Origin of the sequence: Subtercola sp. YIM 133946, assembly GCF_036553535.1 — a bacterium.
Classification (GTDB): Bacteria; Actinomycetota; Actinomycetes; order Actinomycetales; family Microbacteriaceae; genus Subtercola.
The window spans coordinates 57672-115342 of record NZ_JAZHPE010000032.1; the positions used below are offsets into that span (position 1 = coordinate 57672).

Annotated in this window: 49 protein-coding genes and 1 pseudogene (2 of these 50 cut by a window edge); 24 read left to right on the plus strand and 26 right to left on the minus strand. The window is 68.9% G+C overall.

Annotation, left to right across the window (positions count from 1 at the left end; translation table 11 throughout):
* The 4 genes from V3W46_RS10975 to V3W46_RS10990 form a co-directional block, all read right to left on the minus strand.
* A protein-coding gene (locus V3W46_RS10975; protein WP_331783153.1) for a DUF1972 domain-containing protein crosses the window boundary here: on the minus strand, window positions 1–1232 show its 5' portion. 10 nt of this gene lie to the left of the window's left edge; the window shows 1232 of its 1242 coding nt (coding positions 1–1232); it begins with the start codon at window positions 1230–1232; the stop codon falls past the left edge of the window.
* Complete coding sequence (locus V3W46_RS10980; protein WP_331783154.1) at window positions 1232–1915, minus strand: NeuD/PglB/VioB family sugar acetyltransferase; 684 nt, start codon at window positions 1913–1915, stop codon at window positions 1232–1234. The genes V3W46_RS10975 and V3W46_RS10980 overlap by 1 nt, the downstream gene beginning before the upstream one ends.
* A gap of 51 nt (window positions 1916–1966) precedes the next feature.
* On the minus strand, window positions 1967–3493 hold the full coding sequence (locus V3W46_RS10985; protein ID WP_331783155.1) for a sugar transferase: 1527 nt from the start codon (window positions 3491–3493) through the stop codon (window positions 1967–1969).
* A gap of 640 nt (window positions 3494–4133) precedes the next feature.
* Window positions 4134–5705, minus strand: coding sequence for an acyl-CoA carboxylase subunit beta (locus V3W46_RS10990; protein WP_331783225.1), 1572 nt, complete (start codon window positions 5703–5705; stop codon window positions 4134–4136).
* A 140-nt stretch (window positions 5706–5845) separates the two neighbouring features.
* Here V3W46_RS10990 and V3W46_RS10995 point away from each other — a divergent pair, with 140 nt between their 5' ends.
* Complete coding sequence (locus tag V3W46_RS10995) at window positions 5846–6628, plus strand: biotin--[acetyl-CoA-carboxylase] ligase (RefSeq protein ID WP_331783156.1); 783 nt, start codon at window positions 5846–5848, stop codon at window positions 6626–6628.
* Window positions 6629–6634: 6 nt separating this feature from the next.
* On the plus strand, window positions 6635–7135 hold the full coding sequence (locus V3W46_RS11000) for a PH domain-containing protein (RefSeq protein WP_331783157.1): 501 nt from the start codon (window positions 6635–6637) through the stop codon (window positions 7133–7135).
* Between the two features lie 69 nt (window positions 7136–7204).
* On the opposite strand, the gene V3W46_RS11005 is transcribed toward V3W46_RS11000, so the two are convergent.
* The gene (locus V3W46_RS11005; RefSeq protein ID WP_331783158.1) at window positions 7205–7732 is read right to left on the minus strand and encodes a GtrA family protein; all 528 of its coding nucleotides are present in this window, start codon (window positions 7730–7732) and stop codon (window positions 7205–7207) included.
* A gap of 157 nt (window positions 7733–7889) precedes the next feature.
* Here V3W46_RS11005 and V3W46_RS11010 point away from each other — a divergent pair, with 157 nt between their 5' ends.
* Together V3W46_RS11010 and purE are read left to right on the plus strand one after the other, a co-directional pair.
* On the plus strand, window positions 7890–9044 hold the full coding sequence (locus V3W46_RS11010; protein WP_331783159.1) for a 5-(carboxyamino)imidazole ribonucleotide synthase: 1155 nt from the start codon (window positions 7890–7892) through the stop codon (window positions 9042–9044).
* 9 nt (window positions 9045–9053) lie between these two features.
* Entirely contained in the window at window positions 9054–9551 is a 498-nt protein-coding gene (gene purE, locus V3W46_RS11015; RefSeq protein ID WP_331783160.1) for a 5-(carboxyamino)imidazole ribonucleotide mutase, read from the plus strand.
* Between the two features lie 62 nt (window positions 9552–9613).
* Here purE and V3W46_RS11020 read toward each other — a convergent pair whose 3' ends face one another.
* The 3 genes from V3W46_RS11020 to rfbB are packed head-to-tail and all read right to left on the minus strand — an operon-like array spanning window position 9614 to window position 12589.
* Complete coding sequence (locus V3W46_RS11020) at window positions 9614–10753, minus strand: glycosyltransferase family 4 protein (RefSeq protein ID WP_331783161.1); 1140 nt, start codon at window positions 10751–10753, stop codon at window positions 9614–9616.
* Window positions 10728–11609 (minus strand): dTDP-4-dehydrorhamnose reductase, encoded by an 882-nt coding sequence (rfbD, locus tag V3W46_RS11025; protein WP_331783162.1) that lies wholly within the window; start codon window positions 11607–11609, stop codon window positions 10728–10730. The genes V3W46_RS11020 and rfbD overlap by 26 nt, the downstream gene beginning before the upstream one ends.
* Entirely contained in the window at window positions 11606–12589 is a 984-nt protein-coding gene (gene rfbB, locus V3W46_RS11030; RefSeq protein ID WP_331783163.1) for a dTDP-glucose 4,6-dehydratase, read from the minus strand. The genes rfbD and rfbB overlap by 4 nt, the downstream gene beginning before the upstream one ends.
* Before the next feature lie 103 nt (window positions 12590–12692).
* Here rfbB and V3W46_RS11035 point away from each other — a divergent pair, with 103 nt between their 5' ends.
* Together V3W46_RS11035 and rfbA are read left to right on the plus strand one after the other, a co-directional pair.
* Entirely contained in the window at window positions 12693–13295 is a 603-nt protein-coding gene (locus tag V3W46_RS11035; RefSeq protein WP_331783164.1) for a dTDP-4-dehydrorhamnose 3,5-epimerase family protein, read from the plus strand.
* A gap of 11 nt (window positions 13296–13306) precedes the next feature.
* Complete coding sequence (gene rfbA / locus V3W46_RS11040) at window positions 13307–14170, plus strand: glucose-1-phosphate thymidylyltransferase RfbA (RefSeq protein WP_331783165.1); 864 nt, start codon at window positions 13307–13309, stop codon at window positions 14168–14170.
* Between the two features lie 91 nt (window positions 14171–14261).
* Here the strand turns inward: rfbA and V3W46_RS11045 are convergent, their stop codons facing one another.
* The 3 genes from V3W46_RS11045 to V3W46_RS11055 all read right to left on the minus strand — a co-directional run bounded on the left by V3W46_RS11045 (window position 14262) and on the right by V3W46_RS11055 (window position 16742).
* The gene (locus V3W46_RS11045; protein WP_331783166.1) at window positions 14262–14987 is read right to left on the minus strand and encodes a glycosyltransferase family 2 protein; all 726 of its coding nucleotides are present in this window, start codon (window positions 14985–14987) and stop codon (window positions 14262–14264) included.
* 32 nt (window positions 14988–15019) lie between these two features.
* Complete coding sequence (locus V3W46_RS11050; RefSeq protein ID WP_331783167.1) at window positions 15020–15952, minus strand: NAD-dependent epimerase/dehydratase family protein; 933 nt, start codon at window positions 15950–15952, stop codon at window positions 15020–15022.
* A 202-nt stretch (window positions 15953–16154) separates the two neighbouring features.
* Complete coding sequence (locus tag V3W46_RS11055) at window positions 16155–16742, minus strand: hypothetical protein (protein WP_331783168.1); 588 nt, start codon at window positions 16740–16742, stop codon at window positions 16155–16157.
* A gap of 3 nt (window positions 16743–16745) precedes the next feature.
* Between V3W46_RS11055 and V3W46_RS11060 the strand changes: the two genes are divergently transcribed.
* A complete protein-coding gene (locus V3W46_RS11060) occupies window positions 16746–18944 on the plus strand; it encodes a carbohydrate binding domain-containing protein (RefSeq protein ID WP_331783169.1) in 2199 nt (732 codons plus the stop codon).
* Here the strand turns inward: V3W46_RS11060 and V3W46_RS11065 are convergent.
* The 3 genes from V3W46_RS11065 to V3W46_RS11075 all read right to left on the minus strand — a co-directional run bounded on the left by V3W46_RS11065 (window position 18941) and on the right by V3W46_RS11075 (window position 23562).
* On the minus strand, window positions 18941–20452 hold the full coding sequence (locus tag V3W46_RS11065) for a glycosyltransferase (RefSeq protein ID WP_331783170.1): 1512 nt from the start codon (window positions 20450–20452) through the stop codon (window positions 18941–18943). The genes V3W46_RS11060 and V3W46_RS11065 overlap by 4 nt on opposite strands.
* Complete coding sequence (locus V3W46_RS11070) at window positions 20449–22242, minus strand: glycosyltransferase (RefSeq protein WP_331783171.1); 1794 nt, start codon at window positions 22240–22242, stop codon at window positions 20449–20451. The genes V3W46_RS11065 and V3W46_RS11070 overlap by 4 nt, the downstream gene beginning before the upstream one ends.
* Window positions 22243–22353: 111 nt before the next feature.
* Complete coding sequence (locus V3W46_RS11075) at window positions 22354–23562, minus strand: glycosyltransferase family 2 protein (RefSeq protein ID WP_331783172.1); 1209 nt, start codon at window positions 23560–23562, stop codon at window positions 22354–22356.
* A gap of 66 nt (window positions 23563–23628) precedes the next feature.
* Here V3W46_RS11075 and V3W46_RS11080 point away from each other — a divergent pair, with 66 nt between their 5' ends.
* Both V3W46_RS11080 and V3W46_RS11085 read left to right on the plus strand, forming a co-directional pair.
* The gene (locus tag V3W46_RS11080; RefSeq protein ID WP_331783173.1) at window positions 23629–24177 is read left to right on the plus strand and encodes a hypothetical protein; all 549 of its coding nucleotides are present in this window, start codon (window positions 23629–23631) and stop codon (window positions 24175–24177) included.
* Between the two features lie 72 nt (window positions 24178–24249).
* Window positions 24250–24390 (plus strand): hypothetical protein, encoded by a 141-nt coding sequence (locus V3W46_RS11085; RefSeq protein ID WP_331783174.1) that lies wholly within the window; start codon window positions 24250–24252, stop codon window positions 24388–24390.
* A gap of 73 nt (window positions 24391–24463) precedes the next feature.
* On the opposite strand, the gene V3W46_RS11090 is transcribed toward V3W46_RS11085, so the two are convergent.
* The 5 genes from V3W46_RS11090 to V3W46_RS11110 are packed head-to-tail and all read right to left on the minus strand — an operon-like array spanning window position 24464 to window position 30086.
* On the minus strand, window positions 24464–26008 hold the full coding sequence (locus V3W46_RS11090) for a hypothetical protein (RefSeq protein ID WP_331783175.1): 1545 nt from the start codon (window positions 26006–26008) through the stop codon (window positions 24464–24466).
* On the minus strand, window positions 26005–26862 hold the full coding sequence (locus tag V3W46_RS11095) for a glycosyltransferase family 2 protein (RefSeq protein ID WP_331783176.1): 858 nt from the start codon (window positions 26860–26862) through the stop codon (window positions 26005–26007). Before V3W46_RS11095 ends, V3W46_RS11090 begins: the two co-directional genes overlap by 4 nt.
* Window positions 26863–28107, minus strand: coding sequence for a glycosyltransferase family 4 protein (locus V3W46_RS11100; protein ID WP_331783177.1), 1245 nt, complete (start codon window positions 28105–28107; stop codon window positions 26863–26865).
* Window positions 28108–28129: 22 nt separating this feature from the next.
* Complete coding sequence (locus V3W46_RS11105; protein ID WP_331783178.1) at window positions 28130–29098, minus strand: GDP-mannose 4,6-dehydratase; 969 nt, start codon at window positions 29096–29098, stop codon at window positions 28130–28132.
* A 1-nt stretch (window position 29099) separates the two neighbouring features.
* Window positions 29100–30086, minus strand: a complete 987-nt coding sequence (locus V3W46_RS11110) for a GDP-mannose 4,6-dehydratase (protein ID WP_331783179.1) — start codon at window positions 30084–30086, stop codon at window positions 29100–29102.
* A gap of 180 nt (window positions 30087–30266) precedes the next feature.
* On the opposite strand from V3W46_RS11110, the gene V3W46_RS11115 reads away from it, so the two are divergent.
* A complete protein-coding gene (locus tag V3W46_RS11115; protein WP_331783180.1) occupies window positions 30267–32435 on the plus strand; it encodes a glycosyltransferase in 2169 nt (722 codons plus the stop codon).
* Between the two features lie 134 nt (window positions 32436–32569).
* Here the strand turns inward: V3W46_RS11115 and V3W46_RS11120 are convergent, their stop codons facing one another.
* Entirely contained in the window at window positions 32570–33796 is a 1227-nt protein-coding gene (locus V3W46_RS11120) for a glycosyltransferase family 4 protein (protein WP_331783181.1), read from the minus strand.
* Window positions 33797–33850: 54 nt separating this feature from the next.
* Here V3W46_RS11120 and V3W46_RS11125 point away from each other — a divergent pair, with 54 nt between their 5' ends.
* Genes V3W46_RS11125 through V3W46_RS11145 form a run of 5 tightly spaced genes read left to right on the plus strand, consistent with a single transcriptional unit; the run spans window position 33851 to window position 39796 of the window.
* Entirely contained in the window at window positions 33851–35845 is a 1995-nt protein-coding gene (locus V3W46_RS11125) for a DUF4012 domain-containing protein (RefSeq protein ID WP_331783182.1), read from the plus strand.
* A gap of 36 nt (window positions 35846–35881) precedes the next feature.
* Window positions 35882–36448, plus strand: a complete 567-nt coding sequence (locus V3W46_RS11130; protein WP_331783183.1) for a GtrA family protein — start codon at window positions 35882–35884, stop codon at window positions 36446–36448.
* A gap of 21 nt (window positions 36449–36469) precedes the next feature.
* Window positions 36470–36751 (plus strand): hypothetical protein, encoded by a 282-nt coding sequence (locus V3W46_RS11135; protein WP_331783184.1) that lies wholly within the window; start codon window positions 36470–36472, stop codon window positions 36749–36751.
* On the plus strand, window positions 36741–38345 hold the full coding sequence (locus V3W46_RS11140; protein WP_331783185.1) for a glycosyltransferase: 1605 nt from the start codon (window positions 36741–36743) through the stop codon (window positions 38343–38345). The genes V3W46_RS11135 and V3W46_RS11140 overlap by 11 nt, the downstream gene beginning before the upstream one ends.
* A complete protein-coding gene (locus tag V3W46_RS11145) occupies window positions 38342–39796 on the plus strand; it encodes a glycosyltransferase (RefSeq protein WP_331783186.1) in 1455 nt (484 codons plus the stop codon). The genes V3W46_RS11140 and V3W46_RS11145 overlap by 4 nt, the downstream gene beginning before the upstream one ends.
* Before the next feature lie 9 nt (window positions 39797–39805).
* On the opposite strand, the gene V3W46_RS11150 is transcribed toward V3W46_RS11145, so the two are convergent.
* A complete protein-coding gene (locus V3W46_RS11150; protein WP_331783187.1) occupies window positions 39806–40168 on the minus strand; it encodes a hypothetical protein in 363 nt (120 codons plus the stop codon).
* Window positions 40169–40566: 398 nt separating this feature from the next.
* Here V3W46_RS11150 and V3W46_RS11155 point away from each other — a divergent pair, with 398 nt between their 5' ends.
* Window positions 40567–41511: an ABC transporter permease gene (locus V3W46_RS11155; protein WP_331783188.1), complete on the plus strand. Its 945-nt coding sequence runs from the start codon at window positions 40567–40569 to the stop codon at window positions 41509–41511.
* A 14-nt stretch (window positions 41512–41525) separates the two neighbouring features.
* A pseudogene (locus tag V3W46_RS11160) lies at window positions 41526–42290 on the plus strand (ABC transporter ATP-binding protein); the annotation flags it as partial.
* 2 nt (window positions 42291–42292) lie between these two features.
* On the opposite strand, the gene V3W46_RS11165 reads toward V3W46_RS11160, so the two are convergent.
* Both V3W46_RS11165 and V3W46_RS11170 read right to left on the minus strand, forming a co-directional pair.
* Window positions 42293–43696, minus strand: a complete 1404-nt coding sequence (locus tag V3W46_RS11165; RefSeq protein ID WP_331783189.1) for an O-antigen ligase family protein — start codon at window positions 43694–43696, stop codon at window positions 42293–42295.
* A gap of 176 nt (window positions 43697–43872) precedes the next feature.
* Entirely contained in the window at window positions 43873–45081 is a 1209-nt protein-coding gene (locus tag V3W46_RS11170) for an acyl-CoA dehydrogenase family protein (RefSeq protein ID WP_331783190.1), read from the minus strand.
* Between the two features lie 79 nt (window positions 45082–45160).
* Between V3W46_RS11170 and manA the strand changes: the two genes are divergently transcribed.
* A complete protein-coding gene (gene manA, locus V3W46_RS11175; RefSeq protein WP_331783191.1) occupies window positions 45161–46465 on the plus strand; it encodes a mannose-6-phosphate isomerase, class I in 1305 nt (434 codons plus the stop codon).
* Between the two features lie 110 nt (window positions 46466–46575).
* Here manA and V3W46_RS11180 read toward each other — a convergent pair whose 3' ends face one another.
* A complete protein-coding gene (locus V3W46_RS11180) occupies window positions 46576–47580 on the minus strand; it encodes a GlxA family transcriptional regulator (protein ID WP_331783192.1) in 1005 nt (334 codons plus the stop codon).
* A 275-nt stretch (window positions 47581–47855) separates the two neighbouring features.
* Here V3W46_RS11180 and V3W46_RS11185 point away from each other — a divergent pair, with 275 nt between their 5' ends.
* From V3W46_RS11185 to V3W46_RS11195, 3 genes are all read left to right on the plus strand, one after another.
* Window positions 47856–48176: a WhiB family transcriptional regulator gene (locus V3W46_RS11185; RefSeq protein WP_331783193.1), complete on the plus strand. Its 321-nt coding sequence runs from the start codon at window positions 47856–47858 to the stop codon at window positions 48174–48176.
* Window positions 48177–48369: 193 nt separating this feature from the next.
* Window positions 48370–51642, plus strand: coding sequence for a glycosyltransferase family 2 protein (locus V3W46_RS11190; RefSeq protein ID WP_331783194.1), 3273 nt, complete (start codon window positions 48370–48372; stop codon window positions 51640–51642).
* A 139-nt stretch (window positions 51643–51781) separates the two neighbouring features.
* Complete coding sequence (locus V3W46_RS11195) at window positions 51782–53566, plus strand: DUF5719 family protein (RefSeq protein WP_331783195.1); 1785 nt, start codon at window positions 51782–51784, stop codon at window positions 53564–53566.
* 114 nt (window positions 53567–53680) lie between these two features.
* Here the strand turns inward: V3W46_RS11195 and V3W46_RS11200 are convergent, their stop codons facing one another.
* The gene (locus V3W46_RS11200) at window positions 53681–54121 is read right to left on the minus strand and encodes a metallopeptidase family protein (RefSeq protein WP_331783196.1); all 441 of its coding nucleotides are present in this window, start codon (window positions 54119–54121) and stop codon (window positions 53681–53683) included.
* Between the two features lie 61 nt (window positions 54122–54182).
* On the opposite strand from V3W46_RS11200, the gene V3W46_RS11205 reads away from it, so the two are divergent.
* Both V3W46_RS11205 and ahcY read left to right on the plus strand, forming a co-directional pair.
* Complete coding sequence (locus V3W46_RS11205; RefSeq protein ID WP_331783197.1) at window positions 54183–54395, plus strand: DUF3499 family protein; 213 nt, start codon at window positions 54183–54185, stop codon at window positions 54393–54395.
* 93 nt (window positions 54396–54488) lie between these two features.
* Window positions 54489–55976: an adenosylhomocysteinase gene (gene ahcY, locus V3W46_RS11210; protein WP_331783198.1), complete on the plus strand. Its 1488-nt coding sequence runs from the start codon at window positions 54489–54491 to the stop codon at window positions 55974–55976.
* Window positions 55977–55994: 18 nt separating this feature from the next.
* Here ahcY and V3W46_RS11215 read toward each other — a convergent pair whose 3' ends face one another.
* Complete coding sequence (locus V3W46_RS11215; protein ID WP_331783199.1) at window positions 55995–56858, minus strand: RDD family protein; 864 nt, start codon at window positions 56856–56858, stop codon at window positions 55995–55997.
* 17 nt (window positions 56859–56875) lie between these two features.
* Between V3W46_RS11215 and V3W46_RS11220 the strand changes: the two genes are divergently transcribed.
* Window positions 56876–57671, plus strand: the 5' portion of a protein-coding gene (locus V3W46_RS11220) for a stage II sporulation protein M (protein WP_331783200.1). 200 nt of this gene lie beyond the right edge of the window; the window shows 796 of its 996 coding nt (coding positions 1–796); its start codon is at window positions 56876–56878; its stop codon lies beyond the right edge, outside the window.

Genomic DNA, 57671 nt, shown 5'->3' on the forward strand with positions numbered 1-57671 from the left:
TCTTCGATCTGGGCCTCAGCGCGCCCGGTGACGATGACGGGGCCCGAGCCGGTGCGCGGTTCCCACGAGACGGGGTTGCGCTTGCCTTTGCTGACGCCGCGGGTGGAGTGGCCGAGCGCCAGGCGCATCGCCAGTTCTTCGTAGCCCGCCGTCACGATGTCCCAGTCGTACATACCGGCAGCACGCTCGCGGAGGTTGACGCCCAGGTCGTCGGTCTCCTCGACGAGAGCCTCGGCGCTCGCCAGCTGCAGGCTGACGCCGGCCGCGTCGGAGAAGAATCGGCCGTCTTCGCCGAGCACCTCGCGGTTGAAGACGACGTCGTACGCGATGACGGCGGTTCCGGCGCCCATGGCGCGCAGCAGCGAGGGATTGGTGCCCCCGACCGAGTGTCCGTGCAGATAGGTGAGGGCGTTGGCGTAGAGCTGGTCGAGCTGTTCCTGGTCCCACACTCCGCCGAGCATCCGGATGCGGTCGTCTGACGCCGCGGTGTCGGCGATGCGTTCGGTGTAGGCGGCGGCGTAGGGTGCAGACCCGACGACGACCAGCGGCAGTGTCGCATCGCTGGCGTGGTAGCCGTCGACGATGATGTCGACATGGTTCTCGGGCTCGAACCGCGCCACCACGAGGTGGTATCGGCCGGGTTCGAGGCCCAATTCGGCCAGTCGGTCGCTGGCGGGTGCACGCAGCACCTTGGTGCCGTAGGTGAGCAGCTCGGTGGGAATGCCGAACTCGTGGTCGTAGTAGTCGGCGATACCGGCGGCGTCGGAGATGAGCGCGTCGGCGTGACGCACGGCGAGCTCTTCAGCGATGCGGTAGTACTTGCGGCCGGTCTTGCCCCACTTGCCGCGCTTCCACTCCAGGCCGTCGACGTGCACCGCCGACGAGGTTCCGCGGGCACGGATGAACGGAACGAAGGGCGAGTTCGCTGCGTTGAACACGAATGCGACGTCGTTTCGGCGGGTGAACATCATGTGCAGCACCGACAGTGCGGTGTGGCTGAGGGTCTCGACCGTCTTCGCCTTCACGGCGGGAAGGTGCACGAGTCGCATGCCCAGGTAGCGCTTCTGCTTCGGGGCGCTGGTGGTTCGGCAGTAGACCGTCACCTCGTGACCCTTGGCCACCAGACGCTGGCCGATCTCTTCGACCGCGGTCTCGAAACCGCCGTAGGCGGCCGGAACACCTCGTGTGCCGACGAGGGCGATGCGTAGCGGGCGGGGCTCAATCCCTGACATTAGAAGTTTCCAATCGATCGCAGAAGGCGAGTGCTTGAGGCGGCGGCGTCAGACGATGTGCTGGGTGCCGCCGGCACGCCCATCCATGTCTCGCCCGAAGGCTGGTCGCGCAGCAGGGCAGAACCGAGGCCCAGAATCGACCGGTTGCCGATGCGAACTCTGTCGCGGACGCTCGAGTTCATGCCGAGGGTGGCCTCTTCGCCGACCCGTACGCCGAGTCCGAGTGCGCTGCCGGCGCCGACCGTGACGAACGACTGGATGCGGTTGCCATGGGTGAGGGTGACATTCGGCATGATCACGACGTGGCGGCCCACCGTCACATCGGCGGTCATCACGACGCCCGCCATGACGATGCTGCCGACGCCGACGCGACAGTTGCGGGCGACCTCGACACTCGGGTGGATGAGCTGTGCGTAGCGGTCGTCTGTCACGCCGAGCGCGCTCAGCCGGTTGACCAGACGGGCGCGGGTCGCCCCGAGCGAGACGCAGACCACGAAGCTGGCGTCGGGGTACTGGCCGACGGTGTCGACACCCCCGAGCACGGGAACGCCGGCGATCGCCGTGCCCCAGCGGGATTCTGAGTCGTCGAGGATTCCGATCGCTCGGTGTTCTGTCGTCGAACGGATCACCGTCAACGCTTCGCGGGCGAGGGAACTCGCTCCGATGAGTATGAGATCAGCCACGGGATGCTTTCAGTCGGTTGATGGGCAGGGAGAAGATCGTGGGTCGAGACATCAGAAGGCGCCGGTGGGGCGGATCATCTGTTTCACGGTGCGGCACAGCACGACCACGTCGCCTGTGATCGACCAGTTCTCGACGTAGTAGAGGTCGAGCCGCACGCTCTCATCCCAGTCGAGGTTCGAGCGCCCCGTGGTCTGCCAGAGTCCGGTGATACCCGGCTTGCTGTAGAGGCGACGCTGAACGGTGGAGTCGTAGGTGCTCACCTCGCTGGGCAGCGGAGGCCTGGGGCCGACGAGGCTCATGTCACCCATCAGCACGTTCCAGAACTGCGGCAGCTCGTCGAGCGAATACCGTCTCAGCACGGCGCCGATGCCCGTGACGCGGGGGTCGACGCTCAGCTTGAAGAGCGGACCCACACCCTCGTTCAGATGAAGCAGCTCGGCCCTGCGAGCCTCGGCGTCGGCCGACATGGTGCGCAGCTTGATCATGGTGAACAGCGACCCGTCGCGCCCGACGCGCTGCTGGCGGAAGAACGCCCCGCCCTCGGAGTCACGCCGGATCAGAATGGCGCAGACCAACAGCACCGGGGCGATCAGCACCAGGGCGATCGACGAGAGGATCACATCCATGCACCGCTTGACGACATGCTTGGTGCCCGAGTACTGGGGCAGCTCGACGTGCATGAGCGGCAGCCCGTCGACCGGGCGCCAGTGGATTCGCGGGCCGGCGATGTTGGTGAGCCCCGGCGCGAGCACGAGCTCGGTGGAGGTGGTCTCGAGCTGCCAGCCGAGATGGCGGATGAAGTCGCTGCCCCCGTCGACCTGGCCGGCGATGATGACCGCGTTGGCGTCGACCCGGGGCACGACCGACGGAATGGTGTCGGTGTAGCCGACCACCGGGATGCTGGTGCCGCGGGCCATCACGTGGGTGTCGGGCGAACCCGGGGGGAGGATGGCGCCGACCACGCTGTACTCGACCGCGCCCGGCTTCTTGAGAATCTGTCCGATGACGTAGCGCACGTCGGCGGGTTCGCCGACCACGACCACGCGGGAGAGATAGGCGCCCTTGATGCGCTGGGCCGCGAGCCAGCGGCGGTTGAGGTGACGAGAAGCGCAGATGGCGACGATTCCGACTGGAAGCGCGACGACGAAGTAACTGCGCGGAATCACGACCTGGAAGAGCAGGGCGGCCACGGCGGTGCTGCCGAAGACGACGCAGGTCGCCGTGACGACCATGCGGTACTCTTCGAGCCCGATGCCGACGAAACGCGCGTCGCGACTGCGGACCAGCGAGAGCGTCACGACCCACACCACGGCGATGGCGGCCGACAGCGTGGCGTACGAACCGAAGCTCGCAGTGGGAATGCGATCGAGCCACACGAGGGTGGCATACGAGAGGAAGGTGACCCCGGCGACGACGGCGACGTCGGTCGCGAAGAGCCGGCGAACGTAGCGCTCGGCCCAGGTGCGGGTGCGCGTGCTCTCGGCGGGGGTGCGGGCACCCACCCACGTCAAGGCGGGAAGCAGCGGGTCTGGGGTCAGAACTTTGGTGCTCTGGGTACGTCTGGCTCGAACGGCCACGGCATCAACCTGTATTTCGGGTCACAGGGAATTCTTTACAGGGCAGGTACGGATGCTCCGTGCCGACGAGAACACGCAGGTTCTTGCCGACGAACGTAAGGAGCACTCGCTTCGGCCGGGTCTCGCTACGCTGCCTCTAGGAAAGGCGAGCGAAACTGAACCTGGCTTCTCATCGGTACCGGCCGGCATGCGGTGCTAGGACTCCGCTCGACCTTTCGATACCTTCATATCGGGTTGCGAGTTCTACATTAGGGGTGCGGAGAATCTCTCGATAAGCCCCCATTGTGGGGCTTTTGTTCACATTTGAGTCGGCCGGAATTCATTTTCGCCAACAAATGATCATTTAAGCGACATATTTTCACTAGATGTGAAGAAACTACCCGTTTCGAGCGGCAGACGGCGTATCGTTGCACCAGGCGCCTCCGCAGCAATTCGGGTTGCACGGGGCTGCTCTGATGCGTGAGATGGTCGCGCGACTGCTAGGAACGGTCGTTGCAGACACCACGCCATCCTGGGGCCCGGAGGATCACCCTCCGGGCCCCAGGATCACTCTCGTACTGTCACAGAGGGCTGCGCCCATATTCCCTCTGCGACGACCTCACAGAGAGCTGGCTGTGCCCACGATCCCTCTGTGACGCTGTCACAGAGGGATGTTGCCGTGCTTCTTCGCCGGCAGCGACGCGCGCTTCGTGCGCAGCGCCCGCAGGCCCTTCACGATGGCGACCCGGGTGGCCGCGGGTTCGATGACGCCGTCGAGCTCACCGCGCTCGGCCGCAAGGAACGGCGACGCCACGTTGTAGGTGTATTCGTTCGCCAGCTTGGTGCGCACGGCGGCGACGTCTTCGCCGGCGGCCTCGGCGCGCTTGATCTCACCGCGGTACAGGATGTTCACGGCGCCCTGCCCGCCCATGACGGCGATCTCGGCGGTGGGCCAGGCCAGGTTCAGGTCGGCGCCCAGCTGCTTCGAGCCCATCACGATGTACGCCCCGCCGTACGCCTTGCGCACGATCACGGTGATCAACGGAACGGTCGCCTCGGCGTAGGCGTAGAGCAGCTTCGCGCCGCGGCGGATGACGCCGGTCCACTCCTGGTCGGTGCCGGGCAGGTAGCCGGGCACGTCGACAAGCGTCACGATCGGGATCGAGAACGCGTCGCAGAACCGCACGAAGCGCGCGGCCTTCTCGCCGGCCTCGATGTTCAGCGTGCCGGCCATCGCGTTCGGCTGGTTGGCGATGATGCCCACCGAGCGGCCCTCGATGCGACCGAAGCCGATGAGGATGTTCGGGGCATACAGCGGCTGCACCTCGAGGAAGTCGGCGTGGTCGACGATGTGCTCGATGATCGTGTGCATGTCGTACGGCTGGTTGGGGCTGTCGGGGATGATCGTGTTCAGCTTGTGGTCGGCGTCGGTGATCTCGAGCTCGGCCGTCGACTCGTAGACGGGCAGCTCGGCCAGGTTGTTGTCGGGCAGGAAGCCGAGCAGGGTGCGCACGTAGTCGAGTGCGTCATCCTCGTCGCTCGCGAGGTAGTGCGAGACGCCGGAGACGGTGTTGTGCGTCAGGGCTCCGCCGAGTTCTTCCATGCCGACGTCTTCGCCGGTGACCGTCTTGATGACATCGGGGCCGGTGACGAACATCTGGCTGGTCTTGTCGACCATGATCACGAAGTCGGTGAGCGCGGGGGAGTACACCGCACCGCCCGCCGCCGGGCCCATCACGATGGAGATCTGCGGGATGACGCCGGAGGCCTGCGTGTTGCGGCGGAAGATCTCGCCGTACTTGCCGAGCGCCACGACACCCTCCTGGATGCGCGCGCCGCCCGAGTCGAGCATGCCGATGATGGGCACGCCGGTCTTCAGCGCCAGGTCCATCACCTTGATGATCTTCTCGCCGGCGACCTCGCCGAGCGAGCCGCCGAAGATGGTGAAGTCCTGTGCGTAGACGGCCACCTGGCGGCCGTGGATGGTTCCTGTGCCGGTGACGACGGCGTCACCGTAGGGCCGGTTCTTCTCCATGCCGAAGGCGTAGGTGCGGTGGCGCACGAACTCGTCGAGCTCGACGAACGAGCCGTGGTCGAGCAGCTGTTCGATGCGCTCGCGGGCCGTCTTCTTACCCTTGGCGTGCTGCTTCGCGATGGCGGCCTCGCCGCTCTGGGTGACCGCTTCGTGGTACCGGTTCTTCAGATCGACCAGTTTGCCGGCCGTGGTGTACATGTCGGGGCCCGAGGGTGTTTCATCAGTCACGCGGTTCACTCTACCGGCCAAGTGTTGGGCGCATCCGTTGACGAATTGTCACACATCCTGGCGGTGTCGCCAGAGGTTTCGCTGCCAGAACCCCTCTACGCTTGAAAATCATGAACCTCCCGCAGAGCGACAGTCTGGTGCCCCGCCTGGTGTGGCTCGACGAATCGGCGTCGACCAACACCGACCTGGTGGCGGCGGCCTCGGGCGCTGACGCGGCGGCCTGGCCCGACTTCGGCGTGCTGGTCACCGACACGCAGACCTCGGGCCGCGGGCGGCTCGGGCGCAGCTGGGTCGCGCCCGCGAAGACGTCGCTCGCGATCTCGGTGCTGGTACGGCCGGGCCTGCCCGTCGAGACCCTCGCCTGGCTGCCGCTCATCGCCGGCGTTGCGATGGCGCGGGCCGCCAATGCCCTGCTGCCCGAGCCGAAGGCGAGCGTGAAGTGGCCCAACGACGTGCTCATCGGGCGGGCGAAGCTGTCGGGCATCCTGTCTGAGCTGCTGCCCGGGGGTGCCGGCGTGGTCGTCGGCGCCGGCGTCAACCTCTTTCTCACCGACGAGCAGCTGCCCGTGCCGACCGCCACCTCGCTGGCACTGGCCGGCGCCGCAGACTTCAGCGTCGACGACGTTCTGGCCGCGTACCTGGCTGCGTTCCGCGAGTTGTACTCGACGTTCGTGCAGCACGGCGGCGACGCTGAGGCGAGCGGCATCGCCGCCACCGTCGCCGCGGAGTGCAGCACCATCGGCCAGCCGGTCGGCGTCGAGTTGCCGGGCGGCGAGGTCGTCACCGGGCTCGCGACGGGGCTCGACGCCGGCGGCCGCCTTCTCGTCACCCGAGACGCGGATGCCTCGAGCTTCGCGGTCTCGGCCGGCGACGTGACCCACCTGAGGTACTGAGCCGCCGTGCCCACACCGTCACCCTACGAACCAGCCGCCGACGAGTTCACGACGATCGTGCACCCGGAACTCGGCGAGCAGGTGGTGGCGCGATTTCGTCGCCACGCGCGCCGGCTGGCGATGCCGACCCTCGTGCTGATCGCCCTGGCAGTGGCCTGCGGGTACTTTCTCGGCCGGTTCCCCGAGCAGTGGCAGAACCTCACGGCGTTGGCCGTGGCCGGCGCTGTCGCGCTGTTCGGCTGGGTCATGCCGGTGCTCTCGTGGTTGGCCCACCGGTACACCGTGACGACCCGCCGGGTGATCGCTGTACGCGGCCTGTTCGTGCGCGAGCGACAGGAGGTGTCGCTGCGGCGGGGGTTCGACGTGACGCTGCGGCGCCGTGGGCTGCAGGCGCTGTTCCGCACGGGTGATGTGACGATTCACTCGGGCGGTGATCATCCGCTGGTCTTGCGCGACGTGCCCGACGCGCGGCTCATCGTCACGGCGCTGGGCGACCTCGGCGCGTAGGCGGCACGGGCGATGCGGGCGGGATGCCCGGCAGACCCGGGGAAGCTCCCCGGAACGGGCGGCAGCCGGTCAGCTCTTGACGAGCGCCTCTTCGGGTTCGGGCACGGCCGCAGCGGCTTCGGCGGCCTGGACGTTCTGCAGGCCGTCGCTGCGCTGGGTGCCGTAGACCCAGTAGCGGTAGAGCACGAAGCGGAATGCGGTGCCGAGCGCTAGGCCGACCACGTTGGCCGCGATGTTCGTGGCGAGCAGGCTCGTCATACCGAGCACGTGGTGGGTGAACCAGATGCAGCCCTCGGCGATGGCAAGGCCGCCGACCGAGACGATGGAGTACTCGATGAGCTCGAGCCAGACGCGTGAGCGCCGGTTCTCGCGAAAGGTCCAGTAGCGGTTGCCGACCCAGTTGAAGATGATCGCGATCGAGGTCGAGATGAGCTTCGCGCCGATGGCGGTCGAGTAGAAGTGGCCGGTGCCGAAGGTGCCGACGAGCAACAGGTTGAAGATGCCGACGTCGAGGATCATGCCGAGGATTCCGACGACACCGAACTTCACGGCGTAGGTGAGGAATCCGTCCCAGACGCGGGTGGCAAGATTTTTCATCTCGTGAGAACCTGGCTGCTTTCTTGCGGTCACCCCCGTGGCGGCGCCCACTGCTTCGCATGTGACAACTGTTCTTCGACTATATGGGATGCCTCCCGCGGTTCGCAGGAGGGTTGATTGTCGCCTGCGAACATGCCTTCCCCGGTAAAGTGGGCGGGTGAGTGTGACAGTAGGCGTGATCGGCGGAGGGCAGCTCGCCCGCATGATGATACCCGCGGCGGTGAACCTCGGGCTCGAGATCCGCGTGCTCGCTGAGATCGAGGGGTCTTCTGCGGCACTGGCGGCGACGATGGTCGGCGACTACCGCGACCCCGAGACGGTCGCGGCCTTCGCGTCGGGCGTCGACGTGGTCACGTTCGACCACGAACACGTTCCTGAAGCAATTCTCAGGCAATTGGTGGCATCTGGGCACTCGGTGCAGCCTGGTCCCGACGCTCTGCAGTTCGCTCAAGACAAGCTGCGCATGCGGCAGAAGCTCGGTGAGCTGGGCATTCCGATGCCCGACTGGGCGGCGGTGCACGACGAAGACGAGGTGCAGGCGTTCATCGACGACCACGACGGCGAGGCGGTGCTCAAGACCGCCCGCGGCGGGTACGACGGCAAGGGCGTGCGCCTGATCCGCGACGCGGCCGAGGCGGCCGACTGGCTGCGCATCCTCGATGAAGACGCGAACGGCGGGGCGCTGCTCATCGAAGAGCGCGTCGACTTCCGGCGCGAGCTGGCGCAGCTGGTGGCGCGGCGCCCGTCGGGCGAGGTCGCGCTCTGGCCCGTCGTCGAGACGGTGCAGCGCGGGGGAGTGTGCAGCGAGGTCTTCGCGCCGGCCCCGGGCGCGAGCATCCGTCTTGCCGACATGGCGGCCCAGATCGCCACGCGCGTCGCCGACGAACTCGGCGTCACGGGTGTGCTGGCAGTCGAGCTGTTCGAGACGACGGATGACCGGCTGCTGGTCAACGAACTCGCGATGCGGCCGCACAACAGTGGGCACTGGAGCCTCGACGGGTCGGTGACCAGCCAGTTCGAGCAGCACCTGCGGGCGGTGGCCGACCTTCCGCTCGGCTCGACCGACGTGCGCGCACCCTGGTCGGTGATGGTCAACGTGCTGGGCGGCCCGGCCACCGGAACGCTCGCCGATGCGTACCCGACGGCCCTCGCCGACCAGCCCGGCGTGAAGGTGCACAACTACGGCAAGGCGCCGCGCCCCGGCCGCAAGGTGGGTCACGTCACGGCCACCTCCGACGACCTCGACGACGCCGTCTTCCGGGCCCGCTCGGTGGCGGCCCTGCTCGGCGCCGACCTCTCAGCCGACCGCTAGGCTCGCAGCATGACAGAGCAGGTGGTGGTCGGGGTCGTGATGGGCAGCGACTCCGATTTCAGCGTGATGGGCGACGCGGTCGCGATGCTGAAGCAGTTCGGGGTGCCGCACGAGGTCGAGGTGGTGTCGGCCCACCGCACGCCCGAGAAGATGATCGGCTACGGCCGCTCGGCGCGTGAGCGCGGCCTGAAGGTCATCATCGCGGGGGCCGGCGGTGCCGCGCACCTGCCGGGCATGCTCGCCGCCGTCACCACGCTGCCCGTGGTCGGGGTTCCGGTGCCGCTGGCGCGTCTCGACGGGCTCGATTCACTGCTGTCGATCGTGCAGATGCCGGCAGGCATCCCGGTCGCCACCGTCTCGATCGGCGGCGCCACCAACGCGGCGCTCCTCGCGGTCGCCATCCTGGCCACCGCCGACCCCGCGCTGGCCGAGGCGCTCGACGCGTACCGCGCCGGCCTCGAGTCGACCGTCGCCACCAAGAACGAGGCTCTCAAGGCCCGTCTCTGACCCTGCTCGCCCGCGCCCGCCACGAGAGGGGGTCGAGCACGGCGCGGCGCCGGGCAGGCCCGTCAGATGTCGGCGTGCAGCTGCCAGACCTTCTCGGCCGAGTCGCGCCAGCTGAAGGCGCGGGCCCGGTCGAGACCCGTGATGCGCAGCCGCTCCTGCAGCTCGGGGTGGTTCACCACCTGCGCGATGGCGGCGGCCAGCCGCTCAGGCAGGCCCTCGGGGTCGTCGCGCGGCACCACCACGCTGGCGTCGTCGGCCACCTCCATCAGCGCAGGCACATCGGTGTGGATGACCGGGGTGCCGAAGTGCAGCGCCTCGACGACCGGCAGGCCGAAGCCCTCGGCCATGCTCGGATAGACGAACACGGTCGCCCGCGAGATGACGAGCGCCAGGTCTTCGTCGCTGACGAAGCCGAGCACGTGCACGCGGGAGGCGTCGAGCCCGGCCTCGGCCGCGGCCGTCACCACGTCGACGTCGCCCCAGCCCGTGGGGCCGGCGATGACGAGCGGCAGGTCGGGCGCGTCTGTACGGGCGAGGGCCTGGATGAGCGCGGGCAGGCCCTTGCGCGGCTCGAGCGTTCCGACGGCGAGCACGTACGACGACGGCAGGCCGAGTTCGTCGGCACGGGCATCCGCGTCGGCCGGAACGACCAGCCGCGAGCTGACGGCACCGCCGATGACGCGCACCCGGTCGCCGAAGTTCACGTAGCGGGCGAGCTCCTGCGCCACCGCGTGCGTCGGCACGACCACGGCATCGGCGTACTTGCGTGCGCGCTTGGCCATCGCCTTGTGCCAGGCGACGCCGTGCGGCGTGAGCGTCTCGGGATGCGTCCACGGTACGACGTCGTGGATGGTCACGGCGATCTGGTCGCCGGGCTGGTGCAGGCGGTCGTGCTTCGTGACCGGCGCGAACAGCGACGGCGCGTGCACCATGCCGGTGCTGATGCCGGTGAGCAGCCCGTGCTGCCAGGCCGCCGAGAGCTCGCGGCGGCCGAGGGTGGTCTTGTGGATGTCGGCGAGCCCCGGCAGCTTCTGCTTCAGCCCGGCGAGCGACTCGGGTGACTGCGCCGACACGATGCCCTCGACGAAGCAGTCGGTGGGGGCGGTCTGGATCAGCTCGCGGGTGAGTTCTTCGGTGTAACGCCCGATTCCCCCCGGAACCGGCGCAACGATCTGGTCAACGATCACCCGAAGCGTTGCCATGTATCTCCAAAATTCCCGAGAGCACTGCATCGCGCAGAGCCGACCGCCAGTCGCGCATGGGCTCGATTCCCGCTCGGGTCCACGCGTGGTGCCCCAGTACCGAGTACTGCGGCCGCGGGGCAGGGCGAACAAACCGCGAACTGTCTGTGGGCACGACCCTAGCAGGATCGACCCCCGCTTCTCTGAACAGCTGCTGCGTGAACTCGAACCACGTGGCCTCGCCGGCGTTGGTGCCGTGGTAGATGCCGGCAGGTGCGTCGCTGCCCGCCAGCCGAACGAGCTGCTCGGCCAGGTCGAGCGTGGCGGTGGGCTGGCCGCGCTGGTCGGTGACGACGCTCACGGTGTCGTGTTCGCCGATCAGCCGCAGCATCGTGCGGGCGAAGTTCGGGCCGTGCTCGCCGTACAACCAGGCCGAGCGAACCACGTAGGCGCCGGCCGGATGCTCGCCCAGCACCGCACGCTCACCCTCGGCCTTGCTGCGCCCGTACGCCGACACCGGGTTGCGCGGGGCGTCTTCGGCGTAGGGTTCGGTGGCCGTTCCGTCGAACACGTAGTCGGTCGACACGTGGATGATCGTGCCGCCGTTCTCCCGCGCCGCCACGGCGAGGTTCTCGGCGCCCAGGGCATTGACCGCGAACGCCTCGGCCTCGTGCGTTTCGGCGTCGTCGACCTTCGTGTAGGCGGCGGCGTTCACGATGACGTCGTGCCCCTCGGCGGCACGGCGCACCGCGTCGCGGTCGGTCACGTCGAGGTCGGCGCGGCCGAGGGCGGTGAACGTCTCGCCGCGGGCGGCCAGGTTGGCCTGCAGGTCGCGGCCGAGCATCCCGTTCGCGCCGGCGATGAGGTACCGGGTCACAGCGTCGCGCGCTCTTTCAGCGGCTGCCACCAGTCGCGGTTGTCGCGGTACCACTGCACCACGTCGGCGAGGCCGCGGTCGAACGGCACGAGCGGCTGGTAGCCGAGTTCGGCGGCGATCTTGCCGATGTCGACCGAGTAGCGCTGGTCGTGGCCCTTGCGGTCTTCGACGTGGTCGACGGCCGACCAGTCGCGGCCGGTCGCCTCGAGCAGCAGGTTGGTGAGTTCGATGTTCGACAGCTCGGTGCCGCCGCCGATGTTGTAGATCTCGCCGGCGCGGCCGCCGACCAGCACCATCGCGATGGCGCGGGTGTGGTCGTCGACGTGCAGCCAGTCGCGCACGTTGGTTCCGTCGCCGTAGAGGGGCACGCGGCCGCCGTCGATGAGGTTGGTGACGAACAGCGGGATGAGCTTCTCGGGAAAGTGGTAGGGCCCGTAGTTGTTCGAACAGCGCGTGATCGACACGTTCAGCCCGTGGGTGCGGTGGTACGAGCGGGCCATCAGGTCGCTCGACGCCTTCGAGGCCGAGTACGGCGAGTTCGGCTCGAGCAGGTGGTCTTCCCGCCACGACCCCTCGGGAATCGAACCGTAGACCTCGTCGGTCGAGACGTGCACGAACCGGCCGAGGCCGGCGCGCAGCGAGGCGTCGAGCAGGCGCTGGGTGCCGAGCACGTTCGTCTCGACGAAGATGCTCGCGTCGCGCACCGAGCGGTCGACGTGCGACTCGGCGGCGAAGTGCACGATGGCGTCGATACCGGGCAGCAGGGTGTCGAGCAGCGTCTCGTCGCGGATGTCGCCGTGCACGAAGGTGTAGCGCGGTGAATCGGCCACCGAGACGAGATTCGCGAGGTTGCCCGAGTAGGTGAGCGCATCGAGCACCACGACCTCGGCGCCTTCGAGCCCCGGGTAGGCGTCTTCGAGCGTTCGGCGGACGAAGTTGGAGCCGATGAAACCGGCGCCGCCCGTGACCAGGATCTTCATACGTCGGTCTTCTTTCTGGTGAGGGGCGCAGAGCAGCGGTCGTCTGAGTCGCCCGCGGACGGCTCCAGCTTACTGAAAGGGGTGGAGCCGCTAGGATTCGGGGGTGGATATTCGTGAACTGTCGATCCCTGATGCGTACGAGATCACCCCACGTCAGCACGAAGACGACCGTGGTGTGTTCTTCGAGTGGTACCGCTTCGACGAGCTCGCCGAGGTGGTCGGGCATCCGCTCGCCCTTCGCCAGGCGAACGTGTCGGTGTCGAAGAAGGGGGTCGTGCGCGGCATCCACTTCGCCGACATTCCGCTGGGCCAGGCGAAGTACGTGTCGGCGATGGCGGGCTCGGTGCTCGACTACGTCATCGACATCAGGGTGGGGTCGCCCACCTTCGGGCACTGGGATGCGGTGCTGCTCGACCAGACGCACCACCGTTCGGTCTACCTCGCCGAAGGGCTCGGTCACGCGTTCGTGGCGCTGACCGACGACGCCACCGTGAGCTACCTCGTCACCGACGTCTTCCAGCCGCAGCGCGAGCACGCCATCAACCCGCTCGACGCCGAGGTGGGGCTCGCGTTTCCGCCCGAGGCCGGCGATCCGCTGCTGAGCCCGAAAGACACGGATGCCCCTGGCCTCGCCGAGGCGGCCGCCGCCGGTCTGCTGCCCACCTGGGCCGAGGCCCGCGCATACTATGCTTCGTTGAACGGATAGGGGCCTGACGGGTGCGCGGAATCATTCTGGCCGGCGGAACCGGCACACGGCTGTGGCCGATCACGAAAGGCATCAGCAAGCAGCTGATGCCCATCTACGACAAGCCGATGATCTACTACCCTCTGTCGACGCTGATGCTGGCCGGCATCCGCGAGGTGCTGGTGATCACCTCGCCCGAGTACCGCGCGCAGTTCGAAGCGCTGCTCGGCGACGGCTCGGCGCTCGGCATCTCGATCGAATACGCGGTGCAGGAGCGGCCCGACGGGCTCGCGCAGGCGTTTCTGATCGGCGAGCGGTTCATCGGCGACGACAGCGTGGCGCTGGTGCTCGGCGACAACATCTTTCACGGCACCGGGCTGGGCACCGCGATGCGCGAGCACGTCGAGATCGACGGGGCACTCATCTTCGCCTACCAGGTGTCGACCCCGAACGCGTACGGCGTCGTCGAGTTCGACGACGACGGCATGGTCGTCTCGATCGAGGAGAAGCCCGCGCAGCCCAAGAGCAACTTCGCCGTGCCGGGGCTGTACTTCTACGACAACAGCGTCATCGAGATCGCCAAGACCATCACCCCGAGCGCCCGCGGCGAGCTCGAGATCTCGACGGTGAACGAGCGGTACCTCGAGTCGGGTGCGCTGCGCGTCACCGTGCTCGACCGCGGCACCGCCTGGCTCGACACGGGAACGTTCGAATCGATGGTGCAGGCGAGCGAGTTCGTGCGGGTCATCGAAGACCGACAGGGCTTCAAGATCGGCTGCATCGAAGAGATCGCCTGGCGCGCCGGCTGGATCACCGACGACGAGCTGCGGGCGCTCGCGGCCCCGCTGCTGAAGAGCGGCTACGGCTCGTACCTCGAGCGGCTGCTGCAGGACTGACGGCCCCCTGGGCCCGATCGATTCACGGGTTTCGAACAGTGCGGAGCCCCGGCACTGTTCTGAACCCGTCAGTCGATCGTCGAGCCGAGCTCTAGAAGGGGTCGACGGCGGGCGGCTGGCGGCGCGAGCCCTCGCGCAGGCGGATCTTGAGCAGGATCCAGAGCGCCTCGACGCCGTCCCACGCGGTGATCTTCTTGCCCTCGGCGCGCGTGCGGGCCTTGTACGAGATGGGGATCTCGTAGGGGCGGTAGCCGCGCGCGAGCAGCTTGCCGGTGATCTCGGCTTCCATGCCGAAGCCGTTCGACGTGATCTTCAGCGAGCGGTACAGCTTCGTGGGCATGAGCTTGTAGCAGGTCTCGACGTCGGAGACGTACGAGTTGAAGATGATGTTCGTGAACAGGTTCACGCCGCGGTTGCCGATGACGTACCAGTACGAGAATGAGGTGTGGCTGCCGAACGTGCGGGTGCCGTAGACGATCTTCGCCTCGCCGTCGAGAATCGGCTGCACGAGCATGGGGATCTCGCTCGGCCGGTACTCCTCGTCGGCGTCGCAGATGATCAGGTAGTCGCCGCCGGCGAGCGACGCCGCCTTGCGGATCGCCGCACCCTTGCCCCGGTTGACGGGCTGGTGGAAGACGGTGACCCGGTCATCCTGAATGCCGTCGAGAATGTCTTTCGTGTTGTCTTTGCTGCCGTCGTTGACGATGACGAACTCGACGTCGACCTCTTTCTGCCACGCGATGGCGAGAACACGGTCGAGAACCTTTTGCAGGGTCGCTTGCTCGTTGTACACGGGCATCAGAACAGAGAGCTTCACAGTCGCCTTTCGAAAGCTACGGGAAAGGGTGGTCAGTTGTCGGTGAACCACGCGATGGTGCGCGCGAGGCCTTCGTGCACGTCGACGCGCGGGTTCCAGCCCAGGAGCGTCTGCGCCTTGGTGATGTCGGGCTGGCGCCGCTCGGGGTCGTCGACCGGGCGCGGGTGCAGTTCGATGGTCGAGGTGCTGCCGGCCAGTTCGATCACCAGCTCGGCGATCTCGAGCAGCGATTGCTCGTGCGGGTTGCCGATGTTGATGGGCCCGGGTTCGTCGCTCGCTGCGAGCAGCAGGATGCCGGCGACCTGGTCGTCGACGTAGCAGAGCGAGCGGGTCTGGCTGCCGTCGCCGTGCAGCGGAATCGGCACGTTCGCCAGCGCCGCCTTGGCGAACGCGGGGATGGCGCGGCCGTCGTCTGGATCCATACGGGGGCCGTAGGTGTTGAACAGCCGCACGACGCCCGTGTTGGTCTCGTAGTAGCGGCGGTAGGCGAACGTGATCGCCTCGGCGTAGCGCTTGGCCTCGTCGTAGACGCTGCGCGGCCCGGTCGACGAGACGTTGCCCCAGTACTCTTCGACCTGCGGATGCACGTGCGGGTCGCCGTACACCTCAGAGGTCGACGCCAGAATGAAGCGGGCGCCGTCTCGGCGGGCGACGTTCAGCAGCGCCTCGGTCACCGTCGAGCCGGCGTGCAGGGTCTCGATCGGGTGCGCGAGGTAGCGCGGCGGAGACGCGGGGCTCGCGAAGTGCATGACGAGATCGAACGTCTCGTCGATCTGCTCGGCGGTCTCGGCGTCGATCTCGAGCAGGGTGAAGTTCTCGTTGCCGACCAGGTGAGCGACGTTCTTGGCCGCGCCGGTGATGAAATTGTCGACGGCGACGACGCGGTAGCCGCGGTTGAGCAGCTCTTCGCAGAGATGCGAACCGACGAAGCCGGCGCCTCCGGCTACTAGTGCGGTCTTCGGCATGTGGTGCAACGGTCTTTCTGTGGGTGTGTCGATGCGCCGCAGCTGGGGCGCATGCGCTGGTGAGAAGTCGATGTGCCGGTGGGTGGGGCACAAACCGGTTAAGAGTAGCACCCAGCCTCGCTCCGGTCGGTGGCACGCCCCGTTCGCCGGGCCACTTGCGCAACTCGCCCGGCTGCAGCGCGGTCAACCCGGGGTGCTGCGCCTAGGCTGACGAGCTGATGGATGAGCGACGTAGTCTCTGGTGGGTCTGGGTGATCGTGGGCGTCGCCGTGCTCGCGCTGCTGGCGGCGGCGGCATGGTTCTTTCTGCTGAGCGGGGTGTTCGCGCCGTCGGCACCCGCAACGGCCTCGCCGTCTGCATCGGCATCGGTCACGCCGAGGCCCACCCCGACGCGCACTCCGGTGCCGACGGCCACCGCGACACCGACGCCGACCCCGACGCCGACCCCGGCGCCCACCGCCACGCCGACCACCCCTCCGGTGCCGCCAGTGACCGCCGTGACGCCGTTCATCGTCTCGGCCGGCTGGAACGCCGCCGACGGCGGCATCGACGTCAGCTCGAACGTGCCGCAGATCGTCGAGTCAGACGGAACGTGCACGATCACGGCCACCTCGACCTCCGGGCCCGCGACGGCGTCGGCCTCGTTCGCCGCCCAGCCCTCGGCCAGCTCGACCGACTGCGGGTCGCAGGTGCTCGCCTCGCCCGCTCTCACCTCGGGCTCGTGGAACGTGGTGGTGGCGTACTCGTCGTCGACCTCGAACGGGCAGTCAGCTGCGTTCCAGGTGGACATCCCGTGAGCGCGTCGACGAGCGTCCGCTCGCGTCGCGCCGCCCGCGCAGACAAGACGCCGACCCGCCCCCTCCGTTCGCGCCTGCTCGCTTTCGCGGCCGTTCTGGCCCTGGTCGTCGGCGGCCTCGCCGCAGTCGACACCGCGACCGCTCCGGCCGCATCCGCCCTGTCGGGCTCGAGCTTCAACCCGGGCTACATCATCAGCGACGCGACGTTCTTCAACAGCTCGTCGATGTCGGCGGGCGATGTGCAGTCGTTCCTCAACTCGAAGGTGTCGAGCTGCGCGGCCTCGAACGGCCAGCCCTGCCTGAAGAACTTCAGCCAGGCGACCGCCACCCGCGCCGCCACGAAGTACTGCGCCACCTACCAGGGCTCGGGCAACGAGACGGCGGCGCAGATCATCGCGAAGGTGGCCACGGCCTGCAGCATCAACCCCCAGGTGATCCTGGTGATGCTCGAGAAGGAGCAGGGTCTGGTCAGCAGCTCGTCGCCGACGGCCTCGATGTATCGCAGCGCCCTCGGCTACGGCTGCCCCGACACGGCGGCCTGCGACTCGACCTACTACGGCTTCTTCAACCAGGTGTATTCCGCCGCCGCGCAGTTTCAGAGCTACACGAAGAACAGCTCGTCGTGGAGCTACCAGCCCGGCCGCGTGAACAACATCCTCTACAACCCGAACGCGTCGTGCGGGTCGTCGCCGGTGTACATCCAGAACCAGGCCACCGCCAACCTCTACATCTACACGCCGTACCAGCCGAACGCCGCGGCGCTGGCGAACCTGTACGGCACGGGCGACGGATGCTCGGCCTACGGCAACCGCAACTTCTGGGTGTTCTTCAACACCTGGTTCGGTGACCCCACCGGCGGCGGGCTGCAGTCGCCGTCGTTCGAGGGCGGAGCGAGCGGATGGGGTGCCGGCAACGGCTTCGTCAACCAGGTCGCCTACAACAACGCCTCGGCGGCTCAGAACGGCTCGTGGTTCTTCGCCTCGAACACCACGGTGCCGGGCCGGTCGATTGCGCAGACGGTCACGACAAGCGTGAGCGTCGGCCAGCAGGTCACCGCGAGCATCTGGCTGCGATCGGCCTACGGCGAGCCGTTCAGCGGGTCTGTCGCGCTCTGGGGGCTCGACGGGCAGCTCGAGGCCGCGAGTACCGCGTTCACGGTCGGTGGCAGCTGGCAGCAGGTCACGGTGAAGCTGCCGGTACGGGCATCCGCTCACTCGCAGGTGAAACTCGAGGTCTACATGGACACGGTCGCGCCGAGCACGCTGTTCATCGACAATGCCGCGCTGACCTACGGGCAGGCGCCGCCGCTGAAGAACCTGCTCTCGTCGCCCGGGTTCGAGAACTCGCAGGGCAACTGGATTCCCGGCAACGGCTTCGTGAACCGTGCGTTCTACCAAGACGCCGGGGCGGCGCACAGCGGCTCGTGGTTCGGGGCGACCAACACCGACGTGCCCGGGCACTCGCTCGCTCAGCTCGTCGCGGCGTCGCCACCGGTCGGCGGCAGGTATTCGTTCTCGATCTGGGTGAAGTCTGCCGTGGCGGGCTCGAAGTTCTCGGGCACACTGAGCCTCTGGGGGCTCGGCGACGGCGTCGCCTATGCGAACGGTACGAACTTCACGGCGACGAACAAGTGGAGCCAGGTGATCGTGACCACCGACATCAGCCAGCCGATCACGACGCTGAAGCCAGAGATCTACCTCAACAGCACCGCCAACACGCTCTACCTCGACGACGGGGTGCTGGCCGCGAACCTGCTCACCGCGGGGTCGTTCGAGGGCGGCGCGTTCGACAACTGGGGCCCCGGCAACGGCACGATCAACACCGCCGTCTACAGCACGGCGGCCACGGGCATCGCGTCGCAGAACGGCGGCTGGTTCGGTGCCACGAACACCCAGACTCCGGGCAGCTCGCTGGCGCAGTCGGTCAGCCGAGAGACGATCGTGGGCGACTCCTACACGGCACAGGTGTGGCTGAGGTCGTCAGACCCGTCGAAGAAGTTCAGCGGCACGCTCGCCATCTGGGCGCTCGGCGGCACGACAGAGGTGGCCACCACGGCGTTCTCGGTGGGCGGCACCTGGACGCCGGTGTCGGTGGTGCTGCCGCTGACGAAGGCCGACCACACGTCGCTGAAGTTCGAGATCTACGAGAACTCGACGGGGTCGACCCTGTTCGTCGACGGCGCGGTGCTGTTCTAGTCGGCGGTGAAGTAGTCCCAGACGTCGCTGGAGTACTTCTCCCAGGTCTGGTACTCGTTCGCGGCCAGGTCGCGGCGCTTCTGCTCGAGCACAGCAGGGTCGACGAGGGCACTTCGCAGCGCGTTCTCGAGCTGGGCATCCGAGTGCGGGTCGACGGTGATGACGCCGCCGTAGCGTTCGGCGAGTTCGAGCATGCTGCCGACGTTCGACGAGATGACGGGAGTGCCGGCGCGCAGCGACTCGACGATCGGCAGCCCGAACCCCTCGTGGAACGACGTGAAGATCGACACCGTGGCCAGCCGGTAGCCCGCCGAGATGAGTGAGTCAGACGAGTTCGAGAAGACGAGCAGCGGATGCCCCTGCTCTTGCAGCGACTTCGCGAGATTGTCGAACGGGGCGCTGTTCCACGACGCGCTGCCGATCATGACGAGGGTGAACTGCTGCCCTTCGTTCCAGAGCACACGGGCCGCCTGCAGCACCGAGAGGTGGTTCTTGCGCGGTTCGTGGCTGCCGACGACGAGCACCATCGGCACGCCGTCACGAAGTGTGAAGGCGACCCTGGCCTTGGCGAGGTCGTCGTCGGACGGCTCGGTGGAGTCGCCGGCCAGAAAGACAGTGCGAACATCGGGCCCCGACCGACCCGACGAGGGCAGCATCTTCTTCCACGACTCGAATTCATAGGCTGTCGAAGCCGAGATGGCCGCTACCCTGTCGGCGTAGGCCACGGCGTCGAGGTAGAGCGGAAAGTGCGCTGCGATCGGAATCGACGCGGTCTCGCCCGATGTCAGCGGCACGCAGTCGTAGCCGATGTAGGCGACACGGGTACTCGAGAACCGGGCCATGGCCAGAAAGCGTTCGGCGCGTTCGGCGTCGGCGGCCAGCTCGGGAATCATCATGATGCCGCCGTTGGGAATGACGAGGCGAGTGACCTGGTCGGGAGCCGCGGTCGAGGGGTCGCCGCCGCGCATGCGCGCCTCCTCTTTACCGGTCAGCCGGCGCAGCGCGCGGCCGTTGTCGGCCCAGGCGACGAACACGAGGTCGTGCGCCGACGCCCAGCGGCCGGTCGTCTCGCGAACGACCCGCTGGATTCCCGACATGGTGCTGGTGCTGCTGGTGTGGTGCACGTCGACGAGGATGGGGTCGCGCAGCACCTCGACCTGGGCCGAGAGACCGAAGATGCTCGAGTCGGCGCGGGAGCCCAGCCCCCGGAGGGCGGTGCCGGCGCCGTTCAGCACGATGTCGCGGCGAAAGCCGATGAGGTCGGCCTCGGTGGGCAGCTCGCCGCGGATCGCCGCCCAGGTGAGCCACAGCCGCGCGGCCGAGAGATCGGTGGCGAGGGCGGTGGCGAGCAGCTCGTGCAGCTCGCCGGCGTGAGATTGGGCCGGGGCTTCGCCGCCGAGGTCTCCGATGAGGGTGCGGATGCTCGAATCGATGGTGTCGCTCGTATCGACGGTGTTGCTCGCGTCGACGGTGTCGTCTGAGTCGATGTTGCTCACGGTGTCGGTCACTTCTGGGCCTCCCCGGCCTCGACGATGCGCCAGAGCGCATCGGCATAGTCACCCCAGCTCGTGTCGTGGCGCGCCTCGATCTGCGCCTCGAGCTCGGCCAGCATGTCGTCATCGTCGAGCAGGCGCCCCATCGTCTCGACGATACGGTCGTCGTCACGCGGATCGACGGCGAGGCATCCGCCGTCGGCCGCGATCTCAGACGTGCTGCCGTAGCTCGTCGTGACCACGGGTGTGCCCACGGCGAGCGACTCGGCCACGGGCAGGCCGTAGCCTTCCTGAATCGAGATGAACACGCTGAACCGGGCGTCTCGGTAGGCCTGCGCGAGGTGGGCCTCGTCGACGTCGCGCCGCAGCTCGATCGGGCGGCCCTGCGCACGCAGGGCGGCCACCGCATCGGGAATGTCGGTGTAGTTCTTGTCACCCCGGCCGCCGAGCACCACGAGGCTGAACTGCTTGCCCTGGCGCCAGAGCACCTCGCTGGCGTAGATGACGGTGAGCTGGTTCTTTCGTGGCTCGTTGCTGCCTACCGACAGCACCATCGGCAGGCCGGCACCGGTTGACGAATCAGAGGGCTCGTCGGCGTCGGCCTCGGCGAGGGCGTCGGAGTCGGCCGGGATGTGCTCGATGGGCAGCAGCTCGGTCACGACCTTCGGGCCGGGCAGGCCCTGCATGGTCAGCGCCTCGCTGAAGCCGAGGAACTCGCCGTTGGTCGCTTCGGAGATGGCGACCACCTCGTCGAAGTACTTCAGCATCGACAGGTACGACACGAACTGCAGCGTCAGCGAGCGGTGCACGAAGTGGCCGCTCGAGACGGGAATGGTGTCGTAGCCGATGGCGATGGTGTAGTTGTCGGAGAACCGGGCGAGCGCGGTCAGCGTGGCGGTGCCGTGGCCGGCGGGCACCTCGGGCACGAACACGGTGGTCTGCCACGGCACGATGAGCTTCACAGTGGTCTCGTCACGGTCGGGCTCGTTGTCGGCGCGAACGCTGTCGTCGTCGCCACTCCACGCGAGCACGCGGTCGCGCTCATCGGCGTCGAGCGTGCGCAGTGCCGTGCCGTCGGCGGTCAGGGCGGCGAGCTCGAAGCGGTGCCGGCCGTTCCAGTGCGAGAGGGTCTGCCGGGTGACCCGCTGGATGCCCGAGTTGAACCCGAAGCGCGCGGTGAAGTCGGCGAACGCCACGGGCCGGTCGTGCACCAGCTCGATCGTGCGCAGGTGGGAGTGCAGGCGCGAGGTCCACACGCCGCAGTGGTGCAGGATGCGCGCGGTGGCGTCGCGGTGGCTGACCCGGCGCAGGTCGCGCCGCAGGGCGAAGAGCTGCGCCTGGTCGGGAAAACAGCCGCCGACCGCGATCATCAGCAGCCAGAGCTCGCTGTCGAGGCCCGAGGTGTGCACGGCGAAGGTCAGCCGACCGAGCAGGTGCTCGAGGGTGAGGGCCCGCAGTTCGGCGGGGGTGCTGCCCGGCAGCAGGTGCGGGGCCACCTGGCGCAGGCGCTGTTCGAGTGCCCGGCGGGCGTCGGCGAGCGCCGTCGGCGGCGCGGCGTGCGTCGGAATGGGCAGCTTGCCCGCCTTCAGCAGCGAGAGCCGTTCGCGGGCCTTGACCGCTCGAAGGGGTTCGGTGACGCGCCAGCTGAGGCTGGCCTGCAGCTCCTTCACGGTGGGAGTGCCCGCGCCGACCCCCACGTCGAGGCCGCTGAACCAGGTGTCGATCTGTTCGGCCGAGGGGAGGGTGACACCCTGGGGCGCCTCTGACCGCGGGTCTGCGGCGGTCGATTCAGGGCTGGTTCGCATGGGCACCGATTCTATTACAGCGCTCTGTCAGCCGAGGCGCCGGGCTCACAGGCTCGGGCCCCGGGCGCCGGACTGCAGTGGGCGGCGTGCCGGTGGTCACCGAGGCGGCCATCATTCGGTGCGCCCGCGCCTGATGCGGGCGATGGCCTGGCCGGCCTGCCACTTGGCGATGCCGACGGGGCTGCGCGTGTTGAGGTCGTGCAGCCGGTCTGCCTCGACCGTCAGCTCGTCGACCGTGCTCTCGAGCTCCGCGATGCGCACGGCCCGCTCTTCGAGCAGGTCGCTGAGCTTGTCGACGCGCTTCGACCAGAGGGCCTCGGTGTCGTAGTACAGCTTCTCGACCCGGAGGTAGTCGGCCAGGGCTTCTTCGTAGTGCGCCGCCGACCACTCCCCGAAGCCCTGCGCCATGCTGAGGGCCGTGACCGCCGCACCCGCGCTGATCTCGGCGGCGGTCGACAGCGGCCGCCCGCCGTTCACCAGGTCGGGCTGGGGTTCGATGACGCAGAGAGCCGAGACCGGGGCATCCTCGGCCGGTGCGGTGGCCAGTACGGCCGCCCAGCGCTCACGGAAGAATTCCTTCGAGTGCGCGTGCGCCCAACTGCGGTAGACGGGCGAGGCGTCGGTCGACGCACCCGACCGGTGCACCACCCGTGCGGCAGGCTCGAGCACCACGTCGTAGCCGGCCGCCTTGAGCCTGAACTGAAGGTCGACGTCTTCGAAGTAGGCCGGCTCGTAGACGGGGTCGAACCCTGAGAGTTCTCGAAACGCGGATGCCCGTACCAGCACGGCCGCGGCAGATCCGTAGTCGATCGACCGAACGACCAGCAGCCCGCGCGCCTCGGCCTCGGCGAGCGTGAGCCCCCGGCCGAACTGCACCGTGCCGGTGTCTTCGCGTACGCGCGACCCGGCCTCCTGCAGCGTGCCGTCGACGTTCAGCAGCACGCTCGCCACGGCGCCGACCTCCGGCGCGTCGGCGGCCGCCGCGTGCAGCGTGCGCAGCCAGTTCGGCTCGACGATCGTGTCGTCGTTCAGAAAGACGATGTACTCGCCGCGCGAGACGGAGGCGCCGGCGTTGCAGCCACCACCGAACCCCACGTTGTGGGCGAGGTCGACGAGGCGCGCACCTGACACGCCCTCGGCGATCGTCTGCCGCACCTCGCCGGTGGCGCCGTTCAGCACGATGACGACCTCGTAGGCCGGCGCGTCGACACTGGCCGCGATCGACTGCAGGCACTCGATGAGCACATCGGTGAGCCGCCACGCCAGAATCACGATGCTGCAGACCGGATGCCCGACCTCGTCGAATTCGATCGTTGGCATGCCGTGCTCCCTACCTGTTCCTGGCTCCACGGTAGTGCACAGGCGTGCGCTCACGTCGCGCAGGCGGTGTCGCCGATCGCGCCGACGTCAGAGAATCCGTCGTCGGCCGTCGTCGCCTCGCTCGCCTTCGTGCTCGTTCTCGTCGTTCTGCTGCTGCGCGTGATGCCGCTGATCCCTTCGGCCGCCGACAGCGCTCCCCGCACCCGGCTCTGGGCGTTCGTTCACGACCGTCGTGTCGGCGCGCTGACGGTGGCGTTCGTCGCCGCCTTCCTGTTCTTCTCGATCGCCGGGCTCGGCGCCCTGCTCGCGGTGCTCGTCGACACTCTCGCCACGAAGACGTGGATGCGCGTCGCCGTCATCGTGGTCGACCAGGTGGTCGGCCCCTCCCGCACGTTCGACCTCGAGGTGACGCCCGATTCGGCGCTGCGGGCGTTCGTTGGCAGCACAGAGCGTCAGCTCGCCGACGGCTGCGGCGTCGTGCAACTGCCGCCCAAGGGTTTTCCGGAGACGGGCGACATCGGCACGATGGGCGACTACGACGAGGGCCTGCCGAACGTCTACTCCGACGGGTCGATCCGCTGGAGTTACGGGGCGGTGCGGGGCACATACGACTAGGACTTCTGGCAGGGCGCCGACACGCCCGGTGGGTTCGCCGCGGGCATCCGCTCGTCGGGCGCCTGCGCGGTGATGGTCGACACGCACGCCTACAGCGACGATCCGGGCGGCTGGCGCGGCTTGGTCTCGGCGGTGACGAACGCCGACACGCCGAGCGTGGTCAGCACCGACGACGACCATCGCTATCTGCTGTTCACGGTGCGGCAGGGCTGACCCGCGGGCAGGCTCAGCACACCGAGGCAGTCGGGCTGAGCCGAGGCGGATCAGCGCTGACCTCAGCCGGGTATCAGTACAGCGCCCAGGGGTAGGTGTAGGCGTCGAACGGCTGGTCGAAGGTGTAGATGGCGTAGTCGGCGACGACCGTGCGGGTCGACGGTGGCAGGGTGGTGCTCGCCTGCATGGCGAGGTCGTTCTGGTTGCCGACGAACACGATCACGGTGGCCACGGGTGCCGCCGCCGCGGCCGCCTCGTACGGCGGGTAGCGGCGTGGGCCCGAGACGGCGGCCACCATGGCGCGCTCGTCGGTCTCGGCCGACACCGAGTAGGCGAGCCAGTAGTCGCCGTAGGCCGCGGTGATGCCGTGCTCTTCGAGGTAGTTGCCGAGGGCGGGAATGTCACCGACCAGGTACGTGGGCTGACTGCTGAACTTCAGGGTGGGAAACATCGTTGTGGTCTGCACCACGCTGAACGTGATCGCCAGAGCCATGGCGACGAGCCCCACGAACGGCAGCCGGGTGACCAGCCAGGCCAGTGCGATGGTCAGCGCCGGCAGCACGAACACCGTGTAGCGCAGCGAGTCGGCCTGCAGCAGGATGCCCGTTCCGACCACGATCACCACGAGCACGGCCGCGGTCGAGACCACGAGCGTGCCGAGCCACAGGTTGCGCTGCAGCACCGTGAGCACGACCAGCAGCGCCAGCAGCAGCACGCAGACCAGGGCGAAGACGTACCGCGCGACGGGCACCTCGATCGAGAACGCACCGGGCATGAGCCGGGTGAAGAAGGTCGTGAAGCTCTGCACGAGCACGCCGTTGCCGGTCGCCTGCGGCTTCACCGCCGAGAGGCCGTGCGCGAAGAGCAACAGCCAGGGCAGGGCGCCGACGATGCCGGCGGCCACGCCCACGAGATAGTGCCGCCACGAGCGATGACGCACCATCAGCACCAGCACCGCGGGCGCCGCCAGGGCGATGCCCATCGGCGACTGCCAGAGCGCGAGCCCGGCGACGAGCCCGATCAGGGCCCACTGCAGGTACGACTTGCGGCGGTCGCCCCGCAGTACGAGCCAGATGGCCAGCAGCCCGAGCATCAGGCTGGGCCCGTAGAAGCCCGGCTCGCTGGTGCCCACCCGGGCTGTCCAGTAGCCCGAGAACCAGAACAGCACACCGGCCACGTTGCCGACGGTCGGGCTGACGAAGGCGCCCACCGCGATCTGTCGCACGAGCACGGCGCTCGCGGCGAAGAAGAGCGCGCCGACGATGGCCAGCACCTGCACGTGCGGGCCGAAGACGAGCATGGCGGCGCCCGCCACGAACTCGAGCATCGTGCCGCCATAGGTCTGGCCCCAGAAGAACCAGGCGATGTCGCCCTCGGAGATGTGCTTCGCCACCAGGAAGACGACCGCGTTGTCAGAGTCGATCGTGTAGGCGGTGGTGAACGTGAGCAGGATGCGCAGGCCGAACCCGACGGCCAGCAGCACCCAGAAGGCGATGGTCGTGATGCGTGCGTCGAGCATCCGCAGGCCGGTCAGCGGGCGGCCGGGTGCGCGCTCGGCCGGTGAATCAGAGCTGGAGTCGCGCACGGGCATCGGGGCCGCGGTGTCAGCGGTGGTCATGATCTCAGGCTAGCGGTCAGGGCCCTCGCCTTGAGGCCGATGCGCAGTGCGACACGCACCGGCAGGTAGTACGGCTGGTGGTAGCGCTTGGCGAGATAGAGGTATGCGCTCTGGTGGTGCGCGCGCAGCATCGCCGCCGAGTGGCCCTGCGTGGTGGTTCCGCCGGCGTGGTGCACGCTCGCCGTCGGCACGTAGAGCACGCGCCAGTCGGCGAGACCGAGCCGTTCGGCCAGGTCGACGTCTTCGAAGTACATGAAGAAGCGGTCGTCGAACCCGCCGACCTCGTCGAACGCCGAGCGGCGCACCAGCAGGCAGGCGCCCGACAGCCAGCCCGACGGCAATGGGGTGGTGCTCGTCGTCTTCGACTTGTCGGCCCGCAGATAGCGCTTCGACCACGGATTACCGGGCCAGACGCGGTGGAAGATCGCATGGCCGGCCCCTGCGGTGAGCGAGGGCAGGTCGCGAGCCGAGGGGTAGATCGAGCCGTCGTCGTTGGTGATGCGGGGGCCGACCACCCCGATGGAGTCGTCGGCGCTCGCGACCGCGAGCAGCTCGTCGATGCTGCCGGGGCTGAACTCGACGTCGGGGTTGGTGACCAGAATCCATTCGGCGGCCGGGTCGAGCCGCGCGGCCGCGTAGTTCACCGCTGCGCCGTAGCCGAGGTTCTCGCCGGGGCTGAGCAGGGTGGTGTGGGCGAAGGGGGCGAGCACCTGCTGCAGGTCATCCGTCGCCGCGTTGTTCACGACGTAGACCGAGGGATGCTCGGCCGCCGCACCCGCGACCGACGCCAGGCACGCCACGACGTCGTGACGTGAGAAATAGCTCACCGTCACCAGCGCGATGCTGCTGGTCACTTACGATCCTTCCGGGGTGTCGGGCAGGTCAAGGGCGGCCCGATAGGCCGTCAGGTGCACCCGGGCGCAGGCCGCCCAGGTGAAACCGGATGCCCGGGCGATGCCGAGCTCGCCGAGCCGCCGCCGTTCGGCGGGGGCCGCCAGCAGGGCCGCCAGCGAAGTGGCAATGCTACCCGAGTCGACGCCGGTGTAGCTGACAGCGTCGCCGCCCACCTCGGGCAGCGACAGGCGGTCGGTCGTGAGTACGGCACCGCCGCAGGCCATCGCTTCGAGCACGGGCAGGCCGAAACCCTCGCCGAGGCTCGGGTACGCGGTCACCAGCGCCCCGCCGAGCAGGGCGCGCAGCTGATCGAGCGGCAGGTAGCCGAGCAGGCGCACGTCGAAGCCGGCCTTCACCGCGTCGGCGACCGCGCCGGCAACGGAGTCGTCCCAGCCGGCGCCGCCCGCGAGCAGCAGGGCGGGGCGATCGTCGGCCGGCAGGGGCGCGACGGCTGTCGTGAAACCGCGCACCAGGGCCGGCACATTCTTGCGTGGTTCGAGGGTGCCCAGAAACGCGACCCACGACGACGGCCGTGGCGTGAGCGAGGCAGCGAATGCCGCCACCTCGTCGCCGGTCGGGGGGTGGAACACGGCGGTGTCGTAGCCGAGCGGGGCCGCGAACACCTCGCTAGGCCGGGCGTGGGTGAAACGCAGGTACTCCGTCGCGGTGGCGCGGCTCGGCGTGACGACGGTGACGCGGGCGAGCTTGGCAGCCCTGATCCAGGCGCCGAAGAAGACCCGCTTCAGACGCCCGTGCAGTTCGGGCGCACTGAAGAACGTGAGGTCGTGAACGGTGACCACGCGCCGCCGCCGGGTGAGCAGCGGAAAGGTGTAGTGCGGCGAGTGGATGACCGTTGCCCCGATGCGGCGCGCGAGGCCCGGCAGCGCGACCTGCTCCCAGACGAACCGGCCCGACGCGCGATCACCCCAGCCCGGGATGATCGACACCTTACGCACCCCTGCGGCCTCGAAGAACGCGCGGTCGCGGGGCTGGCACACCACGGCGAGTCTCACGCCCGCCCGAACCAGCTCGGTGACGACGTTCTCGACGTAGCGCCCCACGCCGCCCCGGTTCGCGGGGATGGCGGTGGCGTCGAAGAGCACGACCGGGGCCGTGCCCCGACCTGCCCGTGCGGCCCGCCGTCGACGCCGGCCGGGGGCGTTCGGCTGACCCGACCGCGGCTGATCGTGGTTCTCAGGTGTCATGGGCACGGAGCGGGCGGCGCCCTCAGCGGGCGATCAACTCGAGGTCGTGGTCGACCATGCGGGCGACCAGTGTCTCGAAGTCGACCGTCGGCTGCCAGCCGAGCTCTCGGCGGGCCTTCGACGCATCGCCCAACTGCTCGGCCGGATCGACCGGCCGCACGAACTCGGGGTTCACGGTGACCAGGCCCGACCAGTCGTCGATACCCACCCGGGCGAACGCTGCGTCGAGGAAGTCGGCGATGGTGTGCGACACCCCGGTGGCGACGATGAAGTCGCCGGCCTCAGGTGCGCGGGCGGCGAGGCGCATCGCGGCGACGTAGTCGGGCGCCCAGCCCCAGTCGCGGCGTGCGTCGAGGTTGCCGAGCTCGATGCCCTGCTGCAGGCCCGCGCTGATGCGCGCGACGCTCGCGGTGATCTTGCGCGTCACGAACGTCTCGGGCCGACGGGGCGACTCGTGGTTGTACAGAATCGTGTTCGAGGCGTGCAGGCCACGGCCGCGGTACACGCCCACCGACAGGTGCGCGTACGCTTTCGACGCGCCGTACGGCGACGAGGGGCGAATCGCCGTCGTCTCGACCTGGGGCGTCTCGCCGGCCTGCCCGAAGATCTCGGCGCTCGACGCGTGCACCAGGCGAACCGGATGCCCGGCCTGCTGCTCCACCCGCAGGGCGGCCTCGAGCAGCCGCACCACGACCTGCCCGTTGACGGCTCCCGTCTGCACGGGGTCTTTCCACGAGGCGGCGACCGACGAGATGGCGGCGAGGGAGTACAGCTCGTCAGGACTGGTCAGGGCCACGACCTCTTCGAGGGCATCCGGAGCCTGCAGGTCGACGGTGTGCAGCGTCAGGCGCCCCGGTCGACCGAGGGCGGCGAGGTTCTCTTCGGTGTCGTCGCGCACGATGCCGTGCACGTCGTAGCCGTCGGCCAGCAGCGACTCAGCGAGGTACGAACCGTCTTGGCCCGAGATTCCGGTGATCAGTGCGACGGGCATGTCACAGGCCGGCGAGGGCTCTCTGCTCGGCGACGTCGTTCAGCACCATCATCGAGACGAGCTCTTCGAAACCGACTTTCGGGCTCCAGCCGAGGGCCTTGTGGGCCTTCTCGCTCGAACCGATGAGCAGGTCGACCTCGGCGGGGCGCATGAACTCGGGGTTCTGCTCGACGTGCGACTGCCAGTCGCTGATGCCGACGGCGGCGAACGCCTTCTCGAGCAGCTCGCGAATGGAGTGGGTCTCGCCGGTGGAGATGACGTAGTCGTCGGCCTCGTCTTGCTGCAGCATGAGCCACATGGCCTCGACGTAGTCGCCGGCGAAGCCCCAGTCGCGGCGGGCGTCGAGGTTGCCGAGCACGATCTTCTCCTGCAGGCCGAGCGAGATGCGGGCGACGGCCTGCGACACCTTGCGGGTGACGAACTCGGGGCCGCGGCGGGGCGACTCGTGGTTGAACAGAACGCCCGACGAGGCGTGCATGCCGTACGACTCGCGGTAGTTGATGGTCATGTAGTGGCCGAACACCTTGGCGACGCCGTAGGGCGAGCGGGGCCAGAGCAGGGTGTCTTCGTTCTGCGGAACCTGCTGCACCTTGCCGAACATCTCACTCGAGGAGGCCTGGTAGAAGCGCACCTTCCTCGGGTTGTCACCCGAGTACAGACGCACGGCCTCGAGCGCGTTCAGCACGCCCTTCGCGGTGACCTCGGTGGTGAGGCTGGCGTTCTCCCACGAGTAGGCGACGAACGAGATGGCGCCGAGGTTGTAGAACTCGTCGGGCTTGGCGGCCTCGAGGGCGCGGATGAGGCTCGACAGGTCGGTGAGGTCGCCGGTCAGCACGTGCACGCCGGGCAGCGTCGCCTCGACCAGTGCGCGCTTCGGGTTGTTCTGCCCGCGGATCAGGCCGTAGACCTCGTACCCTTTGGAGAGCAGCAGTTCTCCGAGGTACAGACCGTCTTGGCCGGTGATTCCAGTGATGAGAGCGCGGGGCATAGATTCCTCGGATGTCGGTGTGGTGTGAGACGCAACGCCCCATGCTAACCGGGGCAGTCGATCAACTAGTATTCCATGGTGGATGCACGCAGGGTGGGCGACGTGCCCGAAGATGCGGCTTCCGTGGGCTCTGACGCTGCCGGGTTGACTGCTGGGGCCTCTGCCCGAGGCGCTGCCGGGGTGACTGTCGAAGTCTCCGCCGATCGGCCTGCCGGGCTGTCTTCGCTGCGGGCGCGGCTGGCGGCCGTCGCGCCGTACCTGCCCGGTGGTGACGGGGCGTCGGCCGAGGCCGAATCTGCCGGTGTCGGGGCGCTCGCCGACGCCATGGCGCGCTCTGTGCGCACGCCCGCCGAAGTGTGGCTCGCGATCGTGGCGCTGACCGGGGTGTTCCCGACGCTCGACGAGCATGCGGCGGTGCGGCGGGCGCTGGCGCTGGCCGGCGGCGCTGGTGGTTCCGGCGAGGCCGGTGTCGGCAGCGGTTCTGGTGCGGGCGGCGGTGTTTCCGACGGGGCTGGTACTCCCGCCGCGGCCGGGGCCGGGCCCGGGGCGGGGGCGCTGGATGCCCTGCTGCGGTCGACCACCCCGATACTGCGCCGCGCCGCCGACCTCGACGCTCGGCTCGAGGTGGTCGATGACGCGGTGCTGATCGATGCCACCTTCACCGGGCGCTCCGACCACAACACCGGAGTTCAGCGGGTCGTGCGCGAGACGGTCTCGCGCTGGAATCGCAGCCACCACCTCACCCTCGCGGGCTGGAACCGCGACGGCACCGCCCTCGAGCGGCTCGCCGGCCGCGAGGTGCAGCGGGTACTCGACTGGCCCGCGTACTCCGCCCTGCCGGTGGCCGAACGCGAGGCTCTCGCCCGCGCCGATCGCGCCGAGGCAGAGCGCGCCGCCCTCGCTGGGCCGACGCCCGGCACCGTGCTGGTTCCCTGGCGCTCGGTCGTCGTCGACATCGAGGTCGCCCAGGCGCTCGCCGCACCCGCCCTCGCCGCGCTGGCCGCGGTGTCGGGCAACCGTGTGGGGCTCGTCGGCCACGACATCATTCCCATCGTCGACGCGCAGCACCAGGACGACCCCGAGATCGAACGCTTCGCCCGCTTCCTGACCGTGGTCAAGTACGCCGACCGGGTCGCCGCCGTGAGCGCCTCGGCGGCGCGGGAGTTCGCCGGATTCGTCGAGGCGGTGCGGGCGCAGGGGTTGCCCGGGCCCGAGGTGGTGGCGATACCTCTGGCGATGAATCCGCCGTCGCACGCGACGCTGGCCGCGGTGGGGGCCGTCGCGGGTGGCGGCGGTGGTACGGCATCCGGGGCACCGGCCGGCACCTTAGCGGCCCTGGCCGGCACCGGGGCGGGGCCGGGGAGCGGGGGTGCGGCATCCGGGGCGCCGGCAGACGTCGAGGCGCCGCTGATTCTCGTGGTGGGCAGCGAAGAGCCGCGTAAGAACCACGACGTCATTCTCATCGCGGCGCAGCGGCTGTGGCAGCGCGGCATCGCCTTCCGGCTGCGCTTCATCGGCGTCAGCTCGCGGTACGCGCCGCGCTTCGACGCCGAGGTCGCCCGGCTGGCGCACCGCGGGGTCGACGTCGAGGTGGTGCGGCACGCGAGCGACTCCCTTCTGCTCGACTCGTACCGGCAGGCGCGGTTCACCATGTTTCCGTCGCTGCACGAAGGGTTCGGGCTGCCGGTCGCCGAGTCGCTCGCCTTGGGCGTTCCGGTGCTGACGTCGAACTACGGCAGCCTCGCCGAGATGGCTGCGGGGGGCGGATGCCTCACGGTCGACCCGCGCGACGACACCGCCGTGCTGCAGGCCATGACCGCGCTGCTGACCGACGAGCAGCTCATCGGCCGCCTGCGTGACGAGGCCGCGTCCCGCACCTTCCGCACCTGGGACGACTACGCCGCCGCCGCGTGGCAGGGCCTCGTGCTGCCCCTCGAGCAGCGGCTGCGCGCCGCGCCCGACGCTGCACGCTCCGCCAGCGGCGCCGCACCCTCCACTGTCGGCGCTGGGCCCTCCACAGCCGACGCTGGCGCTGCTGACGTTGCACGCTCCGCTGCCGGCGCTGGGCCGTCCGCTGGCGATGCTACCGCGGTCGCCGGGTCCGCTGGCGGCCACGCGGCTGCAGACCGGGCCGTCGAACGCTGGTGGGGCGCCGAGCTGGCCGCCCGCGAACGCGCAAGGGCCGCCGAACGCTCGCTGCGCGGCCGGCTGCGCAAGGTGGTGGCGCTCGGCGAGTTCTACACCGCGCGCTCCCGCGAGGAGGGCCACATCGTGGCCGCCAAGGCGGCGGCCGGCATCGTCAGGCGCCGCGCGGCCACCCTCGCCGCTCGCATCGCCCGCCGCGCCTGACGCGGAGGCCGCCCGCGTGGTCCGCCGCGCCTGGCGCCACCGCCACCTGCCCCGCGCTCGGATCGGCATCAGCACGCGCCACCGCCCGGCGCCACTCCACCCAGCGGGCGAACGGCAGAGAAGCGGGGGCGCGGTCAGCGGCGCCAGACGCGGTGGGCCACCGCGAGCAGGTCGGCGGCCGCGGCCGTCCACTGGCGGGTCACGGTGGGCGCCGGGTCGGCCGAGCGTGCGGCGGCGACGTCGCCCACGGCCGCGGCGCCGTCAGCCGCCGGGAGGGCGGCCGCCGCGGCGTGCGTGACGAGGAGGTTTCGCAGGGCATCCACATCGGAGGGGTCGAAGAACGACACGGCGGGGGAGCCGCCCGCCGCCTCACGCAGCGCCGGGATGTCGGAGGCGATGACGGGCGCGCCGCAGGCGAGCGCCTCGACGACGGGGAGGCCGAACCCCTCGTGCCACGAGGCCTGCACCAGGGCGATCGACCCCGTGAGCAGGGCCGGCAGCTCAGCCGTCGGAACATACCTGTCGCTCACCCGAACGTCGTACCCTGCCGCGACGGCCACGTCGATGGCCTCGTAGACACCCTCGTTCAGCCAGCCGTCGCCGCCCACCAGAAACAGGGTCGTGCCGTCGGTGAGGCCGGTCTCGGTGAACGCCCGCACCAGCGTCACGAGGTTCTTTCGCGGCTCGATGCTGCCGAGCGCCAGAAAGTATCGGTCGAGACCGTACTTCTCGCGCACGGCGTCGACCTCTGCTTGCGCCGCGGGCGCGAACTCGGCCGCGTTCACCGCGTTCACCACGACGGCGACCTTCTCGCGCGGTACACCGAGGTACTGCACGATCTCGTCGGCCGCGCTGTGCGAGACCGCCACCACGGCGTCGGTGCGGCGCAGCCAGCGGCCGACGTTCTGGGCGAGGTACCGCTGGTGGGCGGGCGGCACGAACTCCGGATGCACCACGAAACACACATCGTGGATGTACGTGATCGACCGTGACCGCGCGAGCGACCAGTTGCGGAAGTTCGGGAACACGTAGACCCCCCGCCCGAGCAGCAGGTCGATCGGGAAGCGCAGCGGAATGCGCGACAGAAACCCGAACGCGCTGTGCGGCAGCGGCAGGCTGACAACCTTCACATTCGTGAAGCTGTACCGGCCGAGATGCGTTCGTTCGTCGGCGGGAACGAACACCCGTATGTCGTACCGGTCGCGATACGCGTCGTCGTCGAGCGCCCGCAGCGTCTCGAGCAGCACCGTTCCGACCCCGCTCAGCTTCGTGCTTACCAGAGGCGTGCCCTCGATGAAGAGCCGCGCGCGCTTCGCCGGCCGGCGGGCGCCGCGGGCGGTGCCCGGTGTGTGCAGAGTCATCCCGAACATCCTATGGTCAGCTCCACCGCAGCAGATTTCGAGGTAATTCACTGGATGCCCTTGCTAAGCTCGGGGCCCGCACGGGGGTTCGACCACACCCTCCACCGATTCGCCGGAACGCACGACAATCAGGAGCTGAGCATCGACACCTCGTACAACGGTCCCGCCGACGGGCCCGACGACGCCGAAGGGCTCGACAGCGCGTTCGGCGCGCCCGCAGAGCCAGAGGCGCGCCGGCGCACCCGGGCCGGCCGCCGCAAGCCGCGCAACACGAAGCGCCGCCGCACGATCGCGATCGTTCTGTCGTCGGTCGGCATCGTCATTCTCGCGCTCGCCGCCGCCACGGGCTGGGTCGTCTACCAGGCGCTGCAGGCCAAGTCGTCGCTCGAGACGGCGCAGAGTTCGGTCAGCGACATCCAGAGCGACCTGACGAAGCTCGACGTCTCGGCGCTACCCGCTTCGGTCGCGACGTTCCAGAACGCCGCCCACGACGCCGCCGACCACACGAACGACCCGTTGTTCAAGCTGGCCGAGAAGGTACCCGTCGTCGGCCCCAACCTCACGGCAGTACGCCAGCTCTCTGAAGCGCTCGACCAGATCGGCAGCCAGGCGCTGCCACCCGTCATGACGGTCGCGTCGAGCGTGACTCCGGATGCCCTGAAGCCGGTCGACGGGCGCCTGAACGTCGACCTGCTCAGCCAGGGCGACGCCGCGCTGGCCACCGCCGACACGGCACTGCAGTCGGCCCAGGCGACCGTCGACGCGGTCGACACCTCGGGAACCGTCGACCAGATCGTGTCGGCGAAGAGGCAGTTCAGCACGGCCCTCACCAAGGCTCACGACCAGATCGGCACCGTGCGCACGACGGTCGCGACCGTGCAGGGCATCCTCGGCGTGAACGGCCCGCGTCACTATATTCTCGCCTTCCTGAACAACGCCGAGACGACCGGGCTCGGCGGCGGGCCGGCATCGCTCTCGATGCTCACCGTCGACAACGGCTCGTTCGCGATCACCGACCAGGCGTCGAGCACTGACTTTCCGTTGACCGACGGTCCCGTGCGTGACATCGACCCGAACCTGCTCAACATCTACTCCGACGGGTTCGCGTCGACCCTGAACTGGTCGACGAGCCGGCCCGACTTCCCGACGGCTGCGCAGACCATCGAGGCGTTCTGGCAAAAATACAAGGGAGGAACGGTCGACGGGGTCATCTCCATCGATCCGATCGCGCTCTCGTACCTGCTCCAGGCCACCGGACCCATCACCGTGCCGTCGACGGGCGACGTGATCGACTCGCAGAATGCGGTGTCTCTGCTGTTGCACGACATCTATCTGCGGTACCCCGCCAGTGAGATCCAGTCGAACACGGACGCGTTCTTCGCCGATGCGGCGAAGAGCATCTTCACCGGCATCACGAACACCACGGCCGACCCGACCGCCCTGCTCGATGCCATGACGAAATCGATCTCAAGTGGCAATCTGATGGCCTGGAGCCCAGTCGATGCCGAGGAGAAGATGGTCACGACCGCCGGGCTGGACGGTGTGCTACCGACGTCGAACAAGGCCTCCACCGTGGTCGGCGCGTATTTCAGAGATGTGACCGTGTCGAAGACCGACTACTGGCTGCAGACCAGCAGCACACTCGACACCGACGTGTGCACGAACAGCCAGAACCCGACCTTCACGACGACCGTCACGCTGCACTCGACCATCACTGACGAAGAGGCGGCCACGCTGCCGAACTTCGTGGTCGGCGGCAACTTCAAGGGCAGAAAGTTCAGCACCGAGGTGTACATCTATGGGCCGGTCGGCGGCACCCTCGCTTCCAGCGCCGTCGGCGACACTAGCGTCGATGCGTCGGTGCGGTCAGGCGCGACCGACCTCGACCGACCCGTGGCGCGGTACCTCGTCGACCTGGCGCCGGGCGAGACGAACACGGTGACGGCGACGTTCAGCGGCGCGCCGGGCGACTACGGTGCACCGGTGCTCACCGGCACGCCGATGATCAACGCGACGACGACGCAGGTCACCGCGCCGGGCTGCAAATGAATCGCTGCCGCGGGCCGTGGCCCGTAGTATTGTGCAATGCCTAACCGCCTCACCCGGGCAGTGACTGTCTTCTACGACACGATCATCCGCTACCTGCTCAAGTTCGGTGTCGTCGGCGCCATCGGCTACGTGGTCGACATCGGCGTGTTCAACCTGCTGCTGCTGAGCGGCGTCGGCCCACTGTGGTCGAAGGTGATCTCGGTCGCCGTGGCCACGGTGCTGACCTGGTTCGGCAACCGGTACTGGACCTTTCGCGAGCACCGTCGTTCGAACTACATCAGAGAGCTGCTCGAGTTCTCGGCCGTGGCCGTCGCCGGCCTGCTGATCAACGTCGTCACGCTGTGGTTCACCCACTACGTGCTCGGCTTCACCAGCGTGCTCGCCGACAACGTGTCGGGCAACTTCATCGGCACCGGGCTGGCCACGCTGTTCCGCTTCGCCCTGTACCGCTACTGGGTGTTCGGTCACCACCGCACCGGCATAGTCGAGAGCACCGACCGCGCCGACGGCGCCGACGTCAAGGCCGAGGTCGCCGCTGCTGCCATCTTCGAAGACGACAGCTTCGCCGAGGCCGACGTGCGCCGCGACACGCCCCAGCCGTAGCCGCCCGCCTATAATTCTGTGGTGCCTGAAGATCTCGAACCAGAACGCGTGGCCGCCCTCGAAGAGCGTGTCGCCGAGCTCGAGGCCTCCCGCGACGGCCTGCAGGCCGAGCTCGACGCGATTCTGAACCGGGCCACCGACCGCTGGCTGAGCGCGGCGAACTTCGAGTCGGATGCGCTCGCCGCCATGCAGCAGACAGTCTCCTGGCGGGTCACGAAGCCGCTGCGGGTCGTTCGCGGCCTGCGGCCGGGCGACATCACCGGCAGCATCTCGGGCCGCCTGGCCTCGCGCCGTGACGGATAGCCGGCTCGGGGCAGCGTCGGTCGCGCCCAGCGCTTCCGCCCCGTTCGATGCGGTCACCCCGCCACCGCCGAGCCCCGCGACCACGGCAGCGCTCGGCCAGCGGCTGGGCGCCGCCGCCGCCGTACTGCTCGCCGGGCATCCGGCCGGTCACGTCGACGACCTGCTCGCCCGCGGCAACGGCGTGCTCGCCGACGCCCTGGTGCGGCACGTTCAGCAGACCAAGGTCGACAGCGAGCTGTGGCTCGTGCTGGTCGCGCTCACCGCAGCCTTTCCCGACGTCGAGTTCTTTCTCGGCGTGCGCCGTTCGCTGGGTGTGACCGCCCCCGAGTTCGCCCTGTCGAGCGTCTTCGAGACCATCCAGCAGTCGTACCGGCCCCTGAAGTGCCTCGACTCCGAGCTCGAGATCGTGACCGACCGGCCGGTGGCCGACGTCGACTTCTGCGCGAAGTACGACCACAACACAGGCATCCAGCGTGTCGTGCGCGAGACCTTCTCTCGCTGGATCGGCGACCACGAACTCGAGCTGGCCTGCTGGTCGGCCGGCGACAACGCGCTGCGCGAGCTCTCGCCCGTCGAGCGCCGGCGGGTCGTCGACTGGGATGCGTGGAAGCAGACTCCGCCGGCGAGCCGCCCCACCTCGACCCCGCCCGGTTTTCGCCCGCGGCTGGTCGTGCCCTACGCCACAACTGTCCTGCTGCCCGAGGTTGCCAGAGACGGCTACTGGTCGGCGCTGTCGTCGCTTGCGCAGTTCTCGGGCAACCGGGTCGGTCTGATCGGCTACGACACCATTCCGATCGCCAGCGCCGACCTCATCGCCGAGAACGAGAGCGAGAAGTTCGCCAAATACCTCTCGATCGTGAAGAACGCCGATCGGGTGGCGGCGATCAGCGCCTCGGCCGCCGACGAGTTCCGCGGCTTCGCCCGCGCGGCGTCGGCCCAGGGCATCCCGCCGGCCACCGTGGTGAGCGTGCCTCTCGCCGTGCAGACGCCGACGCGCGGCACCGCGCCCGCCCGCCGGGCCGGGCAGGGCAGGCCGGCCTCGAAGCTGGTGCTGATGGTGGGCAACCAGGAGCCGCGCAAGAACAACCTCGCCGTGCTGTTCGCCGCCGAGACGCTGTGGCGTGAGGGTCTCGACTTCAGGCTGCGGATGATCGGCGGCGGCTCGTCGGAGTACACCCGCTTCGTCGATCGCGAGGTGAAACGCCTCGCCCGGGCCGGTCACGCGGTCGAACTGCTGCGCGGGGCGCCCGACAGCGTGCTCGTCGACTCGTACGCCGAGGCGCACTGCACCGTCTTCCCGTCGACGCACGAGGGATTCGGGCTGCCTGTCGCCGAGTCGCTCGCAATGGGTGTGCCCTCGATCACCACCGACTACGGCAGCACCCTCGAGATCGCCGAGGGGGGCGGATGCCTCACCGTCGACCCTCGGGATGACCGCCAGCTCGTCGCCGCCCTGCGCTCGATGCTCACCGAACCGGGTGTGCACGAGCGGCTCGTGGCCGAGGCTGAGGCGCGCCCCCCGCGCGACTGGAACGACTACGCCGCCGAGCTGTGGCATGATCTCGTCGACCCTTTGGAGCGTGACCTGCGTTGAGTACATCCGTCGTTCTGGGCCGTCTCGGCGTGCTGTCGAAAACGGTTCTCGGGCGCGACTCGCAGCCGGGCAGCGTCGACGGTTACCTCGCGCTGCTCGCCCCCGCCGTGGAGGGCGACACGAACCTGCTGTGGTTGTCGCACGCGGCGATCGCCGCCGTCTTTCCGCGCCACGACGAGTTCGAGCGCTTCAGGCGCGACCAGGCGCTGAACGGCGCGCTGCCCGCGCTGGCGGCACTGGTGGCCGCGGCGAAGCGGCCGTTCGCGCCGAATCGGGGGGTGGGCATCCGCATCGCCACCGACACCATCGTCGTCGATGTGCACCACACGGCCCGCACCGGGCTGGCCACCGGCATTCAGCGGGTGGTGCGGCAGACCATCCTCCAGTGGCAGGGCAGGGCCGAGGTCGAACTCGTCGGCTGGGATGCGAACTTCACCGGGTTGCGGCACTTGTCGGCACCCGAACGCCAGAATGCACTGCACGGGTCGGTGCCGCGCATCACCCGGCCGCGTGACTGGGTGCTCACCATCCCGTTCGGCACCACGTACATCCTGCCCGAGCTCGCACTCGAACGCGGTCGCACCGACCGCATCTCGTGCCTGGCCGAGTTCTCGGGCAACAGAACCACGGTCATCGGGTTCGACTGCGTTCCGCTCACCTCGTCTGAGACGGTCGGGGCGGGCATGTCGGCCGCGTTCGCGAACAACCTGGCCGGCCTTGCCCACTTCGACCGCATCTCGACGATCTCGGGGGCCGCGGCCACCGAGTACCGCGGCTGGCGGCAGATGCTCAGCGGCGCGGGCATCACCGGGCCCGAGATCGAACCGCTGCTGCTGCCGAGCGTGGCCGAAGACGTGTCGGCCGCCGACTTCGAGCTCGCGCGCACCCGGCTGCTCACCGGCGACGACCCGCTCGTGGTCTGCGTCGGCAGCCACGAGCCTCGCAAGAACCACCTCGCCGTGCTCTATGCGGCCGAGCGGCTCTGGCGCGAGGGCGTGCGCTTCCAGCTCGTGTTCATCGGCGGCAACGGCTGGAACGGCGACGCGTTCCGGCGCCAGCTCGAACGGCTGCAGGGGGAGGGGCGGCCGGTGAAGGCGATCTCCGCGGTCTCCGACAGCCTGCTCTGGAGCGCGTACCGCCTGTCGTACGTGACCGTGTTCCCGTCGCTCAACGAGGGTTTCGGGCTGCCCGTGGGCGAGTCGCTGTCGGCCGGAACCCCCGTGGTCACCAGCGACTTCGGCAGCATGAAGGAGATCGCCTCCGGCGGCGGTGCGATCTTCGTCGATCCGCGCGACGACGACGACGTGTACCGCGGCATGCGGGCCGGTCTCACCGACCCCGAACTGCACGCGCGGCTCTCCGCCGAGGCGGCGGCGCTGCCGGCCCGCGGCTGGTCGGAGTACGCCGACGCCCTGTGGCAGTACTTCGTGCCGACGAGCCAACCCGTGTGACCGGGCGACCTACGGGCCCGGATATCCGTCAGGGCAGTTGAATGGACCGTACGGGGTGTTTCCGACGTACACACGAGGGTAGCCGCCTGCATTCTCCACGATTCTGACCGTACTCGCCGATCTGCCGTTGGTCCCTGAAGACCACAGGGCCCGATTCGCGGCGCTGTACACGACGAAATTCCCGTCAGCCTGATACACGGCCCGCGCTCCCGGGTGGCCCTCGGTGTTGGATGCCCAACACACATACTTGGAACCCGGATAGTAGAAGTCGTCGACGTAGAACACCAGGTTCCCATCTGTCTGCATCACGAGGTCGCTCACGCCGTTCGAGATCATGTCGTCGTCACCGACCAGCGTCGTGCCGATGGGCATAGAGAAATTCCAAGTCGTGTACGTGTCGGTGGGGTCTCCTCCGAACGATGTGACAGTCGCCACCACAAGAACAAACGGTGCGATGCCGCGAGCAACCAACCCGATCCCGCGGTGCAACCTCGTGCCAGTCGTAGCCAAATCATGGTGCACGTGATGACCCCTTCGTCGCTCTCGATTCGCCGAAGGTATGGGCTGGGCTGGCCTTGTTCAAGGGCCAGAGACGCGATGTGTTCAGATTGCCTGGCCAGGGGCCTCATACGGTGAAAACATAAGTGATGAATAATCTCATTTGAAACATTGCATCTGACCCACCGCAACCGCCCGAGCCGACGTTCAGGTGCCGTCGCGTAGTATCTACCAGTGGGATCGACCCTGAGGTCCCCGGGATTGGGCACGAAGTGACGACAGTAGCGCAGGAGCGAGCCGAACGGCTCGCCGAGCTTCCGTTCGAGGTCTCGGTCAGCGCGGGGCCGAAGTCGGTCGGGGGTTTCGTCGCCTCGATTCGAGAGATTGCCGCTCACCGTCAACTGCTCGATCTGCTCATCCGTCGCGAGCTCAAGTCGCGTTACAAAGACTCCTCTCTGGGCTTCGTGTGGAGCCTCGTCAAGCCTCTCGTGCAGCTGTTGATCTACTACGTGTTCATCGGCACGGTGCTGCAGGCCTCGCGGGGCGTGCCCGACTTCGCGATCTTCGTGTTCTCGGGTCTCACGCTCTGGGGGCTCTATTCAGAGACGATCTCCACCGGTACCGCATCGATCATCTCGAACGGTGGTCTCATCAAGAAGGTCTATCTTCCACGCGAGATCTTCCCCCTCGCGTCGACGGGTTCGGCGATCTTCAACTTCTTGGTGCAGATGGTGGTGCTCCTCCTCGCGATCATCGTGTTGGGGCAGTTTCCGGTGTCGTGGAATCTGCTCTACGTGCCCGTCGCTGTCGCCGTGGTATTGATCTGGGGCGTGACGTTCGCCGTGTTGCTGTCGGCTCTGAACGTGTTTCTGCGTGACATCCAGTACCTGGTCGAGGTCGTGATGTTGCTGCTGTTCTGGGCGTCGCCGATCGTCTACTCATGGTCGTTCGTCGTCAAAGCGGTCGGAAGCCACACCTGGCTCCTTGACGTGTATCTGTTGAATCCGATCTCCTTGGCGATCCTCGCCTTCCAGCGAGGACTGTGGCAGGCAGGAAGTCAGACGCGCGTCATCGACACCAACGTCATACCGCCGCAGCCGTGGCCGGCCGATATGAACCTCATGCTCGGAGGCGCAATTGTCGTCGGCCTCGTCGCCCTGTTCTTCGCCCAGCGCATCTTCTCGCGCCTGCAGGGCAACTTCGCCCAGGAGATCTGATGTCGGTGAGTGATATGACAGCGAGCGGCACTGCGAACGTCGGCGGCTACGCCTCCCCGGTCGTGGTGCGCGCCGAAGACGTCTCGAAGCGGTTCGTCATTCGCAAAGAGAAGTCGCTCAAAGAGCGCGTCGTGAACTTCGGCCGCTCGCAGAAGCACAAAGACGACTTCTGGGCGCTGCGCAACGTGAGCTTCGAGATCACGGCCGGCACCACCATCGGCCTGGTCGGCGCCAACGGCTCGGGCAAGAGCACTCTGCTCAAGGTGCTCGGCGGCATCATCGAGCCCAACGGCGGCTTCGTTCAGCGCCGGGGCCGGCTGGCCGCCCTGCTCGAGCTCGGCGCCGGGTTCCACCCCGACCTCACCGGGCGCGAGAACGTCTACCTCAACAGCTCGATTCTCGGACTGACGCGTAAGCAGACCGACGAGTACTTCCAGTCGATCGTCGACTTCAGTGAGATCGAGGAGTTCATCGACACGCAGGTGAAGTTCTACTCCTCCGGCATGTACGTGCGGCTCGCGTTCGCGATCGCGGTGCACGTCGACCCCGACATCCTGCTGGTCGACGAGGTTCTGGCCGTGGGCGACGAGCCCTTCCAGGAGAAGTGCATGGCGAAGATCAAGGAGTTCCAGCAGGAGGGCCGCACGATCATCCTCGTCAGCCACTCCTCAGGACAGGTCGAAGCGCTCTGCGACCGCGTGCTGGTTCTCTCGCACGGCAACGTGATCTTCGACGGGGGTGCCCCCGAGGGCATCGCGGCCCTGCGCGAGTCGTTCGAGCACTAGCGCGAGCGCGGCACGGCGCCCTGGGCCCGCGGCGGGGGGCCGAGCGGCAGCGGGTCGAGCTTCACCTTCGTGGCGAGCAGCACCAGCAGCAGAAAGTTGCCCTCGACGAGCAGCCTGCTCTCGGTCAGGCTCTGGATGACGAGGGCCGCCAGCAGCAGCAGCGGCAGCAGTGCGACGGCCTGGTAGGGGGTCGGCACGCCGACGACCGGCGTCGGCGGGTCGACCGCCATCCACCACGACCGGATGATCGTGGCAGCGATCAGGCACGAGAACACGAACAGCCCCACGAGGCCGAGCTGCAGAAACACGTCGATCCAGGCGTTGTGCGCCTGCAGGTAGGCGGTGCCGTCGATCACGATCAGGTTCTTGAACGGCTCTGCCCACGGCGCCCAGTAGCTCACCCAGCCCCAGCCCAGCACCGGGCGCTGCCAGGCGAGGTTCAGCACCGTGTTCCAGATGTCGACGCGGCCGGTCAGCGTGTCACCGCGGCCGAGCAGCGGAAACAGCCGGTCGGAGAGGTTCAGCGTGAACACCGTGAGCGCGATCACGCCGACGAACCCGAACGGGTAGATGACCAGGCGCCTCGGCACCGGCACCCGCCTGATCAGCATCGCGACGACGAACACGAAGGCCACGCCGATGGTCGCCAGCAGCACGGTGGCCGACCGCGTCAGGGCGTGCTCGAGCAGAGCGACCGCGATCCAGATGGCACTCGGCAGCGCCCGCCTGGTCTTCTCCACCCACTCGATGACGAACACGATGAGGGCCAGCAGCACCACGAAGGCGAGCAGGTTGCGGTTGCCGACGATGCCCTGAATGGCGCCCCCGTTGAAGAGGTTGCCCTCGCTCCACTGGTAGTTCGGGGGCGCCTGCTGCCACGGGTCGAGCAGCCACGTCGCCTGCAGCGCACCGCGCACGAACACCGCGACGAACAGCTCGAACACGAGCGAGAGCCCGAGCAGCCAGCGGAGCGCGGTGCCCAGCGCCCGCAGAATCTCGAGCCACGACAGCGAGGCCGCGATGAAGAACCCTGCGATGGCGGTCAGCCACTGCGAGACGATGCCGAGAGCCGTGGCACCCGGGTAGAACGACCAGAGGATCGACGCCGTGCAGAGCACGAGAAACGCCGCCAGCGGTTTCGAGTACCTGCTCCACTCGATCGAACGGGTGGCGTGACTGCGCACGAGCGACACCACGCACGCGGCGCTCAGCGCGAGCACCAGCACGACGAACGCCGGCCAGCCGAGCAGGCTCTGCCAGGCATCCGCACCCAGCGCTGTGAACAGCACGAGCCCGGCCAGACGGATGCGCCCGGGCGGGCTGGGCAGGGGGTCGACGACCACCGGCGTGCGCCGCGTGAGCGGTGCGACGGCCGGGTCGAGCGGTGGTCTGCTGGGCATCAGAGACCTAGGGTACCCAGACGCTGCCTGTCAGGATGCCCGGCAGAACACCCGCCGGCCCGAATCGTTATACGAAGGCAGCAAACGTACACACGTCGACCGTCGCCGCCGCGCCGCCGACAGTTCTCGCGTCGACCGTCGGCGCCGCCGACGGTCGGAAGAGGGGCGGGAGCGACCTACACGAAGGCAGCGAAGCCCGTGATGCTGCGCCCGACGATCAGCGTGTTCATCTCGCGTGTGCCCTCGTACGAGTACAGCGCCTCGGCGTCGGCGAAGTGCCGCGCCACGTCGTACTCGAGCACGATGCCGTTGCCGCCCAGCGCCTCACGGCACCAGCCCACGGTCTCGCGCATGCGGGCCGTCGTGTACGCCTTGGCCAGGGCCGAGTGCTCGTCGCGCTGGGTGCCCTCGTCGAGCATCTGAGACACACGAACCACCATGCCGAGGCTGGCGGTGATGTTGCCGAGGCTCTTCACGAGCAGGTCTTGCACCAGCTGGTGCGACGCGATCGGCTTGCCGAACTGCACGCGCTGCTTCGTGTAGCGCACGGCCGCCTCGTAGGCCCCGATCGAGTTGCCGACCGCTGCCCAGGCCACCTCGGCGCGGGTGAGCCGCAGCACGGCGGCGGTGTCTCTGAAGCTGTTGCCGTTCTGCAGCCGCATCGTCTCGGGCACCCGCACGTTCTCGAGCGTGATGTCGGCGTTCTGCACGATGCGGAGCGACTGCTTGCCCTCGATCTTCGTGGCGGTGTAGCCGGGGGTGTCGGTCTTCACGATGAAGCCCTTCACCTGGCCGTCTTCGGCCGACTTCGCCCAGATGATGGTGATGTCGCTGAACGTGGCGTTGCCGATCCATCGCTTGGAGCCGTTGAGGATCCAGTCGCCCGTGGCCTCGTCGCGGGTCGCGACCGTGCGCAGGCCCTGAGCCGAGTCTGAACCCGAGTCGGGCTCGGTCAGCCCGAAGGCGCCGACGATCTCGCCCGTGGCCATCTTCGGCAGCCACTCGGCCCTCTGTTCCTCAGAGCCGGCCACGTTGATCGAGCCCATCGCGAGGCCGTTGTGCACGCCGACGTGCGTGGCGACCGAGGCGTCGACGCGCGCGAGCTCGAGAGCCACGAATCCGCGGAACACCGCCGAGTTGTCGAACGTCTTCTCGCTCGGCCAGGCGAAACGGTACACGTCGAGCTCGGCGAGACGCTTGATCACCTGGTGCGGAAACTCGGCCCGCTCCCACAGCCCGTTGACGATCGGCTTGACCTCGGCTTCGAGGTAGGCGCGCAGGTTCGCCAGGGCGGTCTTCTCGCGGTCGGTCAGCAGGTTGTGGTAACCATAGAAATCGCTGGTGAGGGGCTCGTATGTCGTGGTCTGTTCCTGAACCAAAGTCATGCTGAGATCGTAAGACGGTGTCGGGTGCGCACAAACCCCGTTGGTAGTTTGGTCTAAGACTCGTTCGGGAAGGTTCACCATGTTTGTGCAGATCACCAACACGCCCCGCGACTACGCCTGGGGCTCCGACCGGGCGATCACCGACCTGCTGGCAATGCCTCCGACGGGCCGGCCCGAGGCCGAGTTGTGGCTGGGGGCGCACCCGGGGTCGCCGAGCGTGATCGAGCACCCCGAGCAGGTGGGCGGCGCGCGCACGCTCGCGGAGTTCATCGCGAACGAGCCCGACCGGGCATCCGGAGCCCACCGGCACCTGCCGTACCTGCTGAAGATCCTCGCGGCCGACAAACCGCTGTCGCTGCAGGCCCACCCGACGCTCGGCATGGCGCGCGAGGGGTTCGAGCGCGAGAACGCGGCCGGGCTGCCCCTCGATGCGCCGAACCGCAACTACAAAGACGCGTTGCACAAACCCGAGGTCATCTTCGCGCTGAGCGACACCTTCGATGCGCTGTGCGGCTTTCGCCGGGTCGACGAGATCCACGCCGTTCTGGGGGTGTTGAAGGCGGCGGATGCCCGTGCCGCGGTTCCCGAACCCGAGCTCCTGGCCGCCTTCGAGTCGCAGCTTCGTGGCGACACCGCCGAGGCGCTGCGCACGACGGTGCAGTGGCTGCTCTCGGGGGATCAGCAGGTCTCGGCGCTCGTGGACCATGTGACCGCGCTCGTGTCGTCAGACCCCGAGCTCGTTTCCGGTGGCGCTTCGCGTGACGTTTCGGGAGGAGACTTCGGTGAGGCGCTGGCCACGGTGCGCTCTCTTGCGCTCGAGTATCCGGGCGACCCGGGCGTGGTGCTCTCGCTGCTGCTCAACCGTGTGACGCTGAAGCGCGGGGAGGCGCTCTTTCTGCCGGCCGGCAACATCCATGCCTACCTCAGAGGGGTCGGCGTCGAGCTGATGGCGGCCTCAGACAACGTGCTGCGGGGCGGCCTGACCCCGAAGTACATCGACGTGCCAGAGCTGCTGCGGGTGCTGCGGTTCGAGTCGCTGCCCGTGCCCTACCTCGAGCCCGAGCATCCGCAGCCCGGTGTCGCCGTCTACCAGCCCGACGTCATCGACTTCGTGCTGGTGCGCGTGGCGCTGGGGGAGCCCGCGGCGGCCGACCTCGCCCCCGCTGGCTCGGCGGCTTCCGGCGCGCCCGCCACCTCGGCCGCATTCACCCCCGACGGCCCGGCCATCGTCATCGCCACCGCGGGCAGCATGACCGTCTCGTCGTCGGGCGGCTCGGTCGACGTTCTGCGCGGGGAGTCGTACTTCATCACTCCCGACGAGGGCACCCTCACGTTCACCGGCGCCGGCGAGCTCTTTCTCGCGGCCCCCGGCGCCCCCGCCTGACCGCCCACCCCCACCCCTGCACCTCTCGCTTTGCGCATAAGCACGCTAAGAGGGGCCAGAACGTGCTTCTGCGCACAACGGGCGCTGGGCGGGGTGGAGGTGGGGCGGAGTCAGAGGGCGAGTTCGAGCTCGGGGGAGGCGGGAGTGAGGTGTGGCGCGGCCGGGGCGGCGAGGCCGAAGGTGCGGCGGTAGGCGGCCGGGGTCGTCTTCAGCGTCTTGACGAAGTGGTGGCGCATGACGGCCGCCGAGCCGAAGCCGGTCTCGGCGGCGACCCGCTCGAGCCCGAGGTCGGCCGACTGCTCGAGCAGCAGCTGGGCGCGCATCAGGCGCTGGCGGTTCAGCCAGGCCGCGGGCGTGGTTCCCAGGTCGGCACGGAACCGCCGGGCGAACGTGCGCGGCGACATCAGGGCGCGTCGGGCCAGCTCGTCGACGGGCAGCTCCTGGTCGAGGTTGTGCAGCATCCATTCGGTGACGTCGGCGAACGAGTCGCTCTGCACCGGCGCGACGGGGGCCGCGATGTACTGCGACTGGCCGCCCGAACGCTGCGGCGGCACCACCATGCGGCGGGCGATGACGTTGGCCGCAGCCGCCCCCAACTCGGTGCGCACGAGGTGCAGGCAGGCGTCGATGCCGGCGGCGGTGCCCGCACTCGAGATGACGCGGCGGTCTTCGACGAACAGCACGTCGGGGTTCACCCGGGTCAGCGGGTAGTCGCGGGCGAGCCTGTCGGCGTGCATCCAGTGCGTCGTCGCGCTGCGGCCGTCGAGAATGCCCGCGGCAGCCAGGGTGAATGCCCCGCTGCAGACGCTGATGATCCACGCCCCGCGAGCCTCGGCCTCGCGCAGCACGCGCACGACCTCCGGATGCACGGGGTCGTCGATGAGGTGCGCCGGCACCGCCACGAGGTCGGCGTCGGCGGCCTGCTCGAGGCCCTCGCTGATCATCATCGAGTAGCCGAGGCTGGTCGGCACGGCCCCGGGCTCGGCTGTCACGATGTGGAAGTCGAAGGCCGGCCCGCCCATCTCGCTGCGGTCGATGCCGAAGACCTCGCACACCACACCGAACTCGAAGGGGGCGACGTGGGGCAGCGCGAGCAGCACGACTTTCTTCAACATTGTGGCAGTTTATAAGAGAGCATCGCGAAACCGCCAGAAGTCGCCCCGACACACCCGAGCGAACAACCTTTAATGCTCGGTTGAGGGTTTACGATCTGCGACTTGACGTGGGCGAACTACACCGGTGTAATTACTCCTAGGGGTTTTCTAGAAAGACTCGGCATGCCGAAGCTTGAGGGAAGGGAGGGCGTGATATGTCGCCAGTTTCGATCAACGGTCCGGCGTTCAACGACCCAGAGTCCGTCAACAGCGGGGTACCGAACAGATCGGTACCGATGAGCGGGCTTCGCGCCGGTGCTCCAGACGACTGGTTCGTCGATCCCATCAACCTGGGCGTTCCGGGCGTCAGGCAGCCGCAGGTCGGCACCGACGACAATCCGCTCGCCTGGCAGAGCGACTCGCTCTGCGCGCAGACCGATCCCGAGGCGTTCTTCCCCGAGAAGGGTGGCTCGACCCGCGACGCCAAGCGCATCTGCCAGACCTGCGAGGTCAAGGCGCAGTGCCTCGAGTACGCGCTGCAGAACGACGAGCGGTTCGGCATCTGGGGTGGCCTCTCCGAGCGCGAGCGTCGCAAGCTGCGCAAGCAGGCCGGCTGACCCAGCCGCACCTGGCCGGCTGATTCAGCCTCACACCGCTCCTCTTCGGTGGAGCTCGGATGCTACTCATGCACAGCCGGCTCCTTCGGCCGCACCCAGCTCCCTCAGCGAGCCGCGCCCAGCTCGCTCATAGATAGGGGGCGCGCCGGGCTCAACACCGGTTTCATCAAGGCTCGCGTCTAAAGTCGAATGGATGCAAGCCCGAGTCACTGCCGTACTGGTCGCCCACAATGGCGCCGAGCGTCTTCCGCGCACGCTCGAGGCTCTTCGCGCCCAGACCCGGCAGCCTGACGCCCTGGTCGTCGTCGATGTCGCCTCGACCGACAACACCGCGAAGCTGCTTACCGAGGTTCAGCCCACGGGCTTCCTCTCGGCATCCGCTCGCCTCTCGTTCGGCGTGGCGGTGTCGCACGCGCTGGGAGTGGTGACGCCGCCGGCCTCCGACGACGAGTGGCTCTGGCTGCTCTCGCACGACTCTGCCCCCGACGCCGGAGCACTGGCCGCCCTGCTGGCCGCCGTCGAGGTCAACCCGTCGGTCGCCGTCGCCGGCCCCAAGCAGATGGAGTGGACCGACACCGCGTTCATCGCGGCCTTCGGCGAGTCGGTGACCCGGTTCGGCGCGAGCGTTCCGCTCGTCGAACGCGAGCTCGACCAGGCCCAGCACGAACGTATGAGCGACGTGCTCGGGGTGGGAGCCGCCGGCATGCTGGTGCGGCACAGCGTGTTCGCCCAGCTCGGCGGCTTCGACCCCGCGCTGCCCACCGCCGACAACGCCCTCGATTTCTCGATTCGCGCACGGCTCGCCGGCCACCGGGTGATTGCTGTGCCCTCGGCGAAGGTGGCCGTCGCCGGCGACGGGCTTGCCGGCCCGGGAACCTCGGTCAGGGGTTCGGCGCGCCGCAAGCGCCAGACCACCCGGCGTGCAGCGCAGTTGCACCGGCGTCTCGTCTACGCGCCCGCCTTCGCAGTGCTGTTCCACTGGCTGTCGCTGGTTCCGCTCGCGGTCGTGCGCTCGCTGTTCCAGGTGCTGCGCAAGCAGCCGGGCGCCGTGACGGGCGAGTTCGCGGCCGCCTTCAAGACCGCGTTCTCGGGCCACGTCGGTGCCGCTCGGAGATCGATACGCACGACGAAACGAGCGGGCTGGAAATCGCTGGCACCCCTGCGCGTGCCCGGCGCAGAGGTTCGCCGGCGCAACGCCCTGGTGCGGGAGCTCGCGCTCTCGAAGGCGCGGGGATCGCGCGAAGAGCTGCAATTCTTCTCCGGCGGCGGCGCAGCGATCGTCGCGGCGGCGCTCGTCGTCGGTCTCGTTCTGTTCTTCCCGCTGTTCGGCGCGAGCGCCATCGTGGGCGGCTCGTTCCTGCCGCTCGGCCCCGACGCCGGCGGCCTCTGGTCGCAGGTCGGCTATGGCTGGCGCGACCTCGGCCTCGGCTTCGTCGGTGCGGCCGATCCGTTCGCCTACGTTCTGGCGCTGTTCGGGTCGCTGACCTTCTGGTCGCCCTCGGTGGCGCTCGTGGTGCTGTACCTGATCGCCTTTCCGCTCGCCGCGGTGGCCGCCTGGTTCTGCGCCGCGAAGTTCACCAACCGCCAGGGCCTGCGCATCTTCGCCGCCATTCTCTGGACCATCGCGCCGCCCTTCCTGGCTGCGATGGATGCCGGCCAGGCCGGTGCCATGCTCGCGCACCTGCTGCTGCCCTGGCTGATTCTCGCCGGCGCCTCGGCCGCCCGCTCATGGTCGGCCTCCGCCATCGCCTCGCTGCTCTTCGCCGGCGTGGTCGCCGCCGCACCATCGCTCTGGCCCGCGATGCTGCTCATCTGGCTCGGGGCCGTCGTCTTCTCGCGCCGGGCCATCATGCGGTACATCGGCATACCGATTCCGGCGCTCGTGCTCGTCGCCCCGCTGGCCTGGCAGCAGCTGCAGCGCGGCAACGTGTTCGGCCTGTTCGCCGACCCCGGCCTGCCGAACGCCCACGAGTCGACGAGCCTGCTCGATCTGCTGCTCGGCCTGCCCGAGTCGGGAGTGGGCGGCTGGTCATCCATCGGTTCGACCATCGGGCTTGGTTCTGACACGGTCATGCTGCTGGTCGCGTTCATTCTGCTGGCGCCGCTGGCCCTGCTGGCGCTCTACGCCCTCTTCTCCCGGCGTGCGGGCGTCGCCGCCGTTGCGGCCCTGATCGCCGTGGTCGGTTTCGCGACGGCCGTCGGCGCCACGCTCATCTCGGTGAGCTCCACCGGTTCGCTCGCCGTCTCGCTCTGGCCGGGCGCCGGTCTCAGCCTCTACTGGTTCGGCCTGGTCGGCGCGGCGACGGTGGGGCTGGCCACGTTCAAGCGGTTCGCGAGTGTGCCCGCGGTGGTGGCCGCCTTCGCGATCGCCGTGCTGGCGGTACCCGTCGCCACGTCGACGCTGACCGCCACGAGCGACGTGCACTCCAGTACGGGTCAGTCGCTGCCGGCCTTCGTCACAGCCGAGGCCGCCTCGAACCCGCGCGTCGGCACGCTTGTGCTGAACCCGCAGGCGAATGGAGGGTTGGCGGCATCCGTCGTTCACGGAAACGGCGCGACCCTCGAGACACAGTCGACCCTGGCCGCGACCACCTCGACGGTGACTCCCCAGACGGCAGAACTCGCCGAGCTCGTCGGCAACCTCGCCTCGCGCAGCGGTGAAGACGCCACCGTTCAGCTGGCCCAGCTGGGCATCGAGTTCGTGGTGCTGGCGCCCGCCTCGGGTGCGGCCGCGACCCCGGATGCCCAGGCCGTCGTCGCCCGTTCGACGAGTGCCTTCGACAGCAACGCGTCGCTCACGCCCATCGGCTCGACGTTCGCGGGCGGGCTGTGGCAGATCACCGGCACCCCCGGATTCTCGGCGCTGCCCCCGGTGTCGCCGACGAACACCGGCACCCCGACAGGCCTCCTCATTCTGATCGTGCAGGCGATCGTGTTCTTGCTGGCACTGCTGCTCGCTCTGCCGGCCGGGCGCCTCGAGGCCCACGGGCTGCGCGCCGCGACGGCGCTCGACGAGGTCGGCGCGGAGGCCGGCAGCGCGGGCGGCGAGGGCCTTGCGGAGGCGACGACCGACGCCGAGCGTGCGCAGGCACCGGAGCGCGGGGCTGGCGGGCATGGGGCCCGCGATCGTGAGGACGGCGACCGTGAGGCCCGCGATGGTGAGGCCCGCGACCGTGAGGCGCGCGATCGTGATTCCGCCGAGCATGGGGGAGCCGATAGCGAGCCGGCCGACCGCGGCGTGGCCGGCGACGGGTTGGCCGGTGGCAGGGTGACGGGTAGCGGGGTGGCTGATCGCGCAGTGCCGGGTGGCGGGGTGGCTGATCGCGACGGCGCCGAGTCGGCGGCTGCGGTGGCTGCCACTGGGGTGACGGATTCCATCGACGCGGGCGCGCCGTCGGCAGACCAGACGACCGCCCGAGATCGCACGACAACCGAGGTACCGGAGGGGGTGCACCATGGCGAGTGACAACGACGACCGCGAGGTCACGCCTCCCGCATCCCAGCCCACCCCGCCTCCGGTGTCCGAGCCCACCCCGCCTCCGGTGTCCGAGCCCACCGTGCCTCCGGTGTCGGAGCCGGCAGTGCCTCCCGCGTCGGAGCCAGTCGTGCCACCCAGCACGGAGGCGGCGGTGGAGGGATCGCAGACGGCAGCGGCCGTCGAGCCGACCATTCCGGTGGCGGGTCCGATTCCGGCCAACGAACCCAAGCCTCGCAAGGAGCCCAAGCCACCCAAGGCCCCGAAGGCGGTGAAGCCCGCCAAAGCGACCCAACCGGCGCAGGCAGTAGACCCCGCGAGGCCCGCGGAGGCCGCGAAGCCGCCCAAGCCGCCCAAGCCACCCAAGGCCCCGAAGACGGCGAAGCCCGCGAAGGCGCCCAAGACGGCGACCGCGGTGGCCGTGGCCGCCGGCGGGTCGCGCCGAACCAGCGGTGCGACCGGCGAGGGAGCCCGACGCTCCGTCGCGCGCACCAGCATCAGCGTCGCCATCGGCATCGTCGTGCTCGCGCTGGCCGCCGCCACCGTCGGCGCCGCCGCTGTCGTGGCGCTGCCGACCGTCACGAGCGGCGTGCCGAACGTCGTCGTCACCCCGGTCGCCTCGCCGCAGACGCGGGTCTGCCCCGGCCCCTTCCTCGGCCTCGCCGACCAGAGCCAGGCCTCGGCCGACTCCGCGACGCCCGCCGTGCTGCCGCTCGGCGACCCGACCCTCGTGACCGGAATCGTTCCGACCACCGACACCATCACCACCGACGCCCTGTCGACTCCGGATGTTCAGCAGGGCACCTCGACCCCGACGACGCTGACCGCTCCCGGCTCGAGCGGCACCCTGCTCGGCGGCAGTCAGTCGCAGGCCCTCGCGCAGTCCGACCTGGCAGGTCTCGCCACGTCTGAGTGCGGCGAGGCGTCGGCCGACACCTGGCTCGCGGCCGGTTCGACCGTCACGGGTCGTTCGGCGTACCTGTTGCTGTCGAACCCGACCGACGTGCTGGCCACGGTCGCGCTGTCGATCTTCAGTGAGTCCGGGGCGGTCAATGCGCCCGGAACGAGCGGCATCACCGTGCAACCGCATTCGCAGCGGGCGCTGTCGCTGGCCGGGTTCGCTCCGAACATCGTGTCGCCGGTCATCCACGTCACCTCGGCCGGCGGAACCGTGCTCGCCTCGCTGCAGCAGAGCGTCATCCGCGGCCTCACCCCGGGCGGCATCGACACCGCCGGGCCGACCGGCGCCCCCGCCCTCAGCCAGACCATCGCCGGTGTGCAGATCGTGAGTACCAGTTCGATCGCCGAGCAGGCCGCCGACCCGGCCTCGAGCGACCTGACTGCGGCACTGCGTGTCTTCGTGCCCGGGGCGGCCGCGGCCACCCTCAGCGTGACGTTCAAGAGCGAGACGCTGGGCGTCGCCGACACCACGGTCAGCTACAGCGCTACCGGCGGGGTCGTCACAGACTTTCCGCTGCCGTCGCTGAACGACGACACGTACAGCGTGGTCGTCTCGTCTGACCAGCCGGTCGTGGTGGGTGCCCGGGCCGCCGTCGTGAGCGGCGGAACCGACTTCGCCTGGTACCAGTCTGGCCAGAGCCTCGACGGAACCTTTCTGTTCGCCACCGCGACCGGGCCGAACGCCCGCCTCATGCTGGTGAACACATCGAGCCAGGATGCCGCGGTGACGATCTCGCAGACCGACCAGGCCTCACCGCCCGCCACGTTCACCGTCGCGGCGAACAGCGCCCTCGGCTACTCGGTCATCGGCAACATGGCGTTCACCGTGGTGACCACGGCTCCGCTGACGGCCTCGGTGGGGTACGTGGGAGACGGACTGATCTCGTCGTTCAGCGTCAGCCCGGCGAGCCCGCTGGCGGCGCCGATCACGGTGTACGGCGGTACGGGCGGCTGATTGGGCCGAGCGGTCGTGCCGCCCGGCATCCACCTCGCAGCGCATCCATTCTGCCCGGTGCTGTGCGCTGGGTTCACTGCCGCCGGGCATCCGTGGACTGGGGAACCGTGCGCGTCAGAAGTGGCGGAAGCGGTCGGGCGCCAGATCCCACGGGTCTTTGCCGAGCAGCTCGGCCACCGCGCGGAACACGCAGCTCTCGATGATCATGCGTTTGTGCAGCTCGTCGTCGCGGTGCAGTTTCGACAGGCGCTGGATGGGCAGCCGGTAGAGGATGATGCGGTTGCCGATGACGCTCCAGCGTTCGACGGCCTCGCCCTCGGCTGGCATGCCGAGCGGCACGGCACCGATCTCGAACACGACGTCTGCCAGCTCGTCGGGCCACACGCCTTTCAGATAGTCGGCGGTCGACGCCACCGTCATCTCGAACAAGTCGATACGGGTGCGCAGCGGCGGCAGATGCGGGCCGGTCACCGACGACCGCAGCGTGCGACCGTGGCGATTGCGGTACCGGTAGCGCGAGACGTGCGCTGTTCTGTTGCGCCGTGAACGAGGCATGAAGCAAGCTTACGGCGCGCCCGCCGGGGTCATCGACCTTCGCAGATCTATGGTGAAGGGGATGATCTCCAGAACCTGCTCACGCGTGTCATGTCAGGGCGAAGCCGTGTCGACCCTCACCTATGTGTACGCCGATTCCATGGCGGTGCTCGGCCCGCTCAGCATGCAGCACGAGCCGCACAGCTACGACCTGTGCGAGCGGCACTCCGAGCGGCTGTCGGCACCGCAGGGTTGGCAGGTCGTGCGGTACATGACCGTCGGCAACGGCAGCTGAGCCCGTTTTCTCCCCAGGTGGCGGTGTGCGCGACGTCTCCACATCTGCCGTCAACCCTGCCCGTCGCCCAGTGGTGTGGGCGATAATGGGGGCATGACTTTCGCCGCCACCCCCACTCGCACCGCACTGCCCTTCAAGGTTCGCGACCTCGGCCTCGCCGAGGCCGGCCGTCACCAGATCCGCCTCGCCGAGAACGAGATGCCGGGGCTGATGGCCCTGCGCGACGAGTTCGGTGCGTCGAAGCCACTCGCAGGCGCCCGCATCATGGGTTCACTGCACATGACGGTGCAGACCGCGGTGCTCATCGAGACCCTGGTCGACCTGGGCGCGCAGGTGCGCTGGGTCAGCTGCAACATCTTCTCCACGCAAGACGAGGCCGCGGCGGCCATCGTGGTCGGGCGCGGCGGCACGCCCGAGGCGCCCGCGGGCGTTCCGGTGTTCGCGTGGAAGGGCGAGACGCTCGAAGAGTACTGGTGGTGCACCGACCAGGCGTTCGACTGGAGCGCCGAGGCCGCCGAGGCCGGCGAGTCGTACATCGGCCCGAACATGATCCTCGACGACGGAGGCGATGCCACCCTGCTCGTGCACAAGGGCCGTGAGTTCGAGCTCGCCGGCGCGGTGCCCGCGGCGACCGAGACCGACACCCACGAGTACACGGTCATCCTCGATCTGCTGCGCCGCTCGCTCGAAGAGAACCCCCACCGCTTCACCACCATCGCCGCCGACATCAAGGGCGTCACCGAAGAGACCACCACGGGCGTGCACCGCCTGTACGAGCTGGCCGCGTCGGATGCCCTGCTGTTCCCTGCGATGAACGTCAACGACTCGGTGACGAAGTCGAAGTTCGACAACAAGTACGGCATCAGGCACTCCCTGCCCGACGGGCTGAACCGCGCCACCGACGTTCTGATCGGCGGAAAGGTCGCCTTCGTGGTCGGCTACGGCGACGTGGGCAAGGGTGCAGCCGAGGCGCTGCGCGGCCAGGGTGCACGCGTCATCGTGAGCGAGGTCGACCCGATCAACGCGCTGCAGGCTGCGATGGACGGATTCCAGGTCGCCCGGCTCGAGTCGGTGCTCGACACCGTCGACATCTTCATCACCGGTACGGGCAACCAGCACGTGATCACCACCGACCACCTGCTCGGTATGAAGCACCTCGCCATCGTGGCGAACGTCGGGCACTTCGACGACGAGATCGACATCGCGGGCCTCGAACGCATCGACGGCGCCGTGAAGGTCGAGATCAAGCCGCAGGTGCACGAGTGGCGCCTGCCCACCGGCCGTTCGGTGCTGGTGCTCTCAGAGGGCCGCCTGATGAACCTCGGCAACGCCACCGGCCACCCCAGCTTCGTGATGAGCAACTCGTTCACGAACCAGGTGCTGGCGCAGATCGAGCTCTGGGGCAGCCCCGAGAACTACCCGACGGGCGTGTACACGCTGCCGAAGATCCTCGACGAGAAGGTGGCGCGCCTGCACCTCGACGCGCTCGGCGTCGAGCTCACCACGCTCACCCCCGCCCAGGCCGCCTACATCGGCGTACCCGTCGAGGGCCCGTACAAGGTGTCGCACTACCGCTACTGAGCCCGCGCCGGCCGCCGCTCAGCGCTCGGGAAAGTTGTGCGGCAGGGCGCCCAGAACGGACGCCAGGCGGTCGAGGGCAGAACGTTCGAGGCGCAGGGCCTCGAACTCACGGTCGCGACGGAGGGCCGCGATGCCCACGAGCAGCAGCTCGGGGTGCACCGGAGGAACGGGCGAGACGAAGGGCAGTGCCTCGGCCAGCAGCTGCGAGGCGTGGCGTGCACGGGCATCCGGAGTCATCCTGGGCGCCTCCGCCAGAAACTGGGCGATGCGGCGAGACACCCGGTCGGGCAGCTTCGCCACATCGGCAACGGTGGCCCAGCCCGCCAGCTGCGGCGGAACCGGCTGTGCGTACGACACCAGGCGGGGCACGCGTTCGTGCTGGCTGTAGGTTCCGGCGAGCAGATCGCCGAGACGTTTCGACTTCGCGTTGAGCAGCGACACGATCACTGCCAGCCCGCCGACCGTGAGGTAGATCTCGAGCACACCGGTCAGTGCGCGGATGAACGCGTGACGGAAGGATGCTGCCCCGCCATCGTCGCGCACGATGCGGGCACCGATCGCGAGCTTGCCGAGCGACCGGCCGCGCATGACCGTCTCGATGGCCGTCGGCACCACCACGACGCAGAACACCAGCGCCGAGAGCAGCAGGGCCTGCGTCAGCGCCGGGTCGGCGCCGACCGCGCCGATCCACAGGCTGATCAGCACCGCGAGCAGCGCGAACAAGCCGAGCGAGAGCAGAACGTCGATGATTCCGCCGGCCGCGCGCAGGATGAACCCCGCCGGCCGCACGTCAAGCGCGACCGCCTCGCCCGTGACCATCTGCTCGTCGTTGTACTCGAGCGAGTGCGCCGCGGCAGCGGGGCCGAGAAGTGGCTGGGCCATGGCTATCATCTAAGCAGATGGATCTCGACGCCTACTCTGCAGCGCACACCGACGAGTGGCGCCGACTCGACGAGCTCGGGCGGCGCCGCACCTTCAGTGGCGCCGAGGCCGACGAGCTGATCGAGCGGTACCAGGCCGGCGCCACCGAGCTCTCGGCGCTGAAGACCAGCGCGGGGTCGACCGTGGCGGGCGACCGGCTGTCGGTCTCGCTGTCTCGGGCGCGGCAGCGCTTCACGGCCGCCGCCGGCAATCCCCTCGCCGCCATTCCGGCGTTCTTCGTGCAGCAGCTGCCCGCCGCGTTGTACCGCCTGCGTTGGATCATCGTGGTGGTGGCCGCGGCGACCATCGCGGTCAGCGCGCTGTATGCCTTCTGGGTCATGAACGACCCGCAGGTGCTCGCCAACTTCGGTACCGACGAGCAGCTGCAGAAGTTCGCGCAGAACGACTTCGTGAACTACTACTCCGACAACCCGGCCGCCTCGTTCACGGGCCAGGTGTGGACCAACAACGCCTGGATCACCGCGCAGTGCGTGGCCTTCGGAATCGCCGGGGTGTACGTGCCGTACATCCTGCTGCAGAACGCCATGAACATCGGGGTGTCGGCCGGGGTGCTGTTCCACCTCGGGCAGGGCGACGTGTTCTTCGCGTACATCCTGCCGCACGGCATGCTCGAACTCACGGCGATCTTCGTCGGCGCGGCCGCGGGGCTGCGCATCTTCTGGGCGTGGATCGCGCCCGGCGGCCGCACTCGCGCGCAGGCCCTCGCCGAAGACGGCCGCGCCCTGTTCACCGTGGCGATCGGGCTCGTCTTCG

Bases quoted from the DNA above. Each gene is read 5' to 3' on its own strand.
- V3W46_RS11170 (WP_331783190.1), bottom strand. From the start codon at position 45,081: ATGACTTTGGTTCAGGAACAGACCACGACATACGAGCCCCTCACCAGC.
- manA (WP_331783191.1), top strand. From the start codon at position 45,161: ATGTTTGTGCAGATCACCAACACGCCCCGCGACTACGCCTGGGGCTCC.
- V3W46_RS11050 (WP_331783167.1), bottom strand. From the start codon at position 15,952: ATGCCGAAGACCGCACTAGTAGCCGGAGGCGCCGGCTTCGTCGGTTCG.
- V3W46_RS11150 (WP_331783187.1), bottom strand. From the start codon at position 40,168: ATGCCCATCGGCACGACGCTGGTCGGTGACGACGACATGATCTCGAAC.
- purE (WP_331783160.1), top strand. From the start codon at position 9,054: ATGACAGAGCAGGTGGTGGTCGGGGTCGTGATGGGCAGCGACTCCGAT.
- V3W46_RS11085 (WP_331783174.1), top strand. From the start codon at position 24,250: ATGGTCGACACGCACGCCTACAGCGACGATCCGGGCGGCTGGCGCGGC.
- V3W46_RS11070 (WP_331783171.1), bottom strand. From the start codon at position 22,242: ATGCGAACCAGCCCTGAATCGACCGCCGCAGACCCGCGGTCAGAGGCG.
- V3W46_RS11100 (WP_331783177.1), bottom strand. From the start codon at position 28,107: ATGACACCTGAGAACCACGATCAGCCGCGGTCGGGTCAGCCGAACGCC.
- ahcY (WP_331783198.1), top strand. From the start codon at position 54,489: ATGACTTTCGCCGCCACCCCCACTCGCACCGCACTGCCCTTCAAGGTT.
- V3W46_RS11055 (WP_331783168.1), bottom strand. From the start codon at position 16,742: ATGTCCACCTGGAACGCAGCTGACTGCCCGTTCGAGGTCGACGACGAG.
- V3W46_RS11125 (WP_331783182.1), top strand. From the start codon at position 33,851: ATGCCCTTGCTAAGCTCGGGGCCCGCACGGGGGTTCGACCACACCCTC.
- V3W46_RS11130 (WP_331783183.1), top strand. From the start codon at position 35,882: ATGCCTAACCGCCTCACCCGGGCAGTGACTGTCTTCTACGACACGATC.
- V3W46_RS11190 (WP_331783194.1), top strand. From the start codon at position 48,370: ATGCAAGCCCGAGTCACTGCCGTACTGGTCGCCCACAATGGCGCCGAG.
- V3W46_RS11075 (WP_331783172.1), bottom strand. From the start codon at position 23,562: ATGCCAACGATCGAATTCGACGAGGTCGGGCATCCGGTCTGCAGCATC.
- V3W46_RS11020 (WP_331783161.1), bottom strand. From the start codon at position 10,753: ATGGCAACGCTTCGGGTGATCGTTGACCAGATCGTTGCGCCGGTTCCG.
- V3W46_RS11215 (WP_331783199.1), bottom strand. From the start codon at position 56,858: ATGGCCCAGCCACTTCTCGGCCCCGCTGCCGCGGCGCACTCGCTCGAG.
- V3W46_RS11105 (WP_331783178.1), bottom strand. From the start codon at position 29,098: ATGCCCGTCGCACTGATCACCGGAATCTCGGGCCAAGACGGTTCGTAC.
- V3W46_RS11005 (WP_331783158.1), bottom strand. From the start codon at position 7,732: ATGAAAAATCTTGCCACCCGCGTCTGGGACGGATTCCTCACCTACGCC.
- V3W46_RS11110 (WP_331783179.1), bottom strand. From the start codon at position 30,086: ATGCCCCGCGCTCTCATCACTGGAATCACCGGCCAAGACGGTCTGTAC.
- rfbB (WP_331783163.1), bottom strand. From the start codon at position 12,589: ATGAAGATCCTGGTCACGGGCGGCGCCGGTTTCATCGGCTCCAACTTC.
- V3W46_RS10995 (WP_331783156.1), top strand. From the start codon at position 5,846: ATGAACCTCCCGCAGAGCGACAGTCTGGTGCCCCGCCTGGTGTGGCTC.
- V3W46_RS11185 (WP_331783193.1), top strand. From the start codon at position 47,856: ATGAGCGGGCTTCGCGCCGGTGCTCCAGACGACTGGTTCGTCGATCCC.
- V3W46_RS11090 (WP_331783175.1), bottom strand. From the start codon at position 26,008: ATGACCACCGCTGACACCGCGGCCCCGATGCCCGTGCGCGACTCCAGC.
- V3W46_RS11165 (WP_331783189.1), bottom strand. From the start codon at position 43,696: ATGCCCAGCAGACCACCGCTCGACCCGGCCGTCGCACCGCTCACGCGG.
- V3W46_RS10990 (WP_331783225.1), bottom strand. From the start codon at position 5,705: ATGTACACCACGGCCGGCAAACTGGTCGATCTGAAGAACCGGTACCAC.
- V3W46_RS11205 (WP_331783197.1), top strand. From the start codon at position 54,183: ATGATCTCCAGAACCTGCTCACGCGTGTCATGTCAGGGCGAAGCCGTG.
- V3W46_RS11180 (WP_331783192.1), bottom strand. From the start codon at position 47,580: ATGTTGAAGAAAGTCGTGCTGCTCGCGCTGCCCCACGTCGCCCCCTTC.
- V3W46_RS11200 (WP_331783196.1), bottom strand. From the start codon at position 54,121: ATGCCTCGTTCACGGCGCAACAGAACAGCGCACGTCTCGCGCTACCGG.
- V3W46_RS11120 (WP_331783181.1), bottom strand. From the start codon at position 33,796: ATGACTCTGCACACACCGGGCACCGCCCGCGGCGCCCGCCGGCCGGCG.